General features: G+C 48.1%; 59 protein-coding genes and 2 pseudogenes (2 of these 61 only partly in view). 25 read left to right on the top strand and 36 right to left on the bottom strand.

The annotated features are described in order from the left end of the window. Positions 1–702, top strand: the 3' end of a protein-coding gene (locus tag FIU95_RS18645; RefSeq protein WP_152455413.1) for a M1 family metallopeptidase. The gene continues 2034 nt to the left of window position 1, outside the view; 702 of the gene's 2736 nt are visible here — the last part of the coding sequence; its start codon lies beyond the left edge, outside the window; it ends in the stop codon at positions 700–702. A gap of 130 nt (positions 703–832) precedes the next feature. Here the strand turns inward: FIU95_RS18645 and FIU95_RS18650 are convergent, their stop codons facing one another. The 3 genes from FIU95_RS18650 to FIU95_RS18660 form a co-directional block, all read right to left on the bottom strand. Continuing rightward, positions 833–1414 (bottom strand): HdeD family acid-resistance protein, encoded by a 582-nt coding sequence (locus FIU95_RS18650; RefSeq protein ID WP_152455415.1) that lies wholly within the window; start codon positions 1412–1414, stop codon positions 833–835. A 375-nt stretch (positions 1415–1789) separates the two neighbouring features. Then, entirely contained in the window at positions 1790–3103 is a 1314-nt protein-coding gene (locus FIU95_RS18655) for an aspartate aminotransferase family protein (RefSeq protein WP_152455417.1), read from the bottom strand. A gap of 128 nt (positions 3104–3231) precedes the next feature. Further along, positions 3232–4677, bottom strand: coding sequence for an NAD-dependent succinate-semialdehyde dehydrogenase (locus FIU95_RS18660; protein ID WP_152455419.1), 1446 nt, complete (start codon positions 4675–4677; stop codon positions 3232–3234). A 206-nt stretch (positions 4678–4883) separates the two neighbouring features. On the opposite strand from FIU95_RS18660, the gene FIU95_RS18665 reads away from it, so the two are divergent. From FIU95_RS18665 to FIU95_RS18685, 5 genes are all read left to right on the top strand, one after another. Further along, on the top strand, positions 4884–5804 hold the full coding sequence (locus tag FIU95_RS18665; protein WP_152455421.1) for a LysR family transcriptional regulator: 921 nt from the start codon (positions 4884–4886) through the stop codon (positions 5802–5804). 190 nt (positions 5805–5994) lie between these two features. After that, entirely contained in the window at positions 5995–6372 is a 378-nt protein-coding gene (locus FIU95_RS18670; RefSeq protein WP_152455423.1) for a PH domain-containing protein, read from the top strand. Between the two features lie 105 nt (positions 6373–6477). Continuing rightward, positions 6478–6699 carry a hexameric tyrosine-coordinated heme protein gene (locus FIU95_RS18675; RefSeq protein WP_256366396.1) on the top strand — a complete coding sequence of 74 codons (222 nt, stop codon included), beginning with the start codon at positions 6478–6480 and terminating at the stop codon, positions 6697–6699. A gap of 335 nt (positions 6700–7034) precedes the next feature. After that, positions 7035–7553, top strand: a complete 519-nt coding sequence (locus tag FIU95_RS18680) for a nuclear transport factor 2 family protein (RefSeq protein WP_152455427.1) — start codon at positions 7035–7037, stop codon at positions 7551–7553. A 291-nt stretch (positions 7554–7844) separates the two neighbouring features. Next, positions 7845–8306 (top strand): YccF domain-containing protein, encoded by a 462-nt coding sequence (locus FIU95_RS18685; RefSeq protein ID WP_152455429.1) that lies wholly within the window; start codon positions 7845–7847, stop codon positions 8304–8306. Positions 8307–8413: 107 nt separating this feature from the next. On the opposite strand, the pseudogene FIU95_RS18690 reads toward FIU95_RS18685, so the two are convergent. From FIU95_RS18690 to FIU95_RS18735, 10 genes and pseudogenes are all read right to left on the bottom strand, one after another. Then, positions 8414–8857, bottom strand: a pseudogene (locus FIU95_RS18690) (transposase); the annotation flags it as partial. Next, the gene (locus FIU95_RS21835) at positions 8845–9096 is read right to left on the bottom strand and encodes a transposase (RefSeq protein WP_152456463.1); all 252 of its coding nucleotides are present in this window, start codon (positions 9094–9096) and stop codon (positions 8845–8847) included. The gene FIU95_RS21835 and the pseudogene FIU95_RS18690, both read right to left, overlap by 13 nt. A 502-nt stretch (positions 9097–9598) precedes the next feature. Then, positions 9599–9874 carry a hypothetical protein gene (locus tag FIU95_RS18700; protein ID WP_152455433.1) on the bottom strand — a complete coding sequence of 92 codons (276 nt, stop codon included), beginning with the start codon at positions 9872–9874 and terminating at the stop codon, positions 9599–9601. A gap of 725 nt (positions 9875–10599) precedes the next feature. Further along, positions 10600–11022 carry a hypothetical protein gene (locus tag FIU95_RS21385; RefSeq protein ID WP_216646283.1) on the bottom strand — a complete coding sequence of 141 codons (423 nt, stop codon included), beginning with the start codon at positions 11020–11022 and terminating at the stop codon, positions 10600–10602. A gap of 72 nt (positions 11023–11094) precedes the next feature. Then, on the bottom strand, positions 11095–12042 hold the full coding sequence (locus FIU95_RS18710) for an IS30 family transposase (protein ID WP_152450975.1): 948 nt from the start codon (positions 12040–12042) through the stop codon (positions 11095–11097). Between the two features lie 78 nt (positions 12043–12120). Beyond that, entirely contained in the window at positions 12121–12750 is a 630-nt protein-coding gene (locus tag FIU95_RS18715) for a hypothetical protein (RefSeq protein ID WP_152455435.1), read from the bottom strand. A gap of 254 nt (positions 12751–13004) precedes the next feature. Then, a pseudogene (locus FIU95_RS18720) lies at positions 13005–13604 on the bottom strand (IS3 family transposase); the annotation flags it as partial. Continuing rightward, on the bottom strand, positions 13526–13957 hold the full coding sequence (locus tag FIU95_RS21840) for an IS3 family transposase (RefSeq protein WP_152455437.1): 432 nt from the start codon (positions 13955–13957) through the stop codon (positions 13526–13528). The gene FIU95_RS21840 and the pseudogene FIU95_RS18720, both read right to left, overlap by 79 nt. Positions 13958–14038: 81 nt before the next feature. After that, complete coding sequence (locus FIU95_RS21845) at positions 14039–14263, bottom strand: transposase (RefSeq protein WP_152455439.1); 225 nt, start codon at positions 14261–14263, stop codon at positions 14039–14041. 273 nt (positions 14264–14536) lie between these two features. Further along, positions 14537–15469: a DUF5996 family protein gene (locus FIU95_RS18735; protein ID WP_152455441.1), complete on the bottom strand. Its 933-nt coding sequence runs from the start codon at positions 15467–15469 to the stop codon at positions 14537–14539. 459 nt (positions 15470–15928) lie between these two features. Here FIU95_RS18735 and FIU95_RS18740 point away from each other — a divergent pair, with 459 nt between their 5' ends. Together FIU95_RS18740 and FIU95_RS18745 are read left to right on the top strand one after the other, a co-directional pair. Beyond that, positions 15929–16525: an alpha/beta fold hydrolase gene (locus FIU95_RS18740; RefSeq protein WP_152455443.1), complete on the top strand. Its 597-nt coding sequence runs from the start codon at positions 15929–15931 to the stop codon at positions 16523–16525. 82 nt (positions 16526–16607) lie between these two features. Next, positions 16608–17063: a phosphate-starvation-inducible PsiE family protein gene (locus FIU95_RS18745; protein ID WP_152455445.1), complete on the top strand. Its 456-nt coding sequence runs from the start codon at positions 16608–16610 to the stop codon at positions 17061–17063. Positions 17064–17140: 77 nt separating this feature from the next. Here the strand turns inward: FIU95_RS18745 and FIU95_RS18750 are convergent, their stop codons facing one another. From FIU95_RS18750 to FIU95_RS18775, 6 genes are all read right to left on the bottom strand, one after another. Continuing rightward, complete coding sequence (locus FIU95_RS18750) at positions 17141–17902, bottom strand: TerC family protein (protein WP_152455447.1); 762 nt, start codon at positions 17900–17902, stop codon at positions 17141–17143. Positions 17903–18058: 156 nt separating this feature from the next. Beyond that, on the bottom strand, positions 18059–18445 hold the full coding sequence (locus FIU95_RS18755; protein ID WP_152455449.1) for an STAS/SEC14 domain-containing protein: 387 nt from the start codon (positions 18443–18445) through the stop codon (positions 18059–18061). Between the two features lie 185 nt (positions 18446–18630). Further along, the gene (locus tag FIU95_RS18760; RefSeq protein WP_152455451.1) at positions 18631–18945 is read right to left on the bottom strand and encodes a DUF2007 domain-containing protein; all 315 of its coding nucleotides are present in this window, start codon (positions 18943–18945) and stop codon (positions 18631–18633) included. A 79-nt stretch (positions 18946–19024) separates the two neighbouring features. Next, entirely contained in the window at positions 19025–19423 is a 399-nt protein-coding gene (locus FIU95_RS18765) for a hypothetical protein (protein ID WP_152455453.1), read from the bottom strand. A 233-nt stretch (positions 19424–19656) separates the two neighbouring features. After that, positions 19657–21165, bottom strand: coding sequence for an aldehyde dehydrogenase (locus FIU95_RS18770; RefSeq protein WP_152455455.1), 1509 nt, complete (start codon positions 21163–21165; stop codon positions 19657–19659). A gap of 138 nt (positions 21166–21303) precedes the next feature. Beyond that, positions 21304–21966: a fumarylacetoacetate hydrolase family protein gene (locus FIU95_RS18775; protein ID WP_152455457.1), complete on the bottom strand. Its 663-nt coding sequence runs from the start codon at positions 21964–21966 to the stop codon at positions 21304–21306. Positions 21967–22118: 152 nt separating this feature from the next. Here FIU95_RS18775 and serA point away from each other — a divergent pair, with 152 nt between their 5' ends. From serA to FIU95_RS18805, 6 genes are all read left to right on the top strand, one after another. Then, positions 22119–23366: a phosphoglycerate dehydrogenase gene (gene serA / locus FIU95_RS18780; protein ID WP_152455459.1), complete on the top strand. Its 1248-nt coding sequence runs from the start codon at positions 22119–22121 to the stop codon at positions 23364–23366. Between the two features lie 209 nt (positions 23367–23575). Further along, on the top strand, positions 23576–24484 hold the full coding sequence (gene rarD / locus FIU95_RS18785) for an EamA family transporter RarD (protein ID WP_152455461.1): 909 nt from the start codon (positions 23576–23578) through the stop codon (positions 24482–24484). Positions 24485–24558: 74 nt separating this feature from the next. Further along, the gene (locus FIU95_RS18790; protein WP_152455463.1) at positions 24559–25635 is read left to right on the top strand and encodes a sensor histidine kinase; all 1077 of its coding nucleotides are present in this window, start codon (positions 24559–24561) and stop codon (positions 25633–25635) included. Beyond that, positions 25632–26414 carry a LytTR family DNA-binding domain-containing protein gene (locus FIU95_RS18795; protein ID WP_152455465.1) on the top strand — a complete coding sequence of 261 codons (783 nt, stop codon included), beginning with the start codon at positions 25632–25634 and terminating at the stop codon, positions 26412–26414. Before FIU95_RS18790 ends, FIU95_RS18795 begins: the two co-directional genes overlap by 4 nt. A 258-nt stretch (positions 26415–26672) precedes the next feature. Further along, complete coding sequence (locus tag FIU95_RS18800) at positions 26673–27632, top strand: MBL fold metallo-hydrolase (RefSeq protein ID WP_152455467.1); 960 nt, start codon at positions 26673–26675, stop codon at positions 27630–27632. After that, positions 27629–27886 carry a hypothetical protein gene (locus tag FIU95_RS18805; RefSeq protein WP_152455470.1) on the top strand — a complete coding sequence of 86 codons (258 nt, stop codon included), beginning with the start codon at positions 27629–27631 and terminating at the stop codon, positions 27884–27886. The genes FIU95_RS18800 and FIU95_RS18805 overlap by 4 nt, the downstream gene beginning before the upstream one ends. An 85-nt stretch (positions 27887–27971) precedes the next feature. On the opposite strand, the gene FIU95_RS18810 is transcribed toward FIU95_RS18805, so the two are convergent. Next, positions 27972–28352, bottom strand: a complete 381-nt coding sequence (locus FIU95_RS18810) for a VOC family protein (protein ID WP_152455472.1) — start codon at positions 28350–28352, stop codon at positions 27972–27974. Between the two features lie 408 nt (positions 28353–28760). On the opposite strand from FIU95_RS18810, the gene FIU95_RS18815 reads away from it, so the two are divergent. Both FIU95_RS18815 and FIU95_RS18820 read left to right on the top strand, forming a co-directional pair. Continuing rightward, positions 28761–29474, top strand: coding sequence for a DUF4386 domain-containing protein (locus FIU95_RS18815; protein ID WP_152455474.1), 714 nt, complete (start codon positions 28761–28763; stop codon positions 29472–29474). 14 nt (positions 29475–29488) lie between these two features. Continuing rightward, positions 29489–29938, top strand: a complete 450-nt coding sequence (locus FIU95_RS18820; protein WP_152455476.1) for a DUF6326 family protein — start codon at positions 29489–29491, stop codon at positions 29936–29938. 512 nt (positions 29939–30450) lie between these two features. Here the strand turns inward: FIU95_RS18820 and FIU95_RS18825 are convergent. From FIU95_RS18825 to FIU95_RS18835, 3 genes are all read right to left on the bottom strand, one after another. Continuing rightward, positions 30451–31431 carry an alpha/beta hydrolase gene (locus FIU95_RS18825; RefSeq protein ID WP_152455478.1) on the bottom strand — a complete coding sequence of 327 codons (981 nt, stop codon included), beginning with the start codon at positions 31429–31431 and terminating at the stop codon, positions 30451–30453. Positions 31432–31550: 119 nt separating this feature from the next. Next, positions 31551–32615 (bottom strand): class II fructose-bisphosphate aldolase, encoded by a 1065-nt coding sequence (gene fba / locus FIU95_RS18830; protein ID WP_152455480.1) that lies wholly within the window; start codon positions 32613–32615, stop codon positions 31551–31553. 87 nt (positions 32616–32702) lie between these two features. Continuing rightward, positions 32703–33866 carry a phosphoglycerate kinase gene (locus FIU95_RS18835; protein ID WP_152455482.1) on the bottom strand — a complete coding sequence of 388 codons (1164 nt, stop codon included), beginning with the start codon at positions 33864–33866 and terminating at the stop codon, positions 32703–32705. A 470-nt stretch (positions 33867–34336) separates the two neighbouring features. Here FIU95_RS18835 and FIU95_RS18840 point away from each other — a divergent pair, with 470 nt between their 5' ends. From FIU95_RS18840 to FIU95_RS18850, 3 genes are all read left to right on the top strand, one after another. Continuing rightward, the gene (locus FIU95_RS18840) at positions 34337–34735 is read left to right on the top strand and encodes a globin (protein WP_152455484.1); all 399 of its coding nucleotides are present in this window, start codon (positions 34337–34339) and stop codon (positions 34733–34735) included. A 333-nt stretch (positions 34736–35068) separates the two neighbouring features. Then, positions 35069–37888, top strand: coding sequence for a pitrilysin family protein (locus tag FIU95_RS18845; protein WP_152455486.1), 2820 nt, complete (start codon positions 35069–35071; stop codon positions 37886–37888). Positions 37889–38207: 319 nt separating this feature from the next. Further along, entirely contained in the window at positions 38208–39710 is a 1503-nt protein-coding gene (locus FIU95_RS18850; protein WP_152455488.1) for a S8 family serine peptidase, read from the top strand. Positions 39711–40222: 512 nt separating this feature from the next. Here FIU95_RS18850 and FIU95_RS18855 read toward each other — a convergent pair. Next, on the bottom strand, positions 40223–41110 hold the full coding sequence (locus FIU95_RS18855) for an SPFH domain-containing protein (RefSeq protein ID WP_152455490.1): 888 nt from the start codon (positions 41108–41110) through the stop codon (positions 40223–40225). A gap of 150 nt (positions 41111–41260) precedes the next feature. Here FIU95_RS18855 and FIU95_RS18860 point away from each other — a divergent pair, with 150 nt between their 5' ends. Both FIU95_RS18860 and FIU95_RS18865 read left to right on the top strand, forming a co-directional pair. Next, positions 41261–41491: a DUF350 domain-containing protein gene (locus FIU95_RS18860; RefSeq protein WP_152455492.1), complete on the top strand. Its 231-nt coding sequence runs from the start codon at positions 41261–41263 to the stop codon at positions 41489–41491. 4 nt (positions 41492–41495) lie between these two features. Next, positions 41496–42320, top strand: a complete 825-nt coding sequence (locus FIU95_RS18865) for a transglutaminase domain-containing protein (protein WP_152455494.1) — start codon at positions 41496–41498, stop codon at positions 42318–42320. An 84-nt stretch (positions 42321–42404) separates the two neighbouring features. Here FIU95_RS18865 and FIU95_RS18870 read toward each other — a convergent pair whose 3' ends face one another. After that, a complete protein-coding gene (locus tag FIU95_RS18870; protein WP_253868743.1) occupies positions 42405–44798 on the bottom strand; it encodes a zinc-dependent metalloprotease in 2394 nt (797 codons plus the stop codon). Positions 44799–44997: 199 nt separating this feature from the next. On the opposite strand from FIU95_RS18870, the gene FIU95_RS18875 reads away from it, so the two are divergent. Next, the gene (locus tag FIU95_RS18875; RefSeq protein WP_152455496.1) at positions 44998–45768 is read left to right on the top strand and encodes a DUF2884 family protein; all 771 of its coding nucleotides are present in this window, start codon (positions 44998–45000) and stop codon (positions 45766–45768) included. A 60-nt stretch (positions 45769–45828) separates the two neighbouring features. On the opposite strand, the gene FIU95_RS18880 is transcribed toward FIU95_RS18875, so the two are convergent. The 5 genes from FIU95_RS18880 to FIU95_RS18900 all read right to left on the bottom strand — a co-directional run bounded on the left by FIU95_RS18880 (position 45829) and on the right by FIU95_RS18900 (position 50397). Continuing rightward, positions 45829–46773: an alpha/beta fold hydrolase gene (locus FIU95_RS18880; protein ID WP_253869145.1), complete on the bottom strand. Its 945-nt coding sequence runs from the start codon at positions 46771–46773 to the stop codon at positions 45829–45831. 65 nt (positions 46774–46838) lie between these two features. Continuing rightward, complete coding sequence (locus tag FIU95_RS18885; protein ID WP_152455500.1) at positions 46839–47180, bottom strand: hypothetical protein; 342 nt, start codon at positions 47178–47180, stop codon at positions 46839–46841. A 193-nt stretch (positions 47181–47373) separates the two neighbouring features. Then, complete coding sequence (locus FIU95_RS18890; protein WP_152455502.1) at positions 47374–48768, bottom strand: aminotransferase class V-fold PLP-dependent enzyme; 1395 nt, start codon at positions 48766–48768, stop codon at positions 47374–47376. A 139-nt stretch (positions 48769–48907) separates the two neighbouring features. After that, a complete protein-coding gene (locus tag FIU95_RS18895; protein ID WP_172975459.1) occupies positions 48908–49531 on the bottom strand; it encodes a GDSL-type esterase/lipase family protein in 624 nt (207 codons plus the stop codon). 179 nt (positions 49532–49710) lie between these two features. Then, positions 49711–50397 (bottom strand): helix-turn-helix transcriptional regulator, encoded by a 687-nt coding sequence (locus FIU95_RS18900; protein WP_152455506.1) that lies wholly within the window; start codon positions 50395–50397, stop codon positions 49711–49713. An 86-nt stretch (positions 50398–50483) separates the two neighbouring features. On the opposite strand from FIU95_RS18900, the gene FIU95_RS18905 reads away from it, so the two are divergent. Continuing rightward, the gene (locus FIU95_RS18905; protein WP_152455508.1) at positions 50484–50816 is read left to right on the top strand and encodes an NIPSNAP family protein; all 333 of its coding nucleotides are present in this window, start codon (positions 50484–50486) and stop codon (positions 50814–50816) included. A 4-nt stretch (positions 50817–50820) separates the two neighbouring features. Beyond that, entirely contained in the window at positions 50821–51138 is a 318-nt protein-coding gene (locus FIU95_RS18910; RefSeq protein WP_152455509.1) for an antibiotic biosynthesis monooxygenase, read from the top strand. A 109-nt stretch (positions 51139–51247) separates the two neighbouring features. On the opposite strand, the gene FIU95_RS18915 is transcribed toward FIU95_RS18910, so the two are convergent. Genes FIU95_RS18915 through FIU95_RS18940 form a run of 6 tightly spaced genes read right to left on the bottom strand, consistent with a single transcriptional unit; the run spans position 51248 to position 57264 of the window. Beyond that, positions 51248–52408 (bottom strand): DUF3570 domain-containing protein, encoded by a 1161-nt coding sequence (locus FIU95_RS18915; protein ID WP_216646284.1) that lies wholly within the window; start codon positions 52406–52408, stop codon positions 51248–51250. Further along, a complete protein-coding gene (locus FIU95_RS18920; protein WP_152455513.1) occupies positions 52395–52613 on the bottom strand; it encodes a DUF4266 domain-containing protein in 219 nt (72 codons plus the stop codon). Before FIU95_RS18920 ends, FIU95_RS18915 begins: the two co-directional genes overlap by 14 nt. Positions 52614–52618: 5 nt before the next feature. Continuing rightward, positions 52619–53095, bottom strand: a complete 477-nt coding sequence (locus FIU95_RS18925; protein WP_152455515.1) for a TlpA disulfide reductase family protein — start codon at positions 53093–53095, stop codon at positions 52619–52621. Positions 53096–53128: 33 nt separating this feature from the next. Beyond that, complete coding sequence (locus tag FIU95_RS18930; protein ID WP_152455517.1) at positions 53129–53782, bottom strand: outer membrane beta-barrel domain-containing protein; 654 nt, start codon at positions 53780–53782, stop codon at positions 53129–53131. Further along, positions 53752–54648 (bottom strand): outer membrane beta-barrel protein, encoded by an 897-nt coding sequence (locus tag FIU95_RS18935; protein ID WP_152455519.1) that lies wholly within the window; start codon positions 54646–54648, stop codon positions 53752–53754. Before FIU95_RS18935 ends, FIU95_RS18930 begins: the two co-directional genes overlap by 31 nt. Positions 54649–54651: 3 nt before the next feature. Further along, positions 54652–57264 carry a PD40 domain-containing protein gene (locus tag FIU95_RS18940; RefSeq protein WP_152455521.1) on the bottom strand — a complete coding sequence of 871 codons (2613 nt, stop codon included), beginning with the start codon at positions 57262–57264 and terminating at the stop codon, positions 54652–54654. Between the two features lie 226 nt (positions 57265–57490). Here FIU95_RS18940 and FIU95_RS18945 point away from each other — a divergent pair, with 226 nt between their 5' ends. Beyond that, on the top strand, positions 57491–57671 hold the 5' end (the start) of the coding sequence (locus tag FIU95_RS18945; protein WP_172975460.1) for a hypothetical protein. 1046 nt of this gene lie beyond the right edge of the window; the window shows 181 of its 1227 coding nt (coding positions 1–181); its start codon is at positions 57491–57493; the stop codon falls past the right edge of the window.

Raw genomic sequence — 57671 nt, forward strand, 5'->3', positions numbered from 1 at the left:
CTCTTGAGCAACAGTGCTGGCAGCGAAGATGCCGACCAGCAAATGCTGCACAGCGCCCTGCTCGGTTTTATGGCACTGGTGGCGGAAGACCCGGATACACGCAAACAGTTAATGGAGAAGGCGATTGCTTTTACCGGCTATAAAACCGGGCGCGATCCCCAGGCATTGAATTCGGATCTTTACGAAGCTGCACTGATCGTGGCTATCCAGGATGCCGGTCAGGGTTTCCTCACGCACCTGATTAAAGTGCGCACCGAGCTGGATGATCCCCGTTTTGAAAACGCCAGTGCCAACGCCATCGGCAGCAGTAATAGCCCCAAGCAAATAGAGACTATCCAGAAGTTAGCACTCAGCGAACAGATGGGTCCGCGGGAATCTTTTGCACTGATTCGCTATGCCCTGGCGCAGCCGCTGGTGCAGGAGCAACACTGGGCCTGGCTACGGGATAACTTTGTGCAAGTCGTGGATAAAATTCCGGCACAGATCCGCCGCCATACGCCCGCATTCGCCAACGCCTTCTGCGATGAAAAGCGACTGGATGAATTGCAACAGCTGTTCGCCCAGCACGGCAAACTGACACCCGGCTACCAGCGCAGCCTGGCGCAGACCGAAGAGCGCATTCATTTGTGTATGGCACTGCAGGAAAAAGGTCAGTCGCTGATGGAAGCTCTGCCAAAGTCGGTAGATCTGGCAAAACAATAAAACCATTATTTTTTCTCTCTGTCGTGCAGGGTAAGAATATTTTCCTACCCTGCACGCTTAAAACCTCTCTGCCAATAACCAGTGCAGATATTTAGGTATTGCACCGGACCCTAGCAGCAGGCCCCAGCCTTTAGGTCTCACCGTTATTGTGTTTGCGCAGGCGAAATGCCAGCCAGATCATAGGAAGTCCAAAGATAATGGCATAGGCCCCAATCACCCACACCAATGCCAGGGCACCCGCTCCGGGGCTGACCAGTATTGCCAGGCCAAAAATTACCGAGAGCACACCAATCGCGATCAACAACCACTCGTTGTCAATTTCCTTGCGCAGTCGGATCGCCCCGACAATCTCAAAAATCCCCCGTACCAACGCCCAGGCGCCGATAAAAATCACCAGTACCAGCGCGGTTACCTGGGGAAACATAAAAGTCACGATACCCGCGGCCAGGCTGATCAGGCCAGACACGATCAGCCACCATAGAGGCGTGCTCGCATGACGCCCCATAACCGCTGCAACCAGAGAAAAAATACCATCGAGCAGAGCGTAAATACCAAAGAGAAAAACCAGGGTGAGCAGTGACAGCCCCGGCCAAATAAATGTCAGCACACCGAAGATCACCGCGATTACGCCGCGCAATAACAGCAGCCACCAGTTGGCGGAGAGCACCTTCAATATAGGGCCGGTGGGGAGGGGGGAGATATCAGTGGACATAAGCAGTCCCCGAGTTACAGATCTCCATTAAGTTAAGCGCCAGATTGGGCAGACTTCCAGCTCAGTAAGTATTTTCCAGGATAAACAACAAATTACGGGAGAGGCGGCCCACGAGCGCGACCAAATAGTCGACTCTGCAAAGACTGTGATCGCGCCGCAGGCCGCTAATTCCAGTGTAGCCGTAACCGACAAAAAGACGCAGAAAGCGCAAAAACCTGGAGAGTAGAAAAATTAAAAGGCGGGGTTGTGTAAAGGTTCAATGTGTAGGGCTTGGAAAAGTTCACGGGGCTATTAAAGGCGAGAAAAACAGAAAAAATCAAAGTGAAAAACAGCGAGAATACCGGCAGCTATAAAGCTGCCGGCAGAGGGTACGAATTAAGCCAGCTCGCTGATCACGCCGCGCAGCTTATCCACAATCGCATCGATTTCGTGCTTTTCGATAATCAGCGGTGGAGACATACACAGGGCATCACCGATACCACGCGCCATGACACCGGCCTCCCAAGTCATCCCGGAAGCCTTGCCACCGAACTTGCCTTTGAGGTTTTCAGGGGCGCGCAGCTCGATAGCACCAACCAAGCCGTAGTTGCGCACATCGATCACATTGTCCAGGTCGGCCAGGCTGTGCAAGGCGTTCTCCCAGTGTTGGCCGATCTCACCGGAAGCACGGGTGAGCAGGCCCTCGCGCTCGTAAATATCCAGAGTTGCCATACCCGCGGCACAGGCCACCGGGTGTGCGGAATAGGTATAGCCGTGGAAAAATTCCACCATACCTTCTGAGGCCGCATTCATAATGGTGTTGTGGATTTCGTCTTTTACAAACACCGCGCTCAAAGGCACCGCCGCATTGGTAATACCCTTGGCAGAGGTGATCATATCCGGAGTGACATCGAACTCGATGGAGGCAAAGGCGGAACCGGTACGGCCCCAGCCGGAAATCACTTCATCAAAAATCAGCAGCAGATCGTGCTTGTCACAGATCTCGCGCAGGCGCTTCAGGTAGCCTTTGGGTGGCAGTACTACACCACCGGCACCGGCAAACGGCTCGACAATGACCGCAGCAATTTGATCCGCACCGTGGAAAGCCACCAGGCGCTCCAGATCTTCCGCCAATTCCACACCGTGCTCCGGCAAGCCGCGACTAAAGGCGTTGCGCTCGATATCCAGAGTGTGACGCATATGATTGGCTTTCACCGGCTGGCCAAAGCCCTGGTAATTGGGGGCGATACCGCCCACAGAAATACCACCGAAGTTCACGCCGTGATAGCCCTTTTCGCGACCGATAAACATGGTGCGAGTGCCCTTGCCACGTGCACGCTGGTATTGCAGGGCAATTTTCAGTGCAGTTTCCACCGCCTCTGAACCGGAGTTACCGAAAAATACATGGTTCAGGCCATCGGGAGTGTGCTTAACCAGACGCTCGGAGTATTCGAAGCCTAACTCGTGGCCAAAATTAAAGATGGAGCTGTAATCCAGGGTTTTCGCCTGCTGGTAAATCGCTTCGGCAATTTCTGTGCGACCGTGACCGGCATTGCTACACCAGAGGCCGGCGGTGGCATCGATAATTTGGCGACCACCTTTTTCGGTGAGGTAGATACCCTCGGCGCTCTCCACAATCCGCGGGGCGGATTTAAAGGTGCGGTTGGGGGTAAAGGGCATCCAGAAAGCGTTAGTTGGCATTTCAGACATAAACTGTATCTCCGCAAGTTCCCTGAAACTTCAAAATATTTGCAAAGGGGAGCCAGAGACTCCCGCGAATTTGTTCAGGCGCTTGTGCTCTCAGACAAGCGCGCAGCACTGCCGTTCGAAACGAAAAATCAGGCTCCGAAGCAGCAGTATTTGGTCTCGTAGAATTCGGCCATGCCCTCGACACCGCCCTCGCGGCCAATGCCAGATTCTTTGTTCCCGCCAAAGGGCGCCACGGTGGTAGAGAAAACCCCGGTGTTACAGGCGATCATGCCGTATTCCAGCGCTTCCACCACACGGTTCGCGCGGCGAATATTCTCGCTCATGACATAGGCGGCCAAACCGTAAGGGGTGTCGTTGGCACGGCGGATCACATCGGCTTCATCGGTAAACTTCTGTACCGCGGCGATGGGACCAAAGTTCTCCTCCTGAGCCACACGCATAGCATCCGTGACGCCGGTCAGTAGGGTGGGCGCAAAATAGTTTTCTCCATTGGGCAGCTGCTCACCGCCAATCTCGATTTTCGCCCCGGCTTCTACCGCATCCTGTACCAGGTCCTGTACCCGATCCACCGCACGGCGATAAATCATCGGCCCCATGCTGACACCCTCTTCAGTGCCATGGCCGATTTTCAGCGCGGCCACTTCGGCACGCAGCTTTTCCACAAACTCATCGTGTACCGACTCGTGCACATAAATGCGGTTGGTGGCCACACATACCTGGCCGGCATTGCGGAACTTGGTCGCCACGCAGGCCTGTACCGCCGTCTCCATATCCGCATCGTCGAATACGATAAAGGGCGCGTTGCCGCCCAGTTCCATGGACATCTTCTTCACGGTGCTGGCGCACTGTGCCATCAGCAGTTTGCCCACGGCGGTAGAGCCGGTGAAGGTAAACTTGGCTACGCGCGGGTCCTGGGTCAGTACCTTGCCGATGCCCGGTGAATCACTACCGGTCACCACATTGATGGTGCCCTTGGGCAGTCCGGCCTCTTCTGCCAGCTGGCACAGCGCCAATGCGGACAACGGGGTCTCCAGCGCTGGCTTGATCACCACGGTGCAGCCGGCTGCCAGCGCCGGTGCCGCCTTGCGGGTGATCATGGCGTTGGGGAAATTCCACGGGGTAATGCAGGTCACCACACCCACCGGCTGGCGGATGGTGCTCAGGCGCATCGCCGGATTGTGAGTGGGAATCGTCTGGCCGTAGGCGCGGCGGCACTCCTCGGCGAACCATTCGATAAAAGAAGCGCCGTAGATAATCTCACCCTTGGCTTCCGCCAGCGGCTTGCCCTGCTCCAAAGTGAGAATACGCGCCAAATCATCACTGTTGTCCACAATCAGCTGGTACCAGCGCTTGAGAATAGCGGCACGTTCACCGGCAGTGCGGCGGCTCCACTCCGGGAAAGCCGCGCTGGCTGCGGCTACCGCCGCCTCTGCATCCGCCGCTGAACCATCGGCCACTAAGCCCAGTACTTCGCCATTGGCCGGATCGCGCACCTCTGCAGTGCCCGCGGCATCCCGCCACTCTCCATTGATATAGTTCTGAGACTTCAACAGGTTTGGATTCGCCAGTTTCACCGGAAAACTCCTGATAATTTAGTGTTATTAATGGTATTGCGACGATTCTGGCCGCAGCAGCCCGGGGAGAATAGTAGTATTTCTCGAACTAAAGTTTATATTTATCAAACTTAAGCGTGAAGTGGCTTTGACCACCCAGCCCTCCCTCCGTAGGCAGTGGATACGCTACGGCAAACAAACTCAGAAAACACGGGGTAAGTTGGTAAATGGGCAAAACAAAAAGCGCCTTAGGAGGGCGTCTCAGTGACATAGACCTGCGTTTGCTGCGGGTTTTTCGTGAGGTAGTGCGCGCTGGCGGCCTAGCCCCTGCCGAGGTGGCACTCAATATTGGCCGCTCCACCATTAGCGTACATATCTCGGACCTGGAAACCCGGCTGGGTATGCAGCTGTGCCTGCGCTCCCGCGGCCGTGCCGACTTTAAACTGACGCCTGAGGGGGAATCCCTTTACCAGGCCATTCTCGAATTGGATGGCCACCTGGAAGCCTTTAAAAGCCAGGTAAATGCCATTCAGTCTCACCTTACCGGGACCCTGCGTCTGGTGATGCCCGACGATTTGTTGGAGATACCACAGCTCAACCTGCCGGCAACTATTGCCCATCTGCGCCAGCAAGCTCCCCAGCTGCACCTGGAAGTACAACTTGCCGCTCCGCAGGAACTGGAACTGGAAATACTCGCCGGCCGCGCTGATGTCGGTATCAACCCCCTGCACTCACACCGGCCAGGCCTGGAATACCAGCCGCTGTTTCAACACCAATCCACGCTCTATTGTGGCGCCCAACACCCCTGTGCCCAGGCCGACCAGGTCAGCGAGGAATTACTTACTCAGCAGGAGCTGGCCGCACCCAGTCACGCCGTGCTGTCCGGCGCAGCGCATCTATACCGCCTCTTCCCAAAACGATCCACCGCCAATCATATGGCCGCTCGGCTCTCGATGATTCTGTCCGGCTGCTTTGTTGGATTTCTGCCTGATTACCTCGCACAAAAATATGTGGAAACTGGCAAGCTAAAGCCACTAATGGCCGAACGCTTTCACTACCGAATCCAGAATGCGGCAACTTTTAAAAGGAGCGCAGCGGAGCACCCGGCTGTGCAGCTGTTTTTACAGGCTTTAGTGATTAAAAACTAGCTCCAGAAAAAATACAGAAACTTAAAGTGTGTAGAGACTAGCAGCCCAAGGTGAGGACTGCGGCTTTCCTGATTTGTTAGTAAGGACAAAAATCCAGCTGACCACTCAACAAGCAAGAAATTTTTCACTATTAAAAAAGCGGATCATCTATACAATGGGTGAGCGTAAGAATAATTCACATGGAAGCGTTATGATCGATTTTAAGAGTTCACCCATATTCAAACTCAAGCCTATTGAGATCTCCGAAGCTAGGGATGACTTCAATAAGTTCTTGATTGAAGGAGAGGCTATTTTCGCAGGCTTCAAAACCATTCGGGACCAGGTGGTTTTTACTAACAAGAGGATTATCGCAGCCAATGTCCAGGGAATAACAGGTTCCAAGGTCGATTACACCTCACTGCCCTACAGTAAAATCCAGGCATTTTCTGTCGAGAGTTCAGGAACCTTTGACCTGGATTGTGAAATAGTGGTTTATCTCAGTGAGGTGGGCGAAGTCAAGTTTGAAATCAAAGGTTCTTTTGACCTTATCCAATTTAATCAACATATCAGTAAGCATGTGCTGGCTTAATAAAATTGAAAGGCTTCACATTCTGGAGCTTCAATTTTAGCGTCAAAAGCGTATATTTAACCCACCACAGATTTCATACACAAGAGAGGGAAGTTCATGTCACACATGTGGTTAGAAAGTTTAATTACCGAAAATGCTCAACAGGGTTTTGAGTTGGCCATGAAGCTGTCCAGAATGGGAGTGAAATACACCCAACCTTCGGATGAAGTAAGAGGCAAGTTGAGAGCTTCCTACGAAGAAAATGCAGATAGCTTGATCGCCTCTTCCCAGGTAGTTGCCATCAACTTCCAGACAGTAGCTGCCGCCAATAACTACTGGCGCGGTTAAGGGCATTGCGCGCTTTATAGTGAATTTACAAGCTAGTCAAAAGCTTTAAGCTCTGTAAAGCGCCCCTTCTCCCCTCCGACTATAAATACCAAATCCTGCTTTACTTAAATCTACCCCATCTCTGGCTAATTTTCAGCAGCGTTCATTAGCTACATTAAGACGCATCGATATCCTCATTTTTTCAATCTATATTGCATATATTCTTGTGAGTACCGATGGCAGAAAAATCCTATTCTCGACCATTTTATTAATGTCGATATAGGGTAAAGTTCCATTGAGATGATCTTAATGCCATTGGTATCTATCCCCTTTTGGACTAAGGAGCGTTAATAGATATGAGTGAACACGAGGAGCGACTTGTTTCGGTCTGGGAAACCCACACAGCTGCCGAGTTTGAACTAAAGGATGCTGATGCCGCCATTGCCACTATGACCGAAAACCCAGTATTAATTCATGTTCCGGTAAACACAGGAGCAACCGGAAAAGAACCTCTGAGGCGCTTCTATCGGGATATTTTTATTCCGCAGATGCCCGCAGACGCTAATCTGGAGTTGCTGACTCGTACAGTAGGGAAGTGCAGAGTTATCGATGAATTTATCCTGCATTTAACGCACTCCCTGCGTATGGACTGGTTCGCTCCAGGCATCGAAGCCACGGGAAAGAAACTGTCTGTTCCCCATGTTGCAGTAATCGACTTTGAAGGCGATAAAATCAGCTCGGAACATATCTACTGGGATCAAGCCACCGTACTCAAACAAATGGGACTTTTAGATAATTCACTCCCTGTCCTTGGCAAAGATCAGTGTAAACGTTTACTTAATATCAATGCGCCGGTAAACGAACTTATACCGTAAGTTCAAAAAGATAAACCCTAGTGGTATGGGACACTCCTCTCAGTAATATCAACTCAATAAGTCAACCAATTGAGCTGACTCATTAGTATCAGCTATTGTGGTTTATTAAAATTTTTGCCCTAATGCATCTAAAGAAGCCCCGTGCCACGTCAAAGCTGTATGGGTCTATCAAAGGGAGCTGATATCGTCTTTCCAGTAACTGCTGGCTAGGGGTAACTGGGCAAGACCCTCATCTTGGTACCTGAATACCAGCTTTATCAGTTCCCAACAATAACTTAAGAGGAGATTGGTGTGCGCACCCTGGGTAATTTTTTGTGGTTTATTCTCGGCGGGATCTTTATGGGTCTTTGTTGGTGGTTTTTTGCTCTAATTGCCTTTATCAGCATTGTCGGGATTCCATGGGGAAGGGCCTGTTTTGTAATGGGAAAACTCTCATTCTTTCCCTTTGGGCGTGAAGCCATTTCCCGCAAGGAGCTCACCTTAAATGAGGACATAGGTACCAGCGGGTTCGGTTTGATAGGCAATATCATCTGGTTCCTATTCGCTGGAATCTGGCTGGCAATTGGTCATTTGGTTCATGCAATTGCCTGTTTTATCACCATCATTGGTATTCCCTTTGGCATTCAACACCTGAAGCTAGCCGGTATTTCTTTATCTCCGATAGGTAAGACCGTTGTAGATAAAGAAGTGGCACAAGCGGCAAGAATGCGTAATGCCAATGCTACCGTTTCCCAAATGCGCGGTAGTATTTAGTCCCGCCAGAAATAGAGGGGCTTAAAAAGCCCCTAAACTGCGACTCCACTAAGAACCAGGCATAGCAAGGAGAGCTTGAAATGGTATTCACTTTACCAGAAGCTAGTTCATAACTTCTTTAACGTAATTAACATGCATGCAATATAGAAAAAAACACTATAAGTGAAAAAGTATCGCTCCCATTTAACAATCAAACGGCGGTAATTTCCTAGCCAAGCAAAAGTCCGCTCAACTTTCCAACAACGAGCGTACCTTCTGAGCTTTCTGCCATCCTGCCTCGAGACTTTTTTCTTATTTCTCCTGTGTGTACAGATAAGGTCGATTCCACGACTCAACAGGCTATCTCTAAGAGGATCCGAGTCCGCCGCTTTATCATAAACTAAGCGATGAATCTTCGTATTTTTATACGTAACATCAAGTAATTGGTGTAATAACTTCACTTCTGCTGGTGAGGCCGAAGTAATGGTGCCTCCCAGTGGAATACCTTCGCCATCGACCACCACCATCCACGTTGAACCCTTGCCCCGCTTGATTTTCCCTATTTCGAAGCCACTTTTTTTGCTGGTGCAAAGCTGCCATCAGAAAAAACCTCCTCCCAGTTAAGCAAAGACTGCTGATTCAACAGCTCCAGAAATCTTCTCCATGCCTGTAACCAAGCTCCTTGCTCTTCCCAAAATTGAAGCCTTCTCCAGCATGTACTCGGTGATGGATAGTGTGAAGGAAGATCTTTCCATCGCGCTCCAGAACGCAAAACCCACAGGACACCTTCAAAACAAACTCGGTTATCAATGGGTTTTGTGGGCCTCCCTTTCCTTGTTTTAACTCAGGAAGACAAGGTTCGATCAATTTCTATTAATCATTGGTTCACTCTGACTTGAATCGACTCACTGTTACTGGACTTTTTCTATGTAATTGCGTGAGAATAGTCGATTTCAAGTTATGAAACAGCCTCTAGCAAGATAGCGGGCTCTCGCAGGTGATCTACTGTGAGAACCTTAAACTTAGGGTGTTTTTAGTATTCGGCCAAACTCTTTAACAGCTCGATACAATTCTGTATCTCTTGAGCTTGATGAAAGCTTTCAAAAAATATCATTTGCGGGGACATAGTTCATTTTGATGCTGGCCATAAGCCGTAAGTAGACATTCGCAGCTGACATCAGGCATCCCCAATACTGGCTTATATGAATAGCATTTTTTCCAGTGTAGAGAGGTCTCTCAATGAGGGATCAAGTCGGGCTCCGGCGGAGGACTGTCGACAATCACCCCCTGCAGAGAGGCGATTGTCAGCGATCCTACCTCTTAGTGTTTAGAGGTAAAAAAACAACAAAGTAAACGGTCGGAATCCCTACCGCCACCACGAATTCCAACAATTCGCTATCCAATAATCCACCCAGATACAAAGATGCCACAACAATGATACCGGTGACTATCGAATGAGACAGCAGCTTGTCTTTGTTTAAAAGTTCCGCCCCACAATTAGAGCATGGCAACATGGGTTTTTTATCAAAGTTCACTTTGAACCTGTCGATAAAACCTACAGAGTGGCCACAGCGAGCACAAATTTTCACTATCAACATCCTACATCTATTAGATGATCAAATATCTTATTCTGCGCACAACACTGGATAAAGAATGATCCAGACATGAAACTTTGCTCTTTATCAGATCCTTATAAGTTATTATCGATTACCAGTAACGGTTATGCCTAACCTACTTTCAATAATTCTACTCAAATTCAATATGCATTCTTGAATTTTTTCAGAAGAAATTCCAAATAAATTCACCACTATGCGCTCCGAGTCAAAGTGAAAAATTATAAATTTATTTCTGGCATTAACTGATCTAACTTTACTCAAAGAAACCCTCTTGTTACCCATGTAAAAAAAATTATTAACTTCTAAAAAATCATCATGAAGGGCGAGTAATGGCTTTTTAAGTTGAGCGCATATCAAAGCTATATATGCAAAAAACAATCCAAAACAAAAAATCCCCGCGTACATTTTACTTCCAACTACTACATACCACAGATACATCATAGGCAATATAAAAGTGATATGAAGCAAGAGTCTCAAAATTATCCATCGAGAACCAGCATACAATTCAAGCACCGCAAAAATCCTCTTTTATTGCAGAAACAATAATAAATTGAACCAGGGAGATTGCCACAATGGCTAGCAATATAATTAGGAGCGGTAACGCGTAGAAGCTCAATGCCAATATTCCGATCCAAGCTGCTAGCGAAAAACCAAATACCCCCAAACTAGCACCAGCAGCACAGCCTGAAAGCTTCGCATCAACTACTGATAGGAGAACGGCTAACGGGCCTAATTTTTGCAAAGAGGGTCCCTAATCCTACTAGTGCCTCAAGGAATTCCCCAATAGAGACAGCAATACCTGCAAGGCCGAGTAAAGCTCCAATTGCGCTTAAAAGATCACCACCGTTACTTCCCCCCGAAATCTTATAAGCCCCTGCCCCAATCTGTGGATCAATCAGAAGATATCCCTCACCAATCCAACTGTTGAAGTTGATCGGTAGTTCATGTGCCGTAGCAACCTTACCTGCTAATACAGCCAGCCGGATCTCCTGCAGCACGAGGATATTGGCGGCGCGCAGCGGGCTGGCAGTGTTGAAGACGCTGCTCTTGCTAAGCTGCAGAATGTTGTCGGCGCCCTGGATGGAGCCGTAGCTGGGAATGAATTCGATATTGTTGCGCACCCAGTTGTACCGGTACTGACAAGATCAAATCAGCACCCTGGATGAATGATCTGTTAATCATTTGCACAAATCCTAGATTGCCAACATAAGTGACACACGTTTACCCGCCAAAAATTCCAGCGGGCTCAAGTAATTTAGTACTTTCCTAGGTCGAGTATTGATTCGAAACACTGCGTCATCAATACGGCTTTTTGGTATCTTGCCAATTTCCACTCCTTTTGGGAAGAAGCGCCTCAAAAGGCCATTAGTGTTTTCGTTCAGCCCGCGTTCCCAAGAGTGGTAAGGTTTCGCAAAATATATTCTGCATCCTAGCTTCTGCGCAATCGATTGATGACCTGCAAATTCTCCTCCATTATCGAAGGTGATGGTTTTACAGATGGCCTGATATGGCTTCAACATCTGCTTGATCGCCCGGCTCACTGTTTTCTTGCTCTTATTTGGGACTCTGCGAGTGAGCAATAATTTGGAAACTCGTTCAACCAGTGTCACCAGATAGCCATCTTGACCATAAACTGTATCGCCTTCCCAGTGACCGATCTCAGTGTTTTCATCGACAATCGCAGGTCTTTGATCAATATCTATGCGCTCTGGAATAAGCTTTACGCCTGCCTCGGAACCTGCCCGTTTCTGATAAGGTTTGGCTTTCCTTGGCAGACGTGACCTCCAGTTAAGTCGACTGACCCAGCGGTAAATTGTTGAACAACTAACCGTTTTCGCACACCTCTCAAGCTGCATTCGCCCAGCGATTTGTTCAGGACTTGCATTTTTCAGCTGGTGGTCGATTTGTACCTGCATGGCAAAGTCGAGCTTGGTATGTTTAATAGCTCCGTGCCGTCGTTGCAGTGCCTGACGGTGGGCACTCTCGGCACAGTAAGGGCTGTAACGACCAAGCTCACGAGAGATGGTCTTATTGGATCTATTGAGGCGTAGTCCAATGGCTCGGGCTGAATAGTTCTGCCCATTAAGGACCTCAATCTGGTATCGTTCTTTCAAGGTCAGCTGGTTGGTACGGGTTCCCATGAGGTTCCTGGCTTGTTTGTGTGGAAGCTTACTAGCCTACAACCAGCTGGCCTCCTTCGCTATCGCCAAGTGTGTCGGTTATTGTGAGAATCTAGGAATTAACCCAGATATTTTTTTTCCATCAGAAATGAAGCCCTCCAAATCTGAAGGTTTTATAGTTTTCCCTTCATCATAAAAAAGAAGGCAACCGTTGGAGGCAAGAACATAAGGCCTGGAATATTTCCCCAAGACCTCCAGGATAAGCATTAGGGATTTATCAGAGATACTGCTACCCTTTTTCTCTACCATGAAAGGACCAACCTTCTTGGAGGAGCGATCTTCATTCCTCTCAAAAAATCCCCGATTATAGGAAACTCTTCTTGTCCCTATAAATAACTTACATGGAAACCTAACCCTTGAAAAATAGACATTAGACCTATAATCAAATGCCGAACCTCTTGGAATTCTATTTTCCAAAACCCCGTCAGTACCATTTGAAATCAAATACTCAAAATCCCCTCCTCCAACAGACCCAGAACGATTCAAAAAAAGAACATCAAAAGTAATGATATCGAATTTATCTCGTACAGCGTCAGCATAAAATTTATAGCCAATACTATTTGCAGCCTCTTTCACTTCTCTTTTCCGACGATCCATCGGATAGTCCATCAGCTTCACGACAATAAATGCCAAGAGAAAAACCGCACATGAAATAAGTATAAGATCCATTCCTTTCCTATCCTCCTTCCCTAAGAGCAAGAGGATCTAATAGTCCAGTCAACAGTTGATTTTAACTGGGCCATAGCCGCACCCATTACCGTAATAGCCACCAGAGCAAAAAAAGGTGCAGCAAATGCTGCAAAAAAGATAGTCATCGCTATAATCATGGCAATCTTTACAGCGCTAACAATGAGTGACAATATTGCCGCCTGCCTGTATGCCTCATTTGGCCCCTATCACAACCGCCTGCCTAACGCCATCTATTATGTCAATCCCGATACCAAGGGAGAAGCCTCCCCCCTTGAAGTAGACGCTACCTTATATTCATCTTGTGCGGCCATTCTTTCATATTCATCTGGGCTTTTGAACCCAAGTGAACTGTGTCTTCTCTTCAAGTTATAGTATCTATCAAGGTACCAAGATAAGTTAGCCCTAAAATCCTCAACAGACTCAAAGTAAAATCCTTTGATACTCTCAGTTTTCAGTGTCTGAAAAAATGACACTGCATACACATTGTCATTCATAAACCCTGGTCGACTTATGCTCGGCTCAATACTTAGCTCTTTGAGTCGGTTTTGGTATGCATAAGCACCGTACTCAGACCCACGGTCACTGTGAAATATTAGATCTGATTCTTTCCTTCTGCGACGGACAGCTGTATTTAGCACTGACAGTGTTAATTTAACGGTTCGAGTATTTGACATTTCCCAACCCACCACTTTTCGAGAGTAAAGATCAAAAATTACAGCTAAATATTGCCACTGACCATTGATCTTCAGATAGGTCACATCACCTGCCCAATGAGAGTCTGGTTTAGTCGGCATACCATGCTCTCGTTGTAAACTTTCAACCTTAATACAAGGATTTCCAGGTAATGGGCGTCGACGAAGATCCTTCCTGCTTTCCCCACGATTCCAGCCTCTCGCATAAGGCGTTCAACTCGTTTGTGATTTATTCGCTCACCATTAGCTTTCAGTTCTGCGCTAATTCTTCGACTTCCATAATTACCATTATGCTGTATGTAGAGGGTCTCTATACACCCTAGAATTCGCTTATTTTCTATGTCTTGAGCACTCTCAATACGATTAAGCCATTTATAAAACCCCTGAGGCGAAATATCCAAATATCTACACAAGTACCTGACACCAAAGTCCCACCGATTGTGGGCTATGAACGAGAATCTTTCAGCTTTTGATCTTTCAGGTACGCTTCTCACTTTTTTAGGGGATCATTCTCCTTCTGTAATGTCTCAACCTGCTTTCTTAGACGTTTTATTTCTTTATCATCAGTCTGATGACTAAAGTTTCGCTGTCTTCGTCATACTTATTCTACGGCTAGGCTTCTCAACCAACTTGCCTTCTCTACTTTCTTGTCTCCATCTATACACCATTACTGGACGTAGGCCAATGATGTTGGCGATAGTTGTCGTATCTGCTTTCAGTTGATTAGTGAGTGCGACCACTCTAACTTTAAACTCTGCTGAGTATTCAACAACACGTTCTTCGCTCAATATTTTCGGCATTTTCTTCTACCCTATTCAAAAGGTAGGCGTCTACTCCATGGGAGAGGGTTTCACTAGCGATTGAAAAATAAAGCCTCTTCAATTCATATCCTTGATATACCACACCATTGGAAGTGTGATATTCAAGCTCTCAAACCAATTTCTTATAGTCAATGCAAAAGCGAAATAATAAAACATTAATACTGAGTTTAAAAAGCCCTGAAATTCCCCAACTATCAAAATGAACAATCAACCCACTCTTATGTAAGTATCCCCTACACTAATCCCTTTTATTTAAAAATTTTTCTCTAGAGCACTCCGATCCCACTTACCAGTGCTCGCAGCGGCTTCGTAGGTACTCTGCAGAAAAGTCATTAATGTTTCATCTGGAGAAGTTGATCTCCTAACCTCATCATAGGGAAGGATAAACTCAGCCAATTCTTTTGAATAAAAAGCCGCATCCGGTTTAACCTTTTTATCCGCAAATTTCTCAGATGCAGGATAAGTGTAAGAATAAAATGCCGCATCCTCAAAACCACCTCCACCCGGCCAAAATCCGGCACTGCTGACTTCATGAGAGTATGCCTCTTGTGCAACCCAGTCAGGGAAGTTTGGTACTCCACCGGGATGCAGAGGCGCCTCTCGGCCAGAAAATCGCGTAACCGCTAAGTCAAAACTCCCCCAAAAAAAATGTACAGGGCTACACTTTCCTATAAATCGTGCGCGGAAATCTTTGAATATCCTATCTATTTGGACTAATGCTTGCCAGAAACGTGTGACAAATTTTGAGTCATATTGACAATGCTCCACATCCTCTTCGAAAGGAGTCCCATTGGCAATTTCACTTGGCGTGGTATAAATATCAACAGAAAGGCCAAGGTCTTTCATTGTACTCATGATCTTCATATAAAAATCTGCAACACACATCGGCCTTAATGGTATCTTCTGTTTTCCACCGTCGCTAACCAGTATTGATAATTGATGATCAAGGAGATCAAATTCAACTGAAAAAGCCCTTCCTCCATAAGGAATAAGAGAGCTATTCAACCCTCTTGCGGTAACATAAAATGGCACATGCCAGGAATGATTGGTCCAGGGTGACTGAACCAAGCGAATCTTGCCAATGACCTGTGTCCACAGATGTAATGTAGCTGCAGTATCTGACCAATCTTGAAAGTGAAGCTCTGGCCAATCTGTGTTTTTTGAACGATTAAAAGGCGCTTTCATGCTCTACTCCAATTATTCATGTAATAAAACTCTCAAGGACACACTGCCTTCTATATAAACAGCTACAACACCTAGCTGGTCTTTATAAGCTGAATCAACAACTTCTTAGGGTTTAAGACATTTTAACTAGCAGAATTCCTGGAAAGACCCTTAGAAATAGTGCTTAAAACCCATGATTAAAAGTATAAAAGCGTCACAAATTTATGAGCCCAGCAAAAGTGGACCCCATATGAAAAAGAAAATAGCGACTTAAGAATACAGATTAGACATATAAAAGGTACTTGACCAATTCAGCAAATTCATTTCTCAAAGCTTACACCCAGGATAACGTCACAGTCTCCTAAGAAAACCACTTCTTCACGTTGGTGAGTTGCGAACTACACTCTTTATCCAAGCTATTAAGCAACCAACTTGTTCTTACGCCACTCCAACTCAAAATAAACTAACACGCGTCAAACAATGCGCCAGAAAAGCCACACTGTTCTACTAATTCCTGGAATTTTTGATCGTGGTAATGCTCTCTTAAGAATGCAGCGCGCACTCGCTGAAACTGGCTTTGACGCCCATTATATTCATTTGCGCTACAACTCAGGCTGGCATGGCATGGAACACCTTTCGGCCCAGTTAATGGCAAAAATGGAAAAGATACTGAACGAAGAGGAGACCTGTACACTGGTGGGATTCAGCATGGGAGGAATTGTCGCTCGTTATTATTTACAAGCCATGAGTGGTATTAGCAGAGTACATAAGTTTATATCTATTGCCTCCCCACACCACGGCAGCTATTGGGCAAACTTTCTACCATACAAGGGTGGGCAGCAACTGCGTATCGGTAGTGACTTCCTGAATTCGCTGAACAGCTCGATGCACTTGTTAGAAGAAACCGATCCCGTCTCGATTTGGACCAAATACGATATCACAATAATGCCACACAGTAGTGCTCAACTGGGAGTAGGCATTTCTTATGAAGTTCCAGTCATCTTGCATCGGCTGATGCCAATGAGCAGCAAGGTTATTTCACTAATGAAAAATGAAGTGATAACCGGCATGAAATAGATATATAGGATACTTATGACATTGAAGAATAAGCATTTAAATTCAATTACAAAATACAGGGCATTGGCCTAGGGAGTCAATTATGGCTAATCCGGAGCAAGAGCCCAGCCAACCGGAAAGTGCTGTACACAATTATTATCGTAAATTTGAAAGTTTTATCGCCCTTCTGCTCACCTTTATTATTATTGTAATTGTTATAGTTGCTATCAGCCGTTTAGCTTATTCCGTGTATTCCATGCTGCTAGTTGGCATGAAGGATCCTCTCGATCACAAAGTTTTTCAGACTATTTTTGGTGAAATTATTACTTTATTGATTGCACTGGAATTCAGTCATACTCTGCAATATGTAGTAACCAGACAGCAGAGTATTATTCAAACTACTGTCGTGGTTTTAATTGCCATACTAGCACTTGCACGTAAATTTATAATCCTGGATCTGGATAAGGTTAGCGCGGGGGAACTACTGGGACTTGCGGCTGCAACACTAGCCTTGGGTCTGACCTACCTGATTCTAAAGATCAAGAGAAATAACTATTAGATTTTATTAAGTAAAAATCGCCATATAATTGAGCGAAACGGAGCTTCACCGCTCGCCCAATTAATATTTATCATCAATTATTCGCTATTATCCCGCAAAGAATGATGTAACTGTACCGGTGCTGTCTTACTCTTTTTCTTACTACGCAGGCGCAAATTAAGCATTTCCACTGCCATTGAGAATGCCATGGCAAAATAGATGTAACCTTTGGGCACATGCACATCGAAACCTTCCACGACCAAGGTCAATCCCACCATAATCAGAAACGCCAACGCCAGAATTTTAACGGTGGGATGACGATCGACGAAATCACCTATCGGTTTGGCGGCAACCAACATAACCATCACCGCCAGGACAATTGCGATCGCCATAATGGAAATTTCATCGACCAGCCCTACAGCGGTAATCACTGAATCGAGTGAGAATACGATATCGAGAATGGCAATCTGTAGGAGAACCATGCCAAAGCCGGCTGTCCCCAGAGTTGCTGCATCAGTCTCATCACCTTCCAGACTGTTGTGAATCTCATGGGTGGCTTTACCGATCAGAAATAAACCGCCTCCGACCAAAATTATATCGCGCCCGGATATCTCCATAGAAAAAACACTAAATAACGGCTCTACTAGCCCCATAATCCAGAAAATAGAAAACAACAATGCCAGGCGTGTCACCATGGCAAGCGTCAGGCCGATAAAACGTGCAGGCTCTCTCTGCTTGGGAGGCAAGCGTCCGACGAGAATTGAAATAAAAATAACATTATCGATTCCTAGCACTATTTCCAACGCCGCCAACGTGGCCAAAGCAATCCAGGCCTCCGGGCTGGCTACCCACTCGAACATAAACAATTCCTTTCCTATTAGCTATTCTTATCAACCCCACCCAATATAAATAAAGTTAACAAATAAAAGTTTTATTTATTTTTTTAAATAATTGACGTTCTTTATCACCTATAAAGTCAATAAATCTGCAAGGAAATTAGGCAATCAAAAACCGTTCTACTTCTCCCCAAGCAACCAAGCCATGGCATCTTCCTCTGAATCAAACACTTTGTATTCACCTCCTATGAACCAGCTGCCTACTTTACTGGCGATTTTCATCCAGCGTTTATCGGAGATAACGGCAATTCGGTTGAAATCGCGTCCATGAGATAGGCCCAATTTTAAGTCATCCCAAGCAGCGCGAGGCTCCCAACCTTCTAACTCGCTGGCATCCATCAAACAATCTATTTTGGGGTTTTCTACTCCAGCAAGGGCAGAATTGAGCATGGGGACCATGGTTTTATAATCTTCATGAGTCAGCTTTCCGCGGGCCCGCAGTGTCAAAAAGAAATGATTTCCATGCTGCTCCAACCCAATAGAAACACCGTGAGGTAGATCGCTCATAAGTCACCCTGAAAATAAAAATAATGCTGGTTTTACTGTATGAACTGCGAATAAATTTACACAATAAAGAACTAAAAATTGGCAAATTTCTTTCGGATAACTTTAGATTGCTTATTCTAATATGCCTTAATTTCAAGCAATAACTATTAACTGATTTCTATTTTTTCTGAAAATGATTTAGCGAACTAGTCTTTGCTGACAGCTGGCCTTGTCTTACCACATTGCCAACAATAATCGAATGCCGCCCCATTGTCTTCTCCACAATCGAGGCAGGACCATCCAATCTGTTCAGCCTCGGCATCTTGTAACAACTGGCACGCGTGTTCGTAATCTCGATCACGCTCAAGCCAAAGCTCCAGCCAGGCTTGGCTGGGCGCCAACTCCCCAGATGCTCCCTGCGCAAATTCATTCTTTAATTTGACCGCTATACCGGCAACTTCCAGGCGACTTTTTGCCAGCTCTACCAAGAGGCGGTTTTCATGGGTATAAATCAATTTCATAGCGTAAGAGGTCCTTTTCCAGAACCCCCAGATTACCCACAACCAGTGGAACTAGCCAAACAAATATCTTCTACGGTTCTCACTGCTCTGCCGAAGCCGAGCAGTCGACATGCCTGCAGTATTCATCATGGGGAACAGTGATAATTTCCAGGACATTTTCCACGGAATTGAGCGCATTCCGGCTATTGATAAGAACCCGCCCGGAGCGACTGGCAATATACTCGAGCACAGCCCTACCTCTGTTGCTTTTGTACATTGCTAAAAGCTGTCCCTTTTCCACCGCATCGCCGTGGCTGACGAATACTTCCATCCAATTTCCAACCAGGCTGTGAACCTGTGTATTGCGTACGGCTTGTGCGTAGATTCGTTCCGCACTGACCAGCCCAGCAATCTCTCCAAACCTGGGGGCCTCCGCTGCCCGTAAAGTTGTTATTCCGCTTGCCGCCAGGATAACGATAAACAGGCAGATTTTTCTCAAGCCAAATCTCCTCAAACTGGTTTATTTCGCAACTCAAACCCAAATAGGGCGCTATGTCGTCGAAGGCTTTTATAGAGGGCGATAACTTAGGTATAGCTGACTAGAAAAATCACGCCAGATAGAGCACCCAGGTGACAGTCAAAAGAGGGAACGGGACAGAAAAATATAGATAGGGAGGGTCAAAAAAAGGGCCACAATTAGTGGCCCTTTTTCCAATCTATGCTAAGGGGTGTCTAGCTTAGATCAATCCAGGTAGATTTCAGCTCACAATACTTATCCAGGGCGTGCAGGGACTTGTCGCGGCCATTCCCTGACTGCTTAAAGCCGCCGAAGGGCACGGTGATATCCCCGCCAAAGTAATTGTTCACCCACACTGAACCCGCATAGATATCACGGGCCATACGGTGGGCACGGCCCAGGTTGTTGGTCCAGATACCCGCCGCCAGGCCATAGATGGAGTCATTGGCGATAGCGAGCGCTTCCTCTTCGGTCTCGAACTCAATAACCGACAATACCGGGCCGAAGATCTCCTCCCTGGCGATCGTCATATCACCGGTCACATTGCGGAAAACGGTGGGCTCGTAATAGTAGCCACCGGCTACTTCATCCACCGGCTTGCCACCACAAACCAGTTGCGCGCCCTGTTCCAAACCCTTCGCTACATAGAACTCGACGGTGTCGAACTGGCTGCGATCAATCAGTGCGCCCATTGCAGTATTCGGGTCTTGTGGGTGACCAGGCTTAAAGCGCTCAGCGGCCTTGCTTACCTTTTGAATAAACTCATCGGCAATGCTCTTTTCCACCAACAGGCGCGAACCGGCGGTGCAAGTTTCTCCCTGGTTGTAGAAAATTGCCAATGCCGCGGCATCGGCAGCTTTATCCAGGTCCGCATCAGCAAAAACGATATTCGGGCTCTTTCCACCCAGCTCTAAGAAAGTACGCTTTAAGTTTGACTGGCCAGAGTACTCAGTGAGGGTCTTGCCCACTTCGGTGGAACCGGTGAAGGTGAGGCAGTCGATGTCCATATGCAGGCCCAATGCCTTGCCCAAGCTGCTGCCGGGACCCGGTAGTACATTCAGGACGCCATCGGGCAGGCCCGCTTCCTTGGCCAGGCCGGCCAATTTAATCGCTGTCAGCGGGGTATTAGAGGCTGGCTTAAGAATTACGCTGTTGCCGGTGGCCAGAGCCGGGCCCAGCTTCCAGGCCGTGGTGGACAGTGGGAAGTTCCAGGGGACAATCGCCGCCACCACCCCCAGAGGCATACGAGTGACCAGCCCTAACTCACCAGGGCCCGTGGGTGCCACCTCATCATAGATTTTATCAATGGCCTCGCCGCTCCAGCGAATAGTGGTGGCCGCACCGGGGACATCTACGGCCATGGTGTCACCGATAGGCTTACCCGCATCCAAGCTTTCCAGCAGGGCAACTTCAACCAGGCGCTCTTCGATCAGGTCGGCGAAGCGCACCAGGATTTTCTTGCGTTGCATCGGTGGCATTTTTGACCAGACACCGGACTCAAAGGTCTCCCGCGCCACACGCACGGCCAAGTCGGCATCCTGTGGGCCACAGCTGCTGATTTGTGCCAGCTCATCGCCATTGGCGGGGTTATAGGTGGCGCGGGTTTCCCCCGATAGGGCATCCACATACTCGCCATTGATAAAGGCACGGCCTTCGATCTTGAGAGAGGCCGCCAGGGCCTGCCACTCCTGCAGGTTTTGCGGGATGTTATTTTTTTCTGTCATGGCACACCTCGTCTGAGACTGTTAGTTTTTTCAGGTTATATCGAAAATGTGATCACAAATCAAAAAGAATGATGGCACGGTGGGCTTTAAAGGGTACGAACCAAGGCGGCCGGATACGGGTCAGAGCCGCCCACGGAATTACACGACCGTCGTCTCCACCTGCAACCAATCATCCTGAAGCTGCATCATCAGCTTGTCACCGTGATGCAACTCACCGACACCCGCCGGCGTACCAGTCAGTACCACATCGCCGGGCTCCAGAGTGAAGAAGCTGCTGATATAAGCCACCAGATCTAAAATTGGAGTGAGCATATGCTCAGTTTTGCCGCGCTGACGCAGCTCGCCGTTTAGCCATAGAGAGTAACTAAGCTTGTCCCAATCCGGCAGCCAGTCCAGTTTGACAAAAGGAGAGAGTGGACAGGAGTTATCGAAGCCCTTGGCCTTTTCCCAGGGGTGCCCGGCCTGCTTTAGCGTCGCTTGCAGATCGCGCAGGGTCAGGTCTAGTGAGAGTCCCAATCCAGCGATGGCGGGGGATACTTCCGTGGCATTGGCATTGCACAGTTTTTCACCCATTAGCAGTGCCAGTTCGCCCTCAAAGTGACAGCTGCCCCGCCCTGTGGGCAGATGAATAGGCTCGGCCATCTCTACCGCCGCAGTGGCAGGCTTGATAAACAGCAATGGCTCTTCCGGCACTGGGTTATTCAGTTCCGCGGCGTGGTCGGCGTAGTTACGCCCCACACAGATAATCTTGCCCAGCTTGTAAGGAACTTCACTGCCACAAGTAAATTGGTGTTGGTACATAAATAAATAAGATAGTTAGGATAGAAATTTCGAATAAAGCGATATAAGCAGCATGTGCTATGATCGCGCCTTCGCCAGACTTCGGCACATCTATTAGAAGTGGCAAAGCACTTTTTACACCGCGTTATTCGCACTCAGTGAAGAGATAGTTTATGGCTCCGCACAATTCCGATCAAAAAAAGTCCCTGCAAAAAGACAAGATTCGCATCCTGCTGCTGGAAGGTGTACACCAGTCGGCGATCGACCTGCTGACCTCGCGTGGCTACACCAATGTGGAGTATTTGAAAACTTCACTGCCCGAAGACCAATTGATCGAAAAGATCGCGGATGCCCACTTTATCGGTATTCGTTCACGCACCCAGCTGACCCGCAAGGTATTGGAAAATGCCACCAAACTGATTGCCGTCGGTTGTTTCTGTATTGGCACCAACCAGGTGGATCTGCAGGCGGCAACCGAGCTCGGTATCGCTGTATTTAACGCGCCCTATTCCAACACCCGCAGTGTGGCAGAACTGATCATCGCCGAGACCATTTTTATGCTGCGCGGGATTCCCGAAAAGAATGCAGTGTGCCACCGCGGTGGCTGGCTCAAGTCTGCGGTTGGCTCCTTCGAGGCTCGCGGCAAGACCCTGGGCATTATCGGCTACGGCGCCATTGGTTCGCAGGTTTCGGTCATGGCGGAAGCCATCGGTATGCGGGTGAAATTTTACGATGTCATCACCAAGCTACCGCTGGGTAATGCCAGCCAGGTGGGCTCCCTGGAAGAGTTACTACGCGAGTCCGATGTGGTTTCCCTGCATGTACCCGAGCTGCCCTCTACCAAGATGATGATAGGAAAAGAGCAGATAACGCAGATGAAACCCGGGGCGATTCTGTTGAATGCCTCCCGCGGTACCGTGGTGGATATTGAGGCTTTGGCGGAGGCCCTCAATAGCAAGCACCTGGCCGGCGCCGCTATCGATGTGTTCCCAGTAGAGCCCCGCGGCAATGACGACGAGTTTGTCTCACCACTGCGCGGCATCGACAACGCCCTGCTTACTCCCCATGTGGGTGGCTCCACCATGGAGGCGCAGGAGAATATCGGCACCGAGGTAGCGGAAAAGCTGGCGCACTACTCCGATAACGGCACCACCACCAGCTCTGTGAACTTCCCCGAGGTGGCACTGCCAGGACATGCAGGTACCCACCGCCTGCTGCATATCCACAAAAACGTCCCTGGCGTTCTGAGCGCGATCAACCAGGTATTCTCAGAAAATGCCATCAACATCTCCGCCCAGTACCTGCAGACTAACGAGACAGTGGGCTATGTGGTGATTGATGTGGATGCAGCCTACTCAGACCTGGCCCTGGAGAAGCTGAAGAATATTCCCGGCACCCTACGCTGCCGTGTATTGTTCTAATACGTTTTAAAGCCCCTTTGGACGGGTGTGCAGTCCCTCTGCCGCCCGTCTTTTAGCGCCTTCGGCTGGTCGATAAAAGGATTGATCCACCCTGGCGCTCACTTCTACAATAGCAACTCCTATTCTATCTCTGTTGGCTCAGTGCCACACGCAACCCCTCGCGTGCCCTGGCCCAAGCCGACATCATATTTTTCATAGCAGGTGTCCCCTTGCGTACTAACGATACCGCCACCACCGGTCTGCTCGCTGGCGTTGCCGCCTTCCTGATTTGGGGGCTGGCTCCGCTCTACTTCAACCAGCTGCAGGGCATCCCCGCGGCGGAAATCCTCGCCCACCGCAGTATCTGGTCGCTGGCTCTGGCACTGCTGATTATGCTGCTATTGGGCAAGCTGCCCACTCTCAAGGCCACGCTGCGCGATGGTAAAAAAGTGCGCACCCTCGCCCTCACCACTGCACTGATCGGTGGTAACTGGCTGGTCTTTATCTGGGCTATCAACAACGGTCACCTGTTGGAGAGCAGCCTCGGTTACTACATCAACCCACTGCTCAATATTGTGCTCGGCGTTTTGTTCCTTGGGGAAAAACTGCGCCGGCTGCAATGGCTAGCGGTCGCACTTGCTGCCATGGGAATCATTCATGAACTTTGGCAGTTTGGGCGGGTGCCGGTAATTGCTCTATTCCTGGCGGGATCTTTCGCGCTCTATGGGCTTGCGCGCAAACGCGCCCCGGTAGAGAGCCTCACCGGCCTCGCCGTGGAAACCCTATTTATGATGCCGGTGGCATTGATCTACCTGTTCATGAGCACAAGTCCCACAAGTAATCTGCTACACAACAACTGGGAGTTGAACAGCCTGCTGCTTTTAGCCGGTCCTATTACCCTGGTGCCACTGCTGCTATTTACCATCGCCGCACGAAGGCTCAATTTATCTACCCTCGGCTTCCTGCAATATATCGGGCCCTCGCTGATGCTGGTGGTTGCCACACAGGTATTCGGAGAGCCATTCAGCGAAGGCAAACTCACCACCTTTATGTTTGTATGGGTGGGCCTAGCGCTCTACTCCATTGATGCCCTGGCGCAAAGGCGCAAACTCCATTTACAGGGCAAGGCCACACTCTAGGAAATAGGTTCCTCTAAGCTTCATATGCCCAAGTGTGTGAAAATGGCGGCTACCGAGAAGGATTAAATACCGTCATGCACCAGAGCTCTCAACGTTCAATTGACCTGCTGCCGCTACCCAGCCGGCAGCAGGTACTCACTGTACTGTTCGCTACACTGGTGTGGACCCTGCTGCTAGGGCTCTACTGGAAAGGCTCTTATCCAGAGCTGCTCGTTCGCACCTGCAGCTCGGCATCGGCTGCGCTGTTGTTTTACTGCCTGTTGGAACATTGGCCAAAGAAATTACCGCAATCATTACCTCGCTGGGTCCTTCAGGTTGGTGGCGTAGCTCTATCCATCCCCATGGCCTTACTGATGGTCTATGTGGGCACTACAAAAGAAGGTGAGCCCTCCTTTTGGCAAAACCACGACCAGCACCTAGGGTTTCTTGCCATTATGGTAAGCGGCATACTGTTTGCCCCCTGGATCGCCATGTCCGCCCTGTTGCGCCAGCGGGATGAAATAGTACGTGAGCAGGCCAGGCAATTTGAACGTGAACGGGGTGCCCTGGAGCGGCAGGCACTCGATAGTCGTTTGCGATTGTTACAGTCCCAGGTAACGCCGCACTTTCTTTTTAATACACTCGCCAATGTGCGCGAGCTGGTGGATTCCGCCTCTCCGCAGGCACCAGTATTGCTCGACAGTCTGATCACCTACTTACGAGCGAGCATTCCACAGCTGGATTCAGCCCAAAGTACTCTTGGTCAAGAGTTGTCCCTGGTAGAAGCTTACCTAGCTCTGATGCAAATGCGCATGCCTGATCGCCTGCAGTTTTCCATAGATGCCGATGAAAAGGTTCACTCACTACCCTGCCCCCCCTTGGCATTATTGACACTTATTGAAAATGCCGTGCGCCACGGCATAGACCCCAGTGAAATAGGTGGAGAAATAAAAGTCTGTGTACTCCTACACAAAGGTATATGCCGGGTACAAGTTCAAGATACCGGCGTTGGTTTACAGGGGTTAACCAGCGGGATGGGAACAGGTCTTTCAACATTGCGAGAACGTTTACGCCTTACTTTTGGAGAAGCAGCTTCGCTGGAGGTGTCTGCCCAACAACCTCACGGGCTACTCGCAGAAATTCTCTACCCTATCCCCGAGGAGCAGCGATGATACTGTGCACTGTTACTGCCCTGGTCGCCGATGACGAGCCTCTGCTGCGTCAGGCCCTTATTCGTAAACTTGCCGCTCATTGGCCTGAATTGGAAGTTGTAGCAGAGGCACGCAATGGCCGAGAAGCCATAGAGCTGTTTGAACTCCACCAGCCGGATATTTGCTTTCTCGATATCCAGATGCCCGGTATTACCGGTATTGAAGCCGCACAAGAGATAGGTCGCCGCGCTCATTTGATCTTTATTACCGCCTACGATCAATATGCCGTGAAAGCCTTCCAGCAAGGGGCCCTGGATTATCTGGTTAAGCCAGTAGAAAATGAACGGCTAGCCGATACCGTGTCTCGCCTGCAAGAACGTTTGCAAATGGAAAAACCCATAAGCAATACACAGATCTCTCTGGAACAACTAGCCGAACAACTTAGCAAACCGCATGTAAAATCTCACTTACGCTGGATTAAAGCCTCGGTTGGAAACACACTGCGTTTGATCTCAGTGGATGATATCCACTATTTACGATCCGATGAAAAATATACTCTGATAGCATGGAGTGAAAGGGGAGAGAAGATTTCTGAAGTACTAATTAGAGCTCCCTTGAAAGATCTTATTGACCAGCTGGATCCACAACTCTTCACACAAGTACATCGCTCAGTGGTAGTAAATTTAAATGCCATACAGTATGTAATTCGCGACGGAGACACTGCGCAAATTCATCTGAAGACCTGCAAAGAAGTCCTTCCTGTCAGCCGGCGATATATACACCTGTTTAAACAGATGTAATTAAGAAAGCATAAGAACCCCCACTGCCCTCTAATAAACATTTCTCTACTGCAAATACAGCATTCTTAGAGTTAACTCCAGAAAACAGCGCCTATTAAATAAGTCCAGGCCACATCATCGCCTCTAGTAATTTCCTATGCATCTTTGTCCATTTAAGAGTTATAAAGCGACTTAAATATTGATACGAAAAGACCTGATGGAAGTTTTACAAATCCGGGCTTACTCTTGGACTAATCAAAATCCACAGGCTGGCTAAAAATGCCAAAATTACTCATAGAAGCTTTCTTTACTACTCTCGCCCTATTAATCCTCTCGAATCATCTGGGGGCAGAGCAACCTGAATCTCTTCGACATTACCCCCCCTATGTGGAAGATGATGGCAAGATGCATATCTATTTTTGTGGCACCGGAACTCCCGATCCGGCCTATCAATGGTTGCGACACCCCGCCTGTGTAGCAATACGCAGTAGTGGAAAGCTTTTCCTTGTAGATGCGGGCGAAGGTGCGACAGCGCGCATCGGACAACTGGATCTTAACTTGGCACAAGTAGATCCCATATTTATTACTCACTGGCACTCCGATCACTTTGGTGGCTTGGCAATGGTGATCAATGAGTCCTGGTTTGTAGGCGCTAATAAGCCGATTAACGTCTATGGGCCCTATGGCATTTTTAATATTATGGAAGGAATAAAAAAGAGTTTTGAGCCTGATATTCTCTATAGATCTGCCAATAGACAGGGAATTCTCGATCCCGTTTTAGCTGTTGCCACTCCACATCTTATCAATATTGCTGGTGAACAGCCGGAAGTCATCCAGAAAGTCTGGAATCATGGAGACACAACAGTCTCTGTCTTCGCTGTGAATCATGAACCCGTATTTCCAGCATTTGGTTATGAAATACGCTTTAGCCCCTGTAAAGTTATTATCACCGGAGATACTCATGTATTCGATGGTTTGGAAAGTATTGAACGCGACGCCGACCTATTAATTTCTGAAGCTCTCAGCTATGCCCAATACATTAGTAAGCTCAAACAAACCGGAAATAATCGTAGAGCACGACTTCGTTATGAGAAAGCAAATCAAATCATTCACTATCACTCCAACACGTTGGATATTGCCAAAATGGCAACTAAAGCGGGAGTAAAATCTGTTGCCCTGACTCACCTTATCCCTCCCCCGGTAACGGAAGCCGATAAAAGGGATTTGTTGCCGGTATGAGTCAATACTATTCAGGCCCCATAAGGGTGATGGATGACCTGAATGAAATAGTCCTTTCCGATGGTGGGCGCGGACAATGCAAAGTTGAATACCCAACCAATCCAACCCCAATAGTACCTCTCCAAAAGTCATCTTCAGATCACAAGAAAAATTCAAGTAGAAACACTGCACCAGAGAATAGAGTTCAAAAAAAGAAGAAGAATAACGACTTAACAGATAAGAGAAAAAAAGAAAAAGATAGTGCAGAAAAGTAGCCGTTTTTTGAAAGCCTCATTTAATGACTGCCCAATGCAAAAGAATCATGCATTGGGCAGACATATATTAATTTCAGGGGCGATGTTAGCCAACTCGGTGTAGAGCGCAGAGCTTATTGCCATCGGGATCACGCAAATAGGCAATATACAATTTTCCAGCAACACCCTCACGTATTCCCGGAGGGTCTTCACAAGCAACTCCGCCGCTGGCAAGGCCTGCCTGATGCCATGCATCAGCTTCCTCAGTACTCTTCGCACTAAAACCAATGGTGCCGCCATTGGCATGAGTAGCCTCTTTCCCATCTATAGGCTTAGAAATTGCAAAGACACCTGTTTTGGTGAAGTAAAAGCAACGGCCCTTCTCATCAATAACACCAGGCTCATAGCCTAGGGCGCCTAAAACAGCATCATAAAATGCTTTAGACCGATGTATATCATTAGCACCAACCATAATATGGCTAAACATTACTTCCTCCTGCTCAATAGTAAATGACAAAGCAACCAGTCAATACATCTTCACACCGGATCGCCTAAGTAGCAATAACAGAATCTCTTGTTCCCTACCTTCTACGGTATGGCCAACACCTAACTTGACTGGATTTTGACCAACACTTTATCCCAGCATACCGCCATTCATCCCTCCCATTAAGCGTCTCATCAATTTCTAGATAGAAACAGTTATAAGGCGGAAATAAACTCTTATACATAAGAAGCCACAGAGGATAAATAATAGTCAACCATCAAAATATGATTTTCACATTGTAAATTAAATGACCAAAACTAATATCAGCTGCTATAAGCCAACTGAAATTATGCAAAGATCACATCGTAATAGTCTATGTATGGAACTCAAATAATTTCTTAGGAGCATAAAATGACCCAAAGAGAGTATGCCAGACTTTCTGGACTTGTATACTTATTAGCTGTTCTAACTGGCATGTTTGCTCTAATGTATGTTCCTTCTCAAATTCCGATAGTATGGGAGAACGCACCAGTAACAGTTAGCAATATCCTGAAGCAGGAATTCTTATGTAGACTAGGAATTTTGAGCGAGATACTTTGCTATATATTCTTTTTAATATTGCCAATAATTTTATATCGTCTACTGGAACCAGAAAATAGAAACATTGCCTTAATAATGGCTGTACTGGCCATAAGCAGTGTTCCATTTTCCCTCTTCAATGTTCTCAACAAAATTGACGCGCTCACTCTATTGAGCGGAGCACAATATCTCAACGCCTTCGTACAAGAACAAATATATGCACAAGTATTGCTACTCTTAAAATCATACAGCAATGGAATTCAAGTCATCCAAATACTTTGGGGCCTCTGGCTATTTCCTTTTGGATACCTGGTTTATAAATCAAATTTACTACCGAAAGTATTTGGCCTGCTATTAATGACTGGTTGCTTTGGTTATTTAATAAAATTCTTTGGAAGCCTACTTTTCCCTGAAACTGAAATTCCAGGATTTGTAAGGATTCCTGCATCTCTAGGTGAAATTGGAACCTGCCTATGGCTTTTACTCATGGGAGTTAGAGCGCAAGAAATAGAAACCAACTCAAACAAAGAAATAGTCGAACATTAAGTCTAGGAAATATCATGAGCAACAAAAAAGAAACAAGAAAAATAACAGACAGGTTAGCTGACCCTTATGTCAATGTGAAAATTAAAATATCTGCATTGTGGGCTTCAGTAGTGTTTTGTTACATATACGGTGACTTCTTTGGGTTATTCAGGACAGGAAAAATTGAGAGAATTATAGATGGCTACGGTCCATTCGGTACGGTTACGCAAGGCTCACTACTGTCAGTGGCGATAATAACATCAATTCCATGTGTCATGGTTGCACTATCTTTAATGTTAAAACCGAATATTTCCCGATGGCTTAATATAATTGTTGCCACAATATTCATTATATTCTTAGGTGCCACAATGCTCATATCATCATGGTATTTCTATTTTTATCTGGGCTTTATTGAAATACTCCTAAAGCTAATGATTATTTGGCTGGCATGGCAGTGGCCTCTAGAAGACCATAAAGACACATAGAAAACATTAAAGAGCGCAGCAACAATAAAACCCCGCACTCACATACGATCATTTACCATATAATTTTAGTGTGAGTGCAACACAATAAATATAAACCCACCCAAACCTAACGCATAAACATTTCTATGATAAAGATGCAAACCCCGCCCGAACATTTATATTTTCTTCATGCCCCCCTAAAACCTGCTAAGGAATTTTAGCCAAAACTAATTTGAAATATTCTCCATATTTCCACCATGATTAAGTACTTTACCTATCGCAAACATAGTTACTTTTACTCGGAAGTTGTAAACCCCACCAACATCATATTCCACTACGAATATTTTGGAACTTATCAAATTTGGTAATATGGCCCAGAGAAACTCGATTTTTATAAATTAATGCTGGTCATTGTGACTACTAGCTAAATCAAAAGAGCTATCCAAACCACTATAAAGCCTCTTTATTCATAGTGTGAGAAGACCAGTGGAAAATCTGCATAAATAAAATGGAGAATAAGAGGCTCACATAGCTTATCTATTCAACCAGTCATCCATAGCGGCCAGTATCTGATGCCTATAGGGCTGGGTTTCATTGATCATCTGGTGACGGGCACCGCGAATCAATACTCGATGACAGTGTGGAAAACGATCGCGGATTGCGCGCATATCATAGCGCCAATCGACAGTGGCATCACCGGTACCCTGGACAACCAAAATTTTTCGGGGATTACGCGCAGTTTTAGGGAAGGTCTTGATCCAATCTACCATGGCGCCGAGCCAGCACATGGAAATTACTCTGGATTGCAGAGGATCACGCAAAGCCTGACGCCGGGAAAACTCGGCATCGTGGGTATTTATTGTGAACTTGCGGCTGGGTTCGTTAATAAACAACCGCCCCAGATAGTACTTCCATTTCACTATGTGCCAGTTGGCCGGTCGCACCAGAGGAGCCAATAAAAAAATCTTATCCAACGGTTGCCGGCGACTGTACTGCAAATGCGCCAGTAATGCCGCCCCACCAGTGCTCTGACCCAAGGCGTGCCAGGGTTTGGGCAGCTTGTCTTCAGCGATGGATAAAAGACGGTCAAACACTTGGCGATATTGCAGGAAAGTCTGGATAGCAACTCGCTCGCCACTGGAGAGGCCATGGCCGGGAAAATCGAAAATTACCACATTGAGATTACGCTCGAGACCGAAGCGAATTGCGGGGCCATAAATACCAGTATGATCGAAATAACCATGACAGATAAACAGCGTACCGCGAGGTTTTTCTACCAGCCAGTACTGGGAAACCAACTCAAAACCCGCCGCTGTGAAAGTGCCAACGCCCGTTTTATAAGAGAGAGGAAAATGTAAATCGTAAAAATTCCGATAATCCTGCATTTCAGTCAACAGCGGTGCCGTGTCATTGGCAAAGTCGAGCTGCGGCAACTTTTGCCGTAAAGCCGAATAGTCCGGGCGTTGAGTTACCGGGCTGCTTTCGTAAACGCTGATGTCTTGCAAGGTTTCCATTGAACCAATGGTACTGCATTTTTGCCAGGGAGGAAGAGGCTGGGTGAGTGAACAGTGACTTATCTATTAAAAAGGCGGGCACAATGCCCGCCTTTCCTACCTACAAAAGAAGTAAGCGCTTACTTAATTTGCGGCTCCAGCTCTCCAGCTGTATAACGCTGGCTCATAGCATCGAGGCTAAGTGGGCGAATCTTGCTGGCTTGACCGGCGGTGCCAAAGGCCTCGTAACGCGCAATACAGATTTCCTTCATCGCCTGCAAAGCAGCTTTGTAGAACTTGCGCGGATCGAACTCAGACGGGTTCTCGGCCAAGAAACGGCGGGTGGCGCCGGTGGAGGCGAGACGCAAATCAGTATCGATATTGACCTTGCGCACGCCGTGTTTGATACCTTCGCAAATCTGCTCAACCGGCACACCGTAAGTTTCGGGGATTTCACCACCGAACTCATTGATTACCGCCAGCCACTCCTGAGGTACAGAAGAAGAGCCATGCATTACCAGGTGGGTGCCTGGGATACGCGCATGGATTTCCTTGATACGGTCAATAGCGAGGATGTCGCCAGTAGGCGGACGGGTAAACTTATAGGCACCGTGGCTGGTTCCACAGGCAATTGCCAGGGCATCTACCTTGGTTTTTTGTACGAAGTCAGCGGCTTCTTCCGGATCGGTCAACAGCTGATCGTGAGACAGCTTGCCCTCTGCACCAACGCCGTCCTCTTCGCCGGCCATGCCGGTCTCCAGGGAGCCCAGGCAGCCCAGCTCACCCTCAACAGAAACACCACAGGCGTGGGCCATATCCACCGAACGCTGGGTAACATCCACATTGTATTCGTAGGAAGCCGGAGTTTTACCGTCCTCACGCAGGGAGCCGTCCATCATCACGGAGCTGAAACCCAGCTGAATAGAGCGCTGGCACACTGCCGGGCTAGTGCCGTGATCCTGGTGCATAACCACTGGAATTTCCGGGAATTCCTCGATAGCGGCCAGGATCAGATGGCGCAGGAAGGGCGCACCTGCGTATTTGCGCGCTCCGGCGGAAGCCTGCACGATTACTGGGGAGTCGGTTTCCTTAGCCGCCTCCATAATCGCGCGCATCTGCTCCAGATTGTTTACGTTAAAGGCCGGTACGCCGTAACCATGCTCCGCGGCATGGTCCAGCAATTGGCGCAGGCTGATAAGAGCCATAATAAATTCCTTTCTCGTCTACTCGTCGTATTTGTAATTTTTTGCTTTTATCGCACTCCGCACTAAGCGGAGTGCATTATTGTGTGCTCAGTCTTCGGCGCGGGATTCAAGGATCGCCACTGCAGGCAGTTTCTTGCCTTCCACATATTCCAGGAAGGCGCCGCCGCCAGTGGAAATATAGGACACTTTGTCGGCAATACCGTATTTATCCACAGCCGCGAGGGTGTCACCACCACCGGCGATAGAGAAAGCATCGCTATTGGCAATAGCCTTGGAAAGATGCTCGGTGCCAGCACCAAACTGATCGAATTCGAATACCCCTACAGGGCCATTCCAAATAATGGTCTTGGCGCCTTTGAGAATCTCTGCCAGTTTTGCAGAAGACTCTGGACCAATATCAAAAATCATATCGTCCTCAGACACAGCATCGGCGGCTTTAGTTTCCGCTGCGGCTGTCGCGCTGAATTCCTTACCGGTGACGACGTCGACGGGTACAGGAATATCGCATTGCTGCATCAGACTCTTGGCGGTATCCACCAGGTCATGCTCACACAGAGACTTGCCCACCGGTTTACCGCTCGCGGCGAGGAAAGTATTGGCGATACCACCACCCACAATCAGCTGATCTACTTTATCCGCCAAGCTCTCCAGCACGGTGAGTTTGGTAGAGACTTTAGAGCCACCCACAATCGCTACCAGTGGGCGGGCAGGTTCTGCCAGGGCTTTCTCCAGGGCATCCAGTTCTGCTGCCAGCAGAGGACCGGCACAGGCAAGAGGGGCAAACTTGGCCACACCATGCGTGGAAGCCTGGGCTCGATGTGCGGTGCCAAAAGCATCCATTACGAATATGTCGCACAGTGCCGCATAGGCCTTAGCCAGCTCTTCGCTGTCTTTTTTCTCGCCGGCATTGAAGCGCACGTTCTCCAGTAACGCCACCTCGCCATCGGCTAGCTCGACGCCATTGCGCCACTCCTTGATCAGGGCCACTTCGCGACCAAGTAGTTCACCCAGATGCGCGGCTACCGGGGCTAGGGAGAATTCCTCTGCATACTCACCCTCTGTAGGGCGGCCCAGGTGAGACATCAGCAGCACTTTGGCTCCAGCATCAATGGCGGCCTGGATAGTGGGGAGCGCCGCGCGAATACGGGCATCAGAAGTTACCCGGCCATCTTTTACCGGTACATTCAGGTCCTCGCGAATTAGTAGGCGCTTACCCGCAAGCTCCAGATCTGTCATCAATTTGACCGCCATTCACCAATCCTCTTCTACTTCGATTAACTGAAAATGTGGGCGCGGAGTATATCAACTGCGCCGCACCGCTGCCGACAGGAAAACAAGGAAAAACATGGCAGATTCACTCATAAGACCGGAAAAGGCAGGGATTCCCCTAGAGACTGTTTGTCCAAAGCACTGCCAGACACCAAACGCCAAACCTGAAACCCCATCCATATAAGCCAGCTACACATACGACTCGACGTTTTTGATGGGAAACTTGTACCAAGTACTCAATAAACAGATATAGCTTCAGGTACAGGCTCTGTCCCTGCTGCCAGTATGCGGTCCTCGAATGCTCCAATTCCGCACTGTAACCTATTGATACGAAAGTTCTTTTCGCTCAAAAGCCACGCCGCTAGAATTCCCGCCCCCTTCAAAAGCACAACTAAACAGGACCCGGCGTATGTCACAGTAACGGCGGGGGCACATAAGGAGATTAATTACCGATGGAACAATCCGACAGCGATATGGTTTTTCAAAGTTACGGACGCTGTTGTAACAATGAGGAATTCTTTAAGGATTTTTATGATCGCTTTATGGGCAGCTCTGCAGATATTCGTAACCTGTTTGCCAATACGGATATGAAGGCTCAGCGCCACCTACTGCGCAACGGCATCATGCAGCTGGTGCTATACGCCCGCGGCATGTCCGATACCAAGCTGCGCGCCCTGGGTAAAAGCCACGACCGAACTGGATACAATATTCGTCCCGAATGGTACCGCCTATGGCTGGATGCGCTTATAGCCACCCTGCGCCAGCATGACAGTGAGTTTTCTCCAGAAATTGAAGCCGCCTGGAACCGTGCCATCACGCCGGGAATCGATATTATTCGCCAAGCCTACTAAGCCGCCAGGCTATAGAGAGCTATCTGAAGAGGGAGCCATCTGCGCGTAAACCAACGTGTTTGCCAGACGCTCCCTCGCCCGCTATAAAACCCAGCATTTCCGCTAGAGTATTTGAGAATCTTTAAAGGCTTACAATAGACCTATCGCCTGAGCCTTTAATTGTGTCGCACAGGTAGCCTTGCCATAAACTAGCCACCCTAAGAAAGCGACCCTTGATTTATTTTTTCAAAATGATTTAACCATCAGCAGCCCTAGCTAGCGATAGAGCCTTTATTACCAGTTACTCGAAAGTTGTTTAAACACGAGTATCAAATAATTCGACAAGGAAATCTTATGAAAATTGTACGAAGGTACAGCATCCCACTGGCACTAGCATTGGCCATATCCGCTTGTGGGAAAGCGCCGTCAAGTGATAATCGCGAAGCGAACTCTCCTGACCCCACCCTAGCTTCCACAATAAGTACCACAGACCCACTTTCCATCAATTACGAAAAATTTACCCTGCCGAATGGTCTGCGCGTTATCGTGCATGAAGACCGCAAAGCCCCCATTGTTTCTGTGGGCGTCTGGTATCACGTTGGCTCCAAGGATGAAAAGCCTGGACGCACAGGTTTTGCCCACTTATTTGAGCACTTGATGTTCAATGGCTCGGAAAATTACAACGACGAGTACTTCAAACCTTTTGAGCAGGCCGGTGCCACGGGAATGAATGGCACCACTTGGCTGGACCGTACCAATTATTTCGAAACTGTACCGACTAACGCCTTGGATATGGCCCTTTGGATGGAATCGGACCGTATGGGCCACCTGCTGGGGGTTATCACTCAGGAAAAACTCGATGAGCAACGCGGGGTCGTTCAGAACGAAAAACGCCAAGGGCAAAACCAGCCCTATGGAAAGGTCTGGGAACGCATGCAAAAGGCGATCTACCCAGCAAACCACCCCTACTCCTGGACCACCATTGGCTCGATGGAAGACCTCAATGCGGCAACTCTTGAGGACGTGCATGAATGGTTCAAACAATACTATGGTGCGGCCAATACCGTGTTAGTTTTGGCTGGCGATATCGATGTGGAAACGGCTAAGGCTAAGGCGAACCATTACTTTGGCGATATCCCCGCTGGACCGCCGTTAATCAAGAAAAAAGCCTGGATTGCCAAGCGGGAGCAATCAAGCCGCGAGCAAATGTTTGATCGCGTAGCCCAACCCCGTCTTTATAAAGTCTGGAATACACCCAACCTCACCCATGAAGACGCCAATGCTATTGCCCTGGCCGCAGCGATACTCGGAGATGGCAAGAATTCACGCCTGTATAAACGCCTGGTTTATAAAGATCAAATCGCCACCAACATCAGTGTTGGCCTGCATGAATTCGAACTCTCTTCCATCTTCCCTATTACCGCAGACGCTAAGCCCGGAGTAGCACTTGCTGAGGTCGAGGCGGCCATTGAGGAGGAGTTAGAAAAGTTCCTCAGCGAGGGACCAACTCAGGAGGAACTGGCCAGGGTTAATATGAGCGATTATGCCTCAATGGTGCGTAACCTCGAGCAAGTCGGTGGCTGGGGCGGTAAAGGAGTACTCCTTGCGCGCGGAGAGCTCTATCAGAGCAACCCCAATGCCTACCTGGATGCACTGACTGAAAAACAAAAGATCACCACTCAACAGGTTCGCAAAGCCGCACAGAAATGGCTATCCAGCGGCGATTACAATCTTGAGGTTCTGCCCTTTCCCGAATATGACGTGGCTAAAAGTGGGGCTGATCGTAGCAAGCTCCCCGAAACAGGTAATTTCCCCAGTGTGCCCTTCCCAAAGTTACAAACTGCCGAACTTTCCAACGGTCTTAAAGTAATCCTGGCTGAACGAAATTCAGTGCCTGTTGTGGATATGCGCCTGCAGTTTGATGCCGGCTATGCCGTAGATCAAGGCAACAAATTGGGCACTTCCAGTTATGCCATGTCCATGCTGAAAGAAGGCACCGGCAAGCTGGATGCCCTGCAAATAAGCGCGAGAGAAGAAATGCTGGGTGCGCATATCAGTGCAGGGGCTGACATCGACACTTCTACTGTGCGCCTCAACGCATTGAAGACCAATCTAGATGATTCGGTAGCATTATTCGCCGATATTGTTATGCACCCGGCTTTTTCAAGAGAGGAAATTGAGCGCAAACGAGCGCGCTGGATCGCAGCTATTCAACAAGAAAAGACCCGCCCTGTTCAAATGGCACTGCGCAGCTTGCCGCCATTACTCTATGGAGAAGGGCATGCCTATAGCGTACCGTTTACTGGCTCCGGTACAGAGGCATCTATTGAGTCACTCAATCGCGATGACTTGGTGAACTACCACCAAACCTGGCTTCGCCCAGACAATGCCACCCTTATTGCCGTTGGTGATATCAATCTGGAAGCACTGACACAAAAACTGGAGCAACATTTTGGCGACTGGAGCGCACCAGAAAGCCCGCTGCCCCAGAAAAACCTCGCTCAGGTGGCGCATCCCCAAAAAGCCAGTCTGTACCTGATCAATAAGCCCGACGCAGAGCAAAGCATTATCATTGGTGGCTTACTGGCACCGTCTGAGAAGATTGCCGAGCGCGATGCAATGCATATGATGAATGATATTTTCGGAGGGACATTTACCGCACGCTTGAATATGAACCTGCGCGAAGATAAGCACTGGGCCTACGGTGCCTACTCTTTTTTGACCGGAGCAAAAGGCCAACAACCACTAATGATTTATGCCCCAGTGCAAACGGATAAAACCAAAGAATCCCTGATGGAATTACAGACTGAGCTACGCAGTTACATAAGTAGCAAACCCGCACGGGAGGAAGAGTTGCAAAAGGTCAAAGACAAAAAGGTCAATGAATTGCCTGGCAGCTTCGAAACTATTAAAGCTGTCGCCAGCGCAGTTTCGAATATGATCACTTACGACCGCCCACTGGATTATATGGATAGCTATACAGACAAAATCCGGGAAGTCAATCTATCAACCATACATAAGTTGTCCCAAGACACCATTAAGCCGGATCAATTTACCTGGGTGATTGTTGGTGATAAAAGGAAAATTGAGAGCGGTCTTCGAGAGCTTAATATTGGCAAAATTATAGAACTCGACATCAATGGCAAACCAATCGAAAAGATAACCCTCAATTAACCCGCGCTTAAAGTAGTTAGACGCAGCAATGCGTCTAACTACTAATTTATGTACAAGCAATCTGAAATTTAAATACTTAAGTAGTATTTTTTATTTTTAAACCCGCCGTAAATAAACGTTTTTAAAAGAAAACCTTTCAACAAAAAAAGCGCCAAGTTTAGCCAACTGAAAAAAAGTGTATTTTTTTATATAAAAAGGTCGTTTTTTATTTCTCAAAAACCAAAAGGTTGTTATTTTTCATGTCGGGGAGGGCGGGATTTACTTCTCGCAAGGATTTTTCCTCTCCAAAAATAAAATAATATCTGTTAAGGAGTAACTCATGAAAAAGGCCCTTTCGATATTTGCCAGCGGTGCCCTGGCTTTTAGTTTCGCAATATCAGCCAGCGCCGAAGACAAGCGCTATATCGTCACATTCAAGGAAGGCAAGGGGGAGGCCGTCAGGTCTCTGGTACAACAAAATGGAGGGCAAAGAGCCCTTGAAATTCGCAACCACAACGCCATGGCCGCACACCTTCCGGCAAAGGCACTGATGGCACTGCGCAGGAACCCAAACGTTGCCTTTATAGAAGAGGACCTCAAGCGTTATCCCCTGTCCCAGGAGATGCCTTATGGTATTCCTATGGTACAGGCAGACCAACTCAGCGACCTGCAGGCCGGCAACCGCACCGTATGTATCATTGACTCCGGTTACGACCTGGGACACGAAGACCTGTCAGGTAACGCGGTTACTGGTAGCAGCGACCCAGATGGTGCCGGCAACTGGTATGAAGACCAAAATAGCCACGGCACCCATGTAGCTGGCACTATCGCCGCTATGAACAACGACACCGGTGTTGTAGGGGTAATGCCAAACAGCAATATCAATTTGCACATCGTCAAAGTCTTTGGTGCAGACGGATGGGCCTACTCTTCATCGTTGATTGCCGCTGCTGAAGAGTGTGCAGCCAATGGTGCAAACGTGATTAATATGAGCCTCGGTGGCGACAGGGCAAACTTCTTTGAGAGACGCGGCTTCGATAACCTCAACAAGCGTGGCATTCTCTCTGTTGCCGCCGCAGGTAATGATGGCAACACCCGTCATAGCTACCCGGCTTCTTACAACTCCGTTGTCTCCGTAGCAGCGATCGATAGCAATAAAAACATCGCTGGTTTTTCCCAGCAAACCAATCAGGTTGAACTCGCAGGCCCTGGAGTTCAGGTACTTTCCTCTATTCCCACTGGCAGTGGCCAGGCAGCCACTTTGGAAGTAGCCGGCACTGCAGTCGAAGCCGCAGCAATGGCAGGTACCCCCACTGGCGTTATCACTGGAGCCCTGGAAGATTGCGGAACGGCTGAATCTGCTTGCGTCAGCGCAGCAGGAAAAATCTGCCTGATTCAACGCGGCAATATCAGCTTTGCTGAAAAAGTCCTGAATTGTGAAGCCGGTGGCGGTGTTGGAGCGATCATTTACAACAATGTGCCCGGAATGCTTTATGGCACCCATGGTGGCGTGGAGACCCATATTCCTTCCGTGGGTATCTCCGATACCGATGGCAGCGCCTTGTTAACTCAACTGGGTGCCAGTGCGACTATCGAAACCGAAGCTAACGATTATGCCTACTTTAACGGTACATCCATGGCGACCCCACATGTTGCTGGCGTTGCTGCTTTAGTTTGGAGCCATTACCCGAACTGCAGTAATTCAGAAATCCGCACTGCCCTGCAGGCTACTGCAGAGGATTTGGGTGATTCGGGCCGAGATAATGCTTATGGCTATGGTTTGGTCCAGGCCAAAGCCGCCTTTGATTACCTGGCAGCCAACGGTTGTACTGGCTCCATGTAATCCTTAGCAGGCCTTTCCTGTTTGGGGGAGCGACTTGCTCCCCCTCAGGCACCAGTTATTCACAGTGAATAAATATCCTGGCCAAGTATTTAAATTATAATATTCATTACAAAGCCGGAAGGCAGGAGAGCTTTGATCTCCCAGCTCTTATCTATCAACCTTGGTTTCAGGTAATAACTGCAATTTCCTTATGCTGCAAGCAGATCAACCTGCAGCCCCATGAATAACTCTTCCCGAGTTAGGGTATCTATTTATTACCACGCGTCACCAGTCACTTTCTGAGCCTTATACGCTTGACGATGCCTTGGATCCACAAGCTTATTTGCTTTCCCTGGGCGATATCTTCAGTGTGAAAAGGCCCATTAATAAAGACTGAAAATTTAATTATTATTAAATCGTGCCCAACAAAAAGAAAGAGCACAAAAATAAAGAAAATATTAGGTAGCAGATATTATCCAGTGACTGAAATATGAAAGAGACTGAAATTGCTTTCAGCCTCTTGTTACTATTTCTTATTTACCTGCCACCCGTTTTACCTGATCATTTAGCACTGCATGCTGCATACCTATAGTCCCCAGAGCTTCTACGGGGAGGAAAACCTTGTTATTCGACTCAGCCATTTTATCGAGGACTTCCAGAGTCCTATAGGCTAAGTATTTATCAGTTACTGACTTGGCCAACAAGTCATTGACTTCTTTTTGGCCAATCGCCTTTTCACGGGCAATAGCACGATTCATCTTTTCCCGCTCCAGATCGCGCTCCATTTGTATTTTTTGAATTTGAAATTGTGCTTTTTCCTGCTCTATCAGCTCACGTCGCTCAGCTGCGCGCTCCTTTGCCTGCGTGATGACCTTGGGGAACTGGATATCGGCCAGACCCAGGCGCTTAACCTCAATGGGTGTACCTTTGAGGGCTTTAGAAACCTCACTAAACAACTCGTGACTGAGGGACTCTCTACTGGAAGCAATCTCATTGATGGAATATTTAGCTACCACACGGCGCACTACATCCCGAATTACCGGCTGAGCATAAGTTCCATAGACACGATTTACCGAAATATTATTATTCTCTGGAGGAATACGGTCGAAGACACTATCAATGGCATCATTGCTGATGGCACCAGTCATGCGAATATCAAAGCTCATATTAAGCTGGTCTTTGGGCATAAAGACCTTGAATTTTTCCAGATGACCAAAATCTGCAATTGTCATTGTGACCAACCTGTCACAGTAAAACATACACATATCCAGGCGAAATTTAGAAGGCGGTACCACTTCGGGCTTATAGCCACTCTCAGTTAATACTTTTCCCACATGCGCAGGCGGTACTTCCACTCGCTCACCACATGCAGACACTAAAAGAAGAGAGGCGATCAGACCCAAGACTGAAACAAAACGCATTGTTAACACCATGCAATGAAAAAAATAAGATATTGCAATTATACATGTACAACAAGGCGGAGTAATAAGATGAAAGATGCTACAATCTGTATAAAATTTTTTTATCTTCCTGAAAAATTAAACTTAAATTCAACTTACTGAAATAAAGACATGCAACTGGAATTCATCACCGCAACGCTATTTAATCTCGGCATCAACCTGCTTTACACCATATTAGCCCTTTTTGTTGGAATCGTTGCCTTAATAACCATTGATAAAAAATTACTGCGCACAGTGGATATTGAGGGCGAGCTGAAAAACGGCAATATTGCGGTCTCCATCTTTGCCTCCACAATTTTGATTTTTGTTGCCATCATCATTTCTTTTGGCTTAAAAGGATAGAGCTGTGAGCCGATGGATAGCCCCGTTGTTCATTTTCTCTACGTTGTTAATGCTACCGGAGATTTTCCGCAATACCGTACACAATCCAAGCGCGCGTACTCCAGCAGGCCAGCCCCTTACATCCGCAAGTAGAGCCTATAGTTCTACCTATACTTCCATAATGGATCGCCAGAACGGGGTCGTGAGAGTCACGGGTACCAGTTATCCACTATCCGAGAAAACCATCCAACAAGTGGTAGCCAAACGCTCCCTGGAGGAGAGCGCCCATGTTTCTATTTGGAACTGGCAGGGGTTAGAGGCCGTCACGGCTTCAGCGCGCGGTTTGGATAAACAGCATCATTTTGCCAATAGCTATCTGGTAGGCTTTAAGCCCTTCCAAACCCGGGAACTTTGGGTACCGCTATATACTCTGGCAATGCAGAAGGAGTATCAGTACGACCACCTGCAGTACGCTGGCCTTTCCGATATATGGCAGACATCCCGCCAAGCTTATTTTCAAAAACGCGGTGACTGTGAAGACCATGCAATCTTACTGGCCGACTGGTTGATTGAACTTGGTGTGGATGCACGAGTGGCATTGGGTACACATAAAGGCCAGGGGCACGCCTGGGTGGTAGCTATAGTGGACAACCAAGAATATCTGCTAGAAGCCACCAGCAAGCGACGTCAGGCCAGCTGGCAGGCGATGCCGCTGGCGGCCCTGGCTGAGGGTTATGAAGTGGAATTCCAATTCAATCGCAACTTCTTTTGGGCAAAGCGTAATTCCGCATCCACAAGAAAGTATCGCGGTATTCACTGGATAAAAAAATCCCAGTTTATTCGCAGTTGATCCTGCCTGGGAATTCACCCGGAAATTTACCGGGTGAATTAATTAAAACCCCAAGCTCAATGTTTAACAATATCTAGGCAGGACTCAAATTGGTGATCCCGGCGGCATCGCCTTGATATCCTCGGCCCTGACTTCCAGTTCGCCGCGCATGAATGACTCAATACGCTTAGCCTGGAAATAATAATGTGCGTTGTATCCCTGCGTATCTTCACCAAATAACTTTTTCTGCCCAAGTGCCACTTGGAATTTGGCCAGCTGCAACTGCGCCTTAGCCCTTACCGATTCTGCAGCAGTGCGGTCACTGGCGAGCAGCATTAGATGCTGGATATATACATGATTGGCGCGCTGGTGAATCGCCGCCTGCAAACCCGAATACGGTGCATCATGCAAAGCTAACGTAGTGAGCCGCTCCAATAAGCTGTCGAAAGCAGGAATCTCACTACTGCGCGCGTTTTGCTGATCCATACGCGCCGCCCGCTGCGTGTCCAATAGAATCGACAGGGTATGACCCGCTGCGGCCTCGGCCAAGGCCACTGCATCAAACGCTACGCCGGTATGGGAGGGAAAACTCTCCCTGGTCCGTTCATAACCATAAGACTTAGGGGGAATCAGCTGAAGAACCTGTTCCGGCAAGACCAGAAATTCTGGTGATAAGGTTCCCACTAGCGTATCTATGGCTTGCTGCTGACGTTCTGCGGGCACGAGTGTGTAGCTATTCTGCTCAGCACCGTTATATAAGTAATCGTAATCCAACCCACCGATCAACTTACCCACCGCTTCCGCCTGATAGCGATGCCCGTAATAAACCGGTACCAGTGTCTCCTCCAGGTCGGAACGGGGTGCAGATTTAGGATTTGCCGCACGGGAAAAATTCTCCAGGGCGTGGCGGCGCAACTCTGTCAGACGGCTGAATTCCTCCAGGGGGTCTCTGCCGTTATCCCACAAGTGAGAAGAAGCATGAGCATTGTTGATCACGCGGGAATCTGGATCGGAGATAAAACGCAGTTTTTGTTCCCCTGCCTCGGCAATGATCCTATCCAGATAGGATTGCTCCTCCTCGCCATTACCGTAGCCATAGCGAATTGCCAGCTTATCCCAAGCGCCGATACCAGTGGCATAAGCCTTGGAGAAATCCAACTCCGTGCCCAATAAAGAAACCAGCGGCGCCGGATAATCCATTACCGAAGCGCGCTCCGCTGCACTCGCGGCAAAATTATGGGCAAGGCCCAGTGTGTGGCCCACTTCGTGGGCTGATAGCTGGCGAATACGAGCCAGCGCCATAGCCTTTAAGGCCGCAGTATCAGCAGATTCGTCGGAATATGGTTGTAGCAACCCCTGGGCGATCAGGAAGTCCTGACGCACACGCAGGGAACCAAGAGTAACATTACCCTTTAAGATTTCGCCGGTACGGGGGTCAAACACGGAGTAACCATAAGACCAGCCACGCGTGGAACGGTGCACCCAGTTGATCACGTTGTAGCGCACATCTAGGGGGTCCGCGTTTTCCGGCAGGATTTCCACACGGAAGGCATCCTTATAACCGGCTGCGGTAAAAGCCTGGTTCCACCAGCTGGCCCCCTCTACCAACGCACTGCGTACCGGTTCTGGTACACCTGAATCCACGTAGTAGACAATTGGCTCAACCACTTCATCACTACCCGGTTTTTTCTCTAGACGGTGCCGGTAGATAAAACGCTGATCCAGAGGTTGGTCGATTGCCGAGGCGTAATCGCGGAAAGTGAAAGGAAAATAACCGCTGCGACTGTGGAACACTCGCGGCTGGTACTCTCGATCGGGAAGTTCGATTAAGGAGATATGCTGGCGTAGGGAAACCAGAGTCGGGGTTGGCACCACCTCGCGCAAATATTTACCGGGTTTGCTACCGGAAAAGGTCAGCTGAGCCTCAAACTCGCTGTTCTTGGGGAAATTCTTAGTGCGCGGTAAAAAGATCGCGGACTTGGATTTATCCACAGAATAACTGCCCTGCTCCGCCTGTTTCAGGCGAGCCCCAATACCGTGCTGATCACTAAGCAAAAAGGGGGTGAAGTCCACCAATGTAGCACCATCATTTTGTGCTAAAACTTCAAATCCCCAGAGCACTGAAGAGGCAAAAGCCTCTTCTACCGCACGGCGCTCTGCCAGATTTTCAGACTCAGCGCGGTAGTGAGCGTTTACCTGGTGCAAGAGTACCTTGTTGCCTACACGCTGGAACTTCACCAAACGGCTCTCACCCACCTGGTTGCGGTCCAAGCCCACTGGGTTGGACCCCAGCCCCTGAGCCAGGCCGGTGAGAAGCAGCAGTTCACGCTCAAACGTATCGATCTGCAACAGCACTCGGCCGCTATCCTCATCCCAGTAGAAATTGTGATACCCACTGTATTTACGCATATCCGCCGTATACTCGGCGATACCCTCGGCTCGAGCTACTGTGCTTAATAGCACCAGGCACAGAGCCATCAAATGCCTACTGAATGACATTTGCCGTCCCCCAATTTTTAATTATTAAAAGCCAATACCCAGCGGTACCCTGACCACATCTGGATTGCGGCCAAGGGTAGCATTTAGAGCAACCCCAATCTGTACAAAAAACAGGCTAAAAAATTTTTCTTACCTTCTGCATCCATTTGCACTTCCCGTCTCGTCTGAAAGGGAAAGGCACAAAAACAGAGATTCAACTATGTGGAAACCACTTGCGATTTCAACACTGATTGGTTTGGGTGGAGCAGGACAGGCAATGGCACACGGGTCCATTCATATCGATACCGACAACTGTGAGTCAACTCTCGACTACACAGTAAAAGTGGGGCCCGACTTCTTCGAAGTGCACGAGGATGGGGATAAGCAACAGTTGGTGTACTTCCATTCACCGGCACAGCTACTGGTAAATGGAAGCCAGATAACTCTGGATGCCCAACAACAACAATTGTTGCAAGAGTATCGCCAAAAACTACACATCGCCGGCCGCGACACCCTTTTGGTTACACTGGAAGCCGTAGATATCGCCATGGACGGATTGTCTATCGCTATCAGTGCCCTCGCGGGCCCGGATCACCCAGAGAACCAGGAGCTTAAACAATTCTCTGCGGATTTAATCCAGCGTACCGAGGATCGCCTCAATCGTGAGGGGGAAATTTACTATCTCGGCGATACTGAGATTGGCAACTTTATAGATGAGACAATCTCCAAAGAGTTTGAACCCCGTATCGAACGCCTGGCCAAGGATGCCGCAGGTACTATCGCCTGGCACGCTCTCAAAGCCGCCTTCACTGGCGGACAGAGTATAGAGGAGCGCGCTACTGAACAGGCAGAACAGTTACTGGAACAACGTTCAGAACAGATTGAGCAAACTGCCGAGCAACTTTGCGTCTCTCTGCAGTCCATCGACCAACTGGAAACACAAGTACATCAAGCCGTGCCCGAGCTGGGCGACTATGATCTGGTCAAATAGTATTACTGCCAACCGGCCTTAATTTTATCCCCCCAAACCTGGCCGCTCTGCGGCCTTTATTTATTGCAGTTGCAGATTTTTAAGAAATTTCTTTGCATCGCGAACACTGCCCTTCGCGTGTTCCACATGCGTCATATGTCCGACTTTTTCGTAGGCGATCAACTTACTATTCGGTATTTGATGAGAAAAATATTCGCCTACCTCCAGAGGAATAATTCGATCTTCTGCTCCCCAGAGAAATAAAACTGGAGTCTGGATATTTTCAAGTCCTAAAAGCGGCTGAAAATTAACTGTGGCATTAGCGACAAGATTAATAGCCGTGCCACGATTTTTCTTATAGCGAGAGAGCAGGTAAATACGCTCTACCATTTTTTCCGGCAGCGCATTTGGATTGTAGAAAAAACGGGCCCTTAACATTTTTCTCAGCAGCCCACGGCTACCCAGGTGAGAAACAAAGCGTCGCCCCCAGTAACTGAGTACGAAACGCGCCATTACGGGAGGCATTTTCAACCCCTTGTCACATTGATAACCGCCCGGTGCAATCAGGATTGCGGCTTCAGCAGCATCCGGATGTTCAATCAAGTAGCGCAGTACCGCATTGCCTCCAAAGGAGTGACCAACTAGAACAAACCTCTGCAATCCCATTGTCTCAATAAATCGCGCGATAAAATCTGCCAGGTGCTTCGGGGTATAAGTTCCCCCCGGCAATGGATCTGTGAGACCATGGCCAGGAAGATCCACCAGTATTAGATGGTAATCCCTAGCCAAAACTTTTGCCCACTCACCCCAGCCCCCCAAGGAGTCACCACCACCGTGAAAACATAAAAGCAGTGGGCGCCCCTCCCTGCCTACTTCTCGGTAGTTCACCGAGAAACCATCGGTAAAAGCCAACTGGTTGTAGGAAAAACGAGATAATTCGTTGCGGTTCAGATTAGGGCTGAAAAACGCGATTCCCAGCAACCAGATGAAAATCAGCAGAAGTATAAGGACGATCCAGAATGCCATAATCACGACAGGGCCTCCCTGGCCCGTACTGATTGTTTAAGAAGACAGCGTAATCAGAAAAACCATTATTTTATCGAATTCAATGTCAGCCCTTTGAGGCTGGTCGAGGCGACAGCCACATAAAAGTGCATCAATAAAATCATAAAGAGACCACCAGCCAGAATAAGCCAAAACCGGTTGTACCCCAGGTGACGCATGGATAGGAACCAAGCGCCAAGATTTAACACCTGTAATAGAGCAGATAACCCCGCCAGTAGCGCCGCTTCGGTATAGGCCAGCCAGGTGAGATTAAAAGCAAGGGAGGGAGCCTGAATAATCACCGCAGCAGCCCCCAGCAAGGCTGCAGCCAGGCCGACATTACGCACTGAGTCGAAGGTAACTTCCAAGGCCCGAGGATAATCGCTCATTTGCTCCCTGTGTCCATTTACCCCGTTCTGCCCAATTAAAATCTGTGGGCCAACCAGAAGAATAGACCGCATTCAGCAATGGAGTTCTGAATCCATTAGATAAGCAGCTTACCGAGGCTTAATAAGTATTGCCATCGCGTATTGCGACAGGGCCAGGCCTTGTACACAGGAACTGCCAGGTTATAAGCCGAATTTATTCCTTAGCCTCAAGCACCTGTTCCATCGCCCGGCGGATAGAATTCAATGACAAAGTAATATCCTCCGCCGTGGTAGCCCAAGAAGAGATGCTGAGACGTAACGCCATTCTCCCCTGCCACACGGTCGTACCGAACCAGCACACGCCCTCCTCCTGCACAATACCAACAATCTGCTGCAACGCGGGTTCGTCATTGATACTGGCGACCACCTGATTCAGCACCACTTCATTGAGAATCTCAAAGCCTAAATTGGCCAGGCCATCAGCAAACTGACGGGCAAAATCGCAGCACCGCTCCACCAAATTAGCTACACCTTCACAGCCCATCTCCTGAATCGCCGCCCAGACCTCAACGCCCCGGGCGCGGCGGGAAAACTCAGGCACCATATCTTTCGGTGGTATCTGGACATTAGCCTGTAAATAAGGCGCCTGTGTAGTCATAACATGGTGCACTGCCTGGGCCTCGCGACAGATAGCAACACCACAATCGTAGGGTGTATTCAGCCATTTGTGCCCATCAACAGCCCAGGAGTCCGCCAACGCCACACCCGCGGTCAAGTGTCGCAGCCTAGGTGAAGCCGCCGCCCACAAGCCAAAAGCGCCATCCACATGTACCCAGGCTCCAGCCGCCTTCGCCCTCGGGATAATTTCTTCAAAAGGATCGAAATGACCGGAATTTACGTTGCCTGCCTGCAAACACACGATGGTGGTTTCATCTAATTCGGGGAAAGAATCCACAAGTACCCGACCCTGCTGGTCACAGGGAGCTTTCACCAATTGGTCTGTACCAACTCCGAGAATCGACAAGGCTTTATGCACTGTGACATGGGATTCTTCAGATACAATAATCCTCAGCGGCGGTACTCCGGCGAGTCCCTTTTTAGCCAGATCAATATCCAGTTTCTCATATTGACGGTTCCGCGCCGCAGCCAGACAAACCATGTTCGCCATAGAGGAACCAGTGGTAAATCCAACACTACTTTCTTCCGGCAACTCTAATAATTGCAACAGCCACTGAGCGGCAATGCGCTCCAAGTAAATTGCCGATGGTGCCGATGATTCGAGTACTGCTACCTGGTCCCAGGCCGCATTTAAAATAGAGGCCCCCATTGCCGCCGGAGTAGAACCTCCGACCACCAAACCGAAAAAGCGACCACCGGTACTCGCCACAGTGGCGGGAGATGCGTAATGATGGAGGTCTGCAATCACCTGTTGCGCATCCTGCCCTTTGCGGGGCAGGAAAGAGTTTAATCTTGCCAACTCAGCCAACTCCAATGATGATGGACTAACTCTTCGTTCGCGTATTTTGGATATATACTCCTCAGCACATCGACTTGCCTCAGACAGAGCCTTCAAAGATTCCAAATTACTGGTGATGTTATTGTTTCCCATCTTTCCGCCTCACACTTCCCTTTATCAAAATTCCTCAACATTCTTAGACGGTAGCGAAAATTTCGCAACAAAAATAAAATATCGATCAAATATAAACGATTAATAAGGTCATAAATCACATCCATTCAAAGCAGATAGCCTAAAAATAATTTTTCGAAATAAAATCCCAGGTCTGCTCACAAAGTAATTGATGCCCAACGGGGTTTGCATGGAGCCCATCTTCAGAAAGCAGTGGAATAATCTCCAGTGAGCCCCATAAACTTTCAAAATCTAGAACGGGGGTGCCCTCACTCAAGGCCACCTCTCTCACCACTTGGCTATACAGCTGTGCATCTTTTTGAAAGAAATAGCTATCACTATCACGATAGGGCGTTGTTTGCCGCTCATCAAAGGGGATGCCGGTCATGACAAAGCTGGGGGCCATTTTACTGGATGCTTGCAGTAGCTCTAACATCGCTTGGCGAAAAAAATCCAAAGCTACCGTATTCTTTGACTCTTCCCCACCAATACGGCAAATATCATTATAGCCGGGGTAGAGCCCTATTAAATGAGGCCTTCTCACAGAGAGTTCCGCTGAAACGCGCTGAGTAAGCGATACAACACTTTCACCAAATATTCCCAATGCGTAGACTAAGTTTTTGGGATTCAAAGGTTCGAAACGGAAACGAAACCTTTGAACAAAGCCTCCCAGCTCCGTATCACCTCGGCCATAGATGGAGCTGGAACCAATAAAGGCTATCTTTTTGGGAACTCTTCTAGTCACAGGAATAACCTACACGTTAATTTGGATTGCCTACACGCTACAAGTCACCACCAACAGAAAAATAGTTTCAAAAATAAATGAACCACTAACTAAAAGAGCAGTTATTCAAGCAATATAAAATTCCTATATAAATAGGCGGGTAATACACCCATTTACCGCCCGTCACCAAATTTCAAATCTTAAATTTCAAATAATACTCGATAGTTATGCAGGAATTTCTTAAGACCGGCGTTTGAGAAATCAATCACGCGAGAGTCCAATCTTCTCCGCGCCCAGTTTTTGCTAAGCGCATCCTCTAATATCCATTGACCCAGACTGCCTGCCATATGGTTGCGTCTCTCACTCCAGTCTAGACAAGACTTGCACAATGGACGCCGAGCATTTTTCAACCCCTCAATATCAACACCTAGATTTGAGAAAAATCCCCTCCCTGTTTCGGTCAATTCCGCACTCTGAGACTCTTCGATGATGACACCTTCTGCCATTAAAGAGTCATATAGGGCAACACCGAGGCTCCCGGCCAGGTGATCGTAACAAATTCGAGCTTTTCTCAGGTCCGGATTTGCAGGGCCAGTACCAACGCTTCTTTGCGTCTGCGTACTACTTATATTGAGCAGCTTCTCCAGTATTTCCGCCACCTCATGATCGCGCAACTGAAAATACTTATGGCGCCCCTGTTTGCGCACCACCAGTAAACCACCCTCGGTGAGCTTGGATAAATGCGTACTCGCTGTCTGAGCACTAATATCAGCCTCACAGGCCAACTCGGTTGCCGTCAGGGCTTTGCCACTCATCAGTGCCATTAGCATTCTCGAGCGAGTCTTATCACCAATCAGACCCGCCACCAGGGAGATATCAGGCTCCATACACACACCAGATAGTTCGTTGTAGATCGAAGCATAGAAAATGCCGAGCCATAGAATGCAACTTATTCCAAACAGAGGCAAAACCTATGATGATTACCTGCTTTATCGAGTATCGTATAAACCCCCATCAACTGGATGAATTCAAAGAGTATGCAGAGAATTGGGGACAAATTATCCCTGAGTGCGGAGGCGAACTCTTAGGCTATTTTCTACCCCATGAAGGCACAAATAATCGTGCCGTTGGACTGATCAGTTTCGATAGTCTGGCGAGTTACGAGCAATATAGAGCACGACTAAAATCATCGGAAGATGGCCATCACAATTTTTTATTTGCCCAAAGGCATCAATTTATTCTGGAGGAAAAGCGCTCATTCCTCACCGCTGTCCCTTCTACTTATAGACGCTTGAAGGGAGGCTAGAGCCTTGATTGCAGTAATCTTTGAAGTTAAACCTAAAAAGGATAGCAAAGAGGTCTACTTTTCCAAAGCACGGCAACTGAGAGAGTTCCTCGAACAGATTGATGGGTTTATCTCTGTGGAGAGGTTCGAGAGCCTCACCAACCCAGATAACCTTCTTTCGCTATCTTTTTGGCGGGACGAGCAAGCCGTACGATCCTGGAAGTGCCAGTTCCAGCATCGGAATGCTCAACAACTGGGCAGAGACAAGCTGTTTGATCACTACCGGATACGAGTTGCCAAAGTAATAAAGGATTATGATATTGATCGAGATGATGAGAATTAATCCTCTCTAGCTTTCAATTTCAACCACTCCTCTCAATGGGAAGTATGCTTCCCTATTGAGAGGAGTTCTGAGTTTCGACAATCGATATCCAATTGAAAGAAAGGGATTATCAAATTCGCACCGTCCAGAAAAGGCGGATTACATTTGCAGAGAAACTATAGGCTGGCTCGCTTCCAGGTGTTATGGCACTGCCATCATCATGCACCGTTACGTCTAGGAAGTCTTCATAGTCAAAAAGAATATGATCCCAGTAGAAACTAATACTGTTCTTTTGGCTGAATAGCGACCAGCGTTGTGGCAACTCATAGGAAATCCCCAAACCAAAGGCCAAGGTGGTGAAATTACTCATTTCCTTATCTCGCGCGCGGAAATTAGTGGCATTCAGATAAGGAAATAAGTCGCTGTAAAAATCTGCGCTGGATTGTTGGTAATAGCGGATCTTACCTTCAAGAATCCACTCATCTTGCTCTTCCAAGGGATGGGTATAACGAAATTCAATATTATCCGCATTTATCCCCCAACTATCCGCATAGCGACGATACTCACCTTTTATTGATGCGCGGTAGGGCAACCGATATTTAGCCCGAATAGACACGGCATCACTGTTGCGTGTTCTTGGGTAAAGCTCAGCCTGGTAACTAAAACCTGTACCAGATGCAGGGTCCAAGTAGCGTACGCTACGGTAGGGATTGTTGAGAAATCCCTCATCGGAGACCGTCTCGACACTCAACTCAGCAATCAACTTTTGAGTAAGTATCTGGTTCCAGCTGAACGCGTAGCGGCGATGTTCCGCTTCATCAGCAAAATTATCGTCGCCATTACGATATACATCGTCGCTACCATAGCTGACACGTAGATCAACGGTACTAAGGTCACCGAAAAATCCCTGGCTGATACCAAAAGCAACTGTCTCTGCCTCATAGTCATTTTCCGAACTATTGGTATAACCCACACTAATGGTTGTTTTATCTACCAAATAGTCTGCACCGAGAGAGTATTGATCTCGCTGTTCAGAATATTTACTGGCAGTTGCTTCCACATCAATAGAGGCTCCGGAAATCATATCCACATAGTAATTTGCAGAGAAGGAAACATTGCTACCAATATTCTTGCGAATCAATACCGAGGGGCCATCAATGGTTACGCCTCCACCACTATACGCATGATACATATTATCGGCCCGCTCCTCAGGTAACACAGCAGCAGAAACAAAGACCGGAAAAACTACCCCTAAAGCGAGGCAATAGCGCAACAATTTAGTTACAACCACATCCGCCTCCACTACCACCTTCGGCTCCCCTGGCCGCTTCACGAGCTTCATAGACATGGTTCATATAACTAGCGGCAACCGGATCTCTTTCAAAACTCATAATTGGGTCCGCCAGATATTGACGTTCGTAAGGAGCAATCCAGGGCGTTACTGTGCAGCCACTGAATAGCGATACCGACAACAGCGGCAACAAGTAGCGCAACATAACTATTACTCTCGGATTAATTCCTTGATAATCTTTTTATAGGCTGCCTCATCACCGTCACGATAGCCTTTATGGATATGACGGACATTGCCATCTCTGTCTATAAAAACGGTGCTCGGCATAGCATCAATACCGTACATTTTGCTCACCTCACTGGTGCTATCAAACAAGATGGGGAAATCCACCGGTATTTTCCCCAATAATTTCTCAGCATCAGATCGATGTGCATCCACATTTACCCCCCAAACCTGAAAACCAGCTGCGGAGTAACGCTCGTGTAACTGATCCAGTAAAGGCATTTCTTGCCGACAGGGCCCACACCAGGATGCCCAGAAATTCAGCATAATCACTTCACCACGCTGTTCCGCCAGGCGCAGGTTTGCTCCTTGATTAGAAGCCAGAGTGAAATCTCTAGAAGGTTCGGAAGCACTAATTCCTATCGACGATACAAGTAATACAATTGAGACAACGAGCCGTAACATATTAAAAATCCTTATCAACTATTTTTAAAATAATTAGAAAAATACAGTAAATCCTAATTGGCTAGACAGGTTGTGGGTGGTTTGTGCTTCGCCAAATAATTCGTGTTCAAATACGTGATCACGCACATCAAAACGTAATGCCAACCAATCATTGGCCAACAAACGCACTCCGACACCGAAGTTGTAGGTAAAATGCTCTTCATCTGCAAAAGAGGTATTTCCGGCGCCACTTACCAAGTAAAAATCAGTATTGAATGCCCAGTCATCCGAGATAAAATATTCTCCTTGAAAAATATTCCAGCCCAGAGAGAAGTTGTAATAGCTCAGCTCCCTTTGCTCATCGGTCAATAGAGGAGCAGCACCACTTAAACGCTCAAAGCTGGACTCACCTAGCTCAGTTTGCGCATAGGTGCCCTCCATAAATAAATCTTCAGTAACATGGTAGGAAACTGATGTACCATAAAGTGCATTGGAGCCAAAGTCTTCTACATTAATAACCCCGGCAAAAATACCCAGCTCAATATTTTCACTATCGATCAGTGCATCACGCACCTCACGACGCTCCAAATCTGAAACGACAATATCTGCGATAATATCCTCACCTTGCTGGGCAACACAGGCTTGGGCACTAAACAGTGCGGATAGGGTTGCAGTGCCTACAGATATACGTCGAAACCAAGTTTCCACTCGACTATCTCCTGATTATTTTCCCGCGAGGTGAACAGGTAGTGGTTGGCGTATTCCGCCTTAAGGGCAAAACGGCGCGATAAATAGGTTTTTATCCCTATGCCTGCCAGCATGACTGTATCCTGGCGATCTTCTGTAGCGATAATAGTTGCGTTAGGCGATGTGATATTCAGACCAGCACCAAGTAGAAAATAAGGAGACATTCGCCAGTGTGGGAACGGCTGATGTACTACTGCCATTTGATACACTTGGCTATCAGAAAACTCGCCGACTGCCTGAGTAGCCCGCAATTCGGTAGCTAAATTAGAGGTAAATTGGTAGCCGAGCGTTGTCCCCAAAGAGTTGGCTCCGGCAAAATCGCCATAGGAGAAACCCAGATAAAAGAAACCTGCATCCACGTCCCTGAAATCTGGTAGGGGAACTCGCACCAGCTCACCTTCCTCGCCATAAATTTCCTGCAGATCCGAAATCCGTACCCAACCGGTTTTATTACGCGGTGCCAACACTTTTACCCAATCGGTACGGCGCTTAAGCAACCAGATTTTTTCGCCATATTCAGCTACGTGAAAAATTGGATAGCCACGACCGGGGCCTCGATAAATATTGATATATGCATTACCCACTGTAACCCGCTCAGCGTCATCAGGTATGTCGGGTTGAGCATCAATAACAATGGGATTTATTGGGTTCGCTTTTTCATCTTCTGCTGGGAGTCCCTCTGGTAAATTCTCCAAAGCTGTTTGCACTTCAACGTCTACCCCCTCAACGGCTTGTGTATCGTTGGCACCATCTGCAAATACCAAAGCAGAGAGCAAGTTGGTTCCCAACAGTAGGGTCGTTAAAACATATTTTTTGATAATGGACATAGATCAATCAGCCGGCGCAGCAAAAGGATCGTTATAGTACTGGGCGCCGATATCCAACCACTCAGCAATCAGGCGCAATTCAGCTGGCTGCAGTAATCCCGCGTGCGCACCACCGGGAGAGAACACTGGAAAAAAAGTGCTTTCTGCCGCATTTTCAGCCAGAACTGAAGAGCTGGTTACAACAACCATCACCGGAATAGGATTACCATTCGCATCGAGAATTAAATTTCCATCTTCATCGGTTTCAAATACCGGGTTGCCCTGGTTATCCGTCTCCTGTCGCATCCGCGGAGTTAAAATTCCGCCGACAAGATCCAATATCGGACTGTCAACCAGTAGCTCGGCATAAGAGGTAAACCAAGCATCGTTTGCACTGGATGCGCTGGCGGTGAGATCCAGTTGCGCAGCAGGGACTCGTGTAGCGCCAGCGGCATCTACTGGGGAGTGGCAGGCTATACAGGTGTTGTCACTAATCACTGTGCCGGTGTTATCCACAACCTGACGTGGTAACTCCCAGATTGGCTGGATATGCTGTTCGTAGTGAATAACACTCCGACAATTGCTATTCCAATTATCTAGACAGACCAGCGGCGCAGGGATTTCAGTCAATAAATCGGCGTAGGTCAGGGATATATCAGTATCTTTGGCGCGAACTGCTGGATCGGTCCAGACATCAGAAAAGTGTATATCCCCTTTTAATCCAACTTCTCCAACAATCCGAGCCAATAACTGCGCCATGGTTTCACCCATTTCTGCCTGCAACGCGGGCTCGGTATTGGCAAAGGGCGCTGCAGAAGTCGGGGCTCCCTTCCAGGCAGATTCCAGCTGCATATCCGCGCGACCATGCGCGACTTCACTCTCGCTAGTGTGACAGCCATTACAGCTACGTACTTCGCCAGGTCGCAACTGCAGCCAGTTATTGTGCTGCTCAAAAATTCTCTTGCCCTCAGCATCCACTACTGAAATTGCGAAGGGAATATCAGCTGGTACTTTGACTCGTACAGAACCATCGGGTTGTATAGGTGTATAACCCAGGATTTCGCGCATACCCTGTCGACGGTTGCGCCCAAAAGCCGAACCATCAAAATCCAGAATATCATCGTCTGGAATCGCCACCGCTTTAACGATACGCAGGAAACGCGCAGGGCGCTCATCGGCAGTAGTGATAGCAGGATCAGCGAGAGTTTCTATTCCCGCTATATCCTCACCATCAAAATCGTAGACACTACGGACATCCAAAATACCCACTGACTCCTGCACTAGATCGCCATCTACGTCTATTCCAGGAATTGGATCGGGAATATAAGTTGGCTCTGTGTGGGGCTCCAGGGCCACACCCTCAGAAATCATTTCGCCTTCTTCTGCGACGATAATTGGCAATTGGGTGCCGGCCTCGTAATCATAGATCCACAGGCCAAAAAGCGGATCAGCTAAAACCGGCTCCTCTTCTTCCCCTATTGTTTCCGGGCAAGGGCGCAGTAGCTCCGTTTCTTCCTCCACAATACGACATTCACTCCAGGAGACGAGCAGCCTGCTAGTGCCATCGTAGAAAGGCCACGCTGCAGAGAATGTGCCATGGTATGAGAGTGTCCCATCAGTGGTGACTTCAGCAAAGGAGATAGAGTGCTGACCAACCAGATCACCCTCGCCGCCGGCCTCACTGTAAGCTTCGCTGTAATTTATTCCATCGATAGCCACTAGGTCGCCGCCGTAACTTACTCCCGCAGGTGAACGCAGGTTTACCAGTAAACGTCCATCTGGCATTTCACGCGGTTTGGAGAAAGTCGCAATAGAGTTTTCGGTGCCGGTTTCCTGGCTGTGGTAACCATAATGGAATGACAGGTCACTACCATCTGGTTTGATGGTATACAGGCTTAAACGATCTACACCGGCGGCATTATCCCAACGATTAAACAGGATACGCCCATTATTCAGTACAGTGGGATTGAGATCGTGGCTTTGATTGAATGAGATCTGACGAATATCACTGCCATCCGCCTCCATCACATGTAATACAAAAGCGGGTGCATCCTGATCATCTGTCAGAGCAGAAAATTGAGGCTTATTATCATCCAGTAACAAAGCACGCGCTCGGCGTTGGCGACTAGAAGAAAAAACTATACGTCCATCTGGCAAGAAAGCCGGGGCAACATCCTGCCCTTCCTCTGCAACAAGGTCGGATTGTATGACTCTTTTCAGTTCTTTGGTTTCAAGATCATATAACCAGATATTCCAGGTAGGTTGCTCATCGTCATCAGCATCTTCCAATTCCGGTGCGCGCATCGCGAATATCAGGCGCTGGCCATCTGCTGAGGTATTCAGGTCTTTAACATCGTAGTCACCGGTAAAAACTTCTGCGGTAATTACCGTCTCTGCAGCACTTGCTGTAGCCCGATCCTTAAGGACCAGCTCGGCTCCAGGGAAAAAATCCTGGGGTTGGTATACGCTGTCTGGCTCCAGGGTACCTTCATCATCCTTAATAAGCTGGCGACGCACGAAGGCAATAGGGTAATCCACTGCCACCGGATCTTCCGCCTGCTCCCCACCACTTGAGGAACCACCGCCACTACAAGCAGCTACCAACAGCAGTAGCGGCACTGCACGCAAAGATTTCATTATTTTTTATCCACCCGGCATAGGCACCAGCAATATGCCGGTAATATTTGCTGAAGGCCCTTCATTATTCTGTGCGCGGTTATTACCGCTGAGGGTAATTCTCGCAAGTTGCGCACAAAAAGTTTGCCAACTGGGACGCAAATATTAAAAGTCATTCTGACATTATCGAAATTCGCTTTTAGTATGCCTTGACATACCCCACTGACCCCATCGACAAAATAATCCAATGAAAAATAATTCGTCCCGAGCGCATAAGATCCAGCTCACAGTGGTAGGCGCAATAATTGGGGCCGGCCTTTGGAATCTTCCAGCTCTCGCTGCCCCACAGGATCAGGCCCTGCAAATTCACAGCCGTATCACCGGCACCATTCCCTCTGAAAGTGTATTGCTGGATATGGCCGAGGACA

Source organism: Microbulbifer sp. THAF38 (assembly GCF_009363535.1).
Taxonomy (GTDB): domain Bacteria; phylum Pseudomonadota; class Gammaproteobacteria; order Pseudomonadales; family Cellvibrionaceae; genus Microbulbifer.

What these genes read in the sequence shown, in the direction of transcription:
- FIU95_RS18650 (WP_152455415.1), bottom strand. Translation starts at nt 1,414, where the DNA reads ATGTCCACTGATATCTCCCCCCTCCCCACCGGCCCTATATTGAAGGTG.
- FIU95_RS18655 (WP_152455417.1), bottom strand. Translation starts at nt 3,103, where the DNA reads ATGTCTGAAATGCCAACTAACGCTTTCTGGATGCCCTTTACCCCCAAC.
- FIU95_RS18665 (WP_152455421.1), top strand. Translation starts at nt 4,884, where the DNA reads ATGGGCAAAACAAAAAGCGCCTTAGGAGGGCGTCTCAGTGACATAGAC.
- FIU95_RS18670 (WP_152455423.1), top strand. Translation starts at nt 5,995, where the DNA reads ATGATCGATTTTAAGAGTTCACCCATATTCAAACTCAAGCCTATTGAG.
- FIU95_RS18675 (WP_256366396.1), top strand. Translation starts at nt 6,478, where the DNA reads ATGTGGTTAGAAAGTTTAATTACCGAAAATGCTCAACAGGGTTTTGAG.
- FIU95_RS18680 (WP_152455427.1), top strand. Translation starts at nt 7,035, where the DNA reads ATGAGTGAACACGAGGAGCGACTTGTTTCGGTCTGGGAAACCCACACA.
- FIU95_RS18710 (WP_152450975.1), bottom strand. Translation starts at nt 12,042, where the DNA reads ATGGGAACCCGTACCAACCAGCTGACCTTGAAAGAACGATACCAGATT.
- FIU95_RS18715 (WP_152455435.1), bottom strand. Translation starts at nt 12,750, where the DNA reads ATGGATCTTATACTTATTTCATGTGCGGTTTTTCTCTTGGCATTTATT.
- FIU95_RS21845 (WP_152455439.1), bottom strand. Translation starts at nt 14,263, where the DNA reads ATGCCGAAAATATTGAGCGAAGAACGTGTTGTTGAATACTCAGCAGAG.
- FIU95_RS18735 (WP_152455441.1), bottom strand. Translation starts at nt 15,469, where the DNA reads ATGAAAGCGCCTTTTAATCGTTCAAAAAACACAGATTGGCCAGAGCTT.
- FIU95_RS18740 (WP_152455443.1), top strand. Translation starts at nt 15,929, where the DNA reads ATGCGCCAGAAAAGCCACACTGTTCTACTAATTCCTGGAATTTTTGAT.
- FIU95_RS18745 (WP_152455445.1), top strand. Translation starts at nt 16,608, where the DNA reads ATGGCTAATCCGGAGCAAGAGCCCAGCCAACCGGAAAGTGCTGTACAC.
- FIU95_RS18750 (WP_152455447.1), bottom strand. Translation starts at nt 17,902, where the DNA reads ATGTTCGAGTGGGTAGCCAGCCCGGAGGCCTGGATTGCTTTGGCCACG.
- FIU95_RS18755 (WP_152455449.1), bottom strand. Translation starts at nt 18,445, where the DNA reads ATGAGCGATCTACCTCACGGTGTTTCTATTGGGTTGGAGCAGCATGGA.
- FIU95_RS18760 (WP_152455451.1), bottom strand. Translation starts at nt 18,945, where the DNA reads ATGAAATTGATTTATACCCATGAAAACCGCCTCTTGGTAGAGCTGGCA.
- FIU95_RS18770 (WP_152455455.1), bottom strand. Translation starts at nt 21,165, where the DNA reads ATGACAGAAAAAAATAACATCCCGCAAAACCTGCAGGAGTGGCAGGCC.
- FIU95_RS18775 (WP_152455457.1), bottom strand. Translation starts at nt 21,966, where the DNA reads ATGTACCAACACCAATTTACTTGTGGCAGTGAAGTTCCTTACAAGCTG.
- serA (WP_152455459.1), top strand. Translation starts at nt 22,119, where the DNA reads ATGGCTCCGCACAATTCCGATCAAAAAAAGTCCCTGCAAAAAGACAAG.
- FIU95_RS18790 (WP_152455463.1), top strand. Translation starts at nt 24,559, where the DNA reads ATGCACCAGAGCTCTCAACGTTCAATTGACCTGCTGCCGCTACCCAGC.
- FIU95_RS18795 (WP_152455465.1), top strand. Translation starts at nt 25,632, where the DNA reads ATGATACTGTGCACTGTTACTGCCCTGGTCGCCGATGACGAGCCTCTG.
- FIU95_RS18800 (WP_152455467.1), top strand. Translation starts at nt 26,673, where the DNA reads ATGCCAAAATTACTCATAGAAGCTTTCTTTACTACTCTCGCCCTATTA.
- FIU95_RS18805 (WP_152455470.1), top strand. Translation starts at nt 27,629, where the DNA reads ATGAGTCAATACTATTCAGGCCCCATAAGGGTGATGGATGACCTGAAT.
- FIU95_RS18810 (WP_152455472.1), bottom strand. Translation starts at nt 28,352, where the DNA reads ATGTTTAGCCATATTATGGTTGGTGCTAATGATATACATCGGTCTAAA.
- FIU95_RS18815 (WP_152455474.1), top strand. Translation starts at nt 28,761, where the DNA reads ATGACCCAAAGAGAGTATGCCAGACTTTCTGGACTTGTATACTTATTA.
- FIU95_RS18820 (WP_152455476.1), top strand. Translation starts at nt 29,489, where the DNA reads ATGAGCAACAAAAAAGAAACAAGAAAAATAACAGACAGGTTAGCTGAC.
- FIU95_RS18825 (WP_152455478.1), bottom strand. Translation starts at nt 31,431, where the DNA reads ATGGAAACCTTGCAAGACATCAGCGTTTACGAAAGCAGCCCGGTAACT.
- fba (WP_152455480.1), bottom strand. Translation starts at nt 32,615, where the DNA reads ATGGCTCTTATCAGCCTGCGCCAATTGCTGGACCATGCCGCGGAGCAT.
- FIU95_RS18835 (WP_152455482.1), bottom strand. Translation starts at nt 33,866, where the DNA reads ATGGCGGTCAAATTGATGACAGATCTGGAGCTTGCGGGTAAGCGCCTA.
- FIU95_RS18840 (WP_152455484.1), top strand. Translation starts at nt 34,337, where the DNA reads ATGGAACAATCCGACAGCGATATGGTTTTTCAAAGTTACGGACGCTGT.
- FIU95_RS18845 (WP_152455486.1), top strand. Translation starts at nt 35,069, where the DNA reads ATGAAAATTGTACGAAGGTACAGCATCCCACTGGCACTAGCATTGGCC.
- FIU95_RS18850 (WP_152455488.1), top strand. Translation starts at nt 38,208, where the DNA reads ATGAAAAAGGCCCTTTCGATATTTGCCAGCGGTGCCCTGGCTTTTAGT.
- FIU95_RS18855 (WP_152455490.1), bottom strand. Translation starts at nt 41,110, where the DNA reads ATGCGTTTTGTTTCAGTCTTGGGTCTGATCGCCTCTCTTCTTTTAGTG.
- FIU95_RS18860 (WP_152455492.1), top strand. Translation starts at nt 41,261, where the DNA reads ATGCAACTGGAATTCATCACCGCAACGCTATTTAATCTCGGCATCAAC.
- FIU95_RS18870 (WP_253868743.1), bottom strand. Translation starts at nt 44,798, where the DNA reads ATGTCATTCAGTAGGCATTTGATGGCTCTGTGCCTGGTGCTATTAAGC.
- FIU95_RS18875 (WP_152455496.1), top strand. Translation starts at nt 44,998, where the DNA reads ATGTGGAAACCACTTGCGATTTCAACACTGATTGGTTTGGGTGGAGCA.
- FIU95_RS18880 (WP_253869145.1), bottom strand. Translation starts at nt 46,773, where the DNA reads ATGGCATTCTGGATCGTCCTTATACTTCTGCTGATTTTCATCTGGTTG.
- FIU95_RS18885 (WP_152455500.1), bottom strand. Translation starts at nt 47,180, where the DNA reads ATGAGCGATTATCCTCGGGCCTTGGAAGTTACCTTCGACTCAGTGCGT.
- FIU95_RS18890 (WP_152455502.1), bottom strand. Translation starts at nt 48,768, where the DNA reads ATGGGAAACAATAACATCACCAGTAATTTGGAATCTTTGAAGGCTCTG.
- FIU95_RS18900 (WP_152455506.1), bottom strand. Translation starts at nt 50,397, where the DNA reads ATGGAGCCTGATATCTCCCTGGTGGCGGGTCTGATTGGTGATAAGACT.
- FIU95_RS18905 (WP_152455508.1), top strand. Translation starts at nt 50,484, where the DNA reads ATGATGATTACCTGCTTTATCGAGTATCGTATAAACCCCCATCAACTG.
- FIU95_RS18920 (WP_152455513.1), bottom strand. Translation starts at nt 52,613, where the DNA reads ATGTTGCGCTACTTGTTGCCGCTGTTGTCGGTATCGCTATTCAGTGGC.
- FIU95_RS18925 (WP_152455515.1), bottom strand. Translation starts at nt 53,095, where the DNA reads ATGTTACGGCTCGTTGTCTCAATTGTATTACTTGTATCGTCGATAGGA.
- FIU95_RS18935 (WP_152455519.1), bottom strand. Translation starts at nt 54,648, where the DNA reads ATGTCCATTATCAAAAAATATGTTTTAACGACCCTACTGTTGGGAACC.
- FIU95_RS18940 (WP_152455521.1), bottom strand. Translation starts at nt 57,264, where the DNA reads ATGAAATCTTTGCGTGCAGTGCCGCTACTGCTGTTGGTAGCTGCTTGT.